The sequence below is a fragment of the Streptomyces fulvoviolaceus genome (genome assembly GCF_000718165.1).
In the GTDB taxonomy this organism is placed as follows: Bacteria; Actinomycetota; Actinomycetes; order Streptomycetales; family Streptomycetaceae; genus Streptomyces; species Streptomyces fulvoviolaceus.
This window is the reverse complement of record NZ_JOEY01000052.1, coordinates 1-57,671: the sequence shown is the minus strand read 5'-3', so window position 1 is coordinate 57,671 and position 57,671 is coordinate 1. Positions and strand designations below refer to the sequence as shown.

Genomic DNA, 57,671 nt, shown 5'->3' with positions numbered 1-57,671 from the left:
CACCCTCCGCGACGAGGAACACCTGGCCATGCTCTACATCACCCACGACATCGCCGGCGCCCGTTACTTCGCCGACGAGATCGCGGTGATGTACGCGGGGGAGATCGTCGAGTACGGCAGCGCGGAGGACGTCACCCAGACCCCGGCCCACCCCTACACCCGGCTCCTGCTGGACTCCACCCCGGATCCGGACCGGATGGAGTTCCTGGCGGGCCGTACGAACCGCGAGGACGGCGAACCGGACGCCGCCACGGACGACTACGGCGAACCCCCGGACCTCGTCCACCCCCCGTCCGGCTGCCGCTTCCACCCCCGCTGCCCTCTGGCACGCGCCGCATGCCGCACCGAGTCGCCCCCGCACGTCCAGGTGACCGACCGTCACTGGGCCCGCTGCGTCCTGCTGGTGGAGCCGGGCGACGGCGCCTCCCGTGACACGACCACCGCCGAGGTGACGCAGTGACCACCCTCCCCGATGATCTGATCGAGGCCGCCCACCGCTGCCTAGTCCTCGGTTTCGACGGCACCACGCTCCCCGGCGAGCTGAAACGGCTGGCCGACACCGGGCTCGGCGGCGTCATCCTCCACACCCGCAACGTCGCCGGACGGGGCCAACTGCGTGCTCTCACCGACGAGTTGCGTTTACTGCGCCCCGGTCTGCTGGTCACCGTCGACCAGGAGGGCGGCGGCATCAGCCATCTCGCCAGGGCCGGGGCGCCCGAGACCCCGGGTGCCTGGGCGCTCGGTGTCGTCGACGACACCGCGCTGACCGCCGCCGTCGCGGACGCGCTCGCCCGGCACCTTGCCGAGTGCGGAGTGGCTGTCAGCTTCGCCCCGCTGGCCGACGTACACCGCGACGCCGCCAACCCCATCGTGCGCACCCGCGCCTTCGGCTCCGACCCCGACCAGGCCGCCCGGCACGTCACGGCCTGGACCGAGGCCACGCTGGCCGCCGGCGTCGCTCCGTGCGCCAAGCACTTCCCGGGCCACGGCTCGACCACCGTCGACAGTCACCTGGGCACCGCCGTCGACACCAGATCCGAGCGAGCCCTCCGCGAGATGGATCTGCCGCCCTTCCAGGCCGCCGTCGCCGCGGGCGTTCCGCTCGTCATGACGGCCCACGTCGTCTACCCGGCCCTCGACGCCGGCGCCCCCGCCACCCTCAGCCGCCGTGTTCTCACCGACCTCCTGCGCACCGAACTCGGCTTCCAGGGCGTCATCGTGACCGATGCCCTGGAGATGAAGGCGATAGCCGACACGGTCGGCGAGCCGGCCGCAGCCGTCGCAGCGATCGCCGCGGGAGCCGACCAACTCATCATCGCCCGCCCGGACCCGGAGCTGTGGCTGCGCTGCCGGGACGCCCTGCTCGACGCGATGGCAGGCGGCACGCTCGACCCGGCCCGAGTCGTCGACGCCGCCCGCCGCGTCGACACGCTGGCCGAGCGGTTCGCACCGCCACTGGCCGCCGCCGGCCGCGGGCCCGATCCGGAGGACGTGGGGCTGCTCGCCGCCCGCCGCGCCATCCGCTGGAAGCCACTGCCCGGCCCGATCGTCGATCCCTACGTCGTAGACCTGCACCGGCGCCCGAACCCCGCGTTGGAATGGGCCCGTACCGACCTCCTCACCCTCCTGCGCGAGGTCATGCCCGCCACCGACGGCGTCGTGGCGAGCGAGGGCCCCGTGGATGTGGCCGCCATCCTGCGGCGCGCCCAGGGGCGACCGCTGCTGATCGCCACCGAGGACGCGGACCTGCATCCCTGGCAGGCCGCCGCCCGCACCGCCCTGTTCACCGCCCGCCCCGACGCCCTCCTCGTCGCCACCGGTATGCCGGACGCGGAGACGGAGGCGGCGGACGGGCTGTGCTCGTACGGGCGGGGCCGGGCGAACCTGCGAGCGGTGGCCGAGGCGTTGCTCTAGCCGGTCGGCAGGGCGTCTCCGTCTGCTACACCAGTCATGGCCGCGACTATCGCCAGCCGGTACAGCCCGGTCGGCCGGCCCTTGCGGTGGGTCTGGGCCAGCCCCTCGGAGGTGACCAGTCCGTGCGCGTGGAGCTTGCGGACCAGACGCCGGCCGCTGGGATCGGTGACGGCCATGGCGTCGGCCAACTCGCTCGGCGTGACGGCCCGTCCGGCCAGGTCGCCCTCGATCGCGGCGAGCCGTGACAACGTTGCCGGACTGAGGCCGACGGTCCGCGCGAGTCCGCTGAGGTCGCCCTGCTCCTGGTCGGACCGCGGCTGCGGCGGCCCGCCCAGCCCCATCGGCCCGATCACCAGTCCGCTGTCCTCCATCAGATAGCCGCACGGCCGGTCCTCCGACTCCGCACGGGCGGCGGCCCGTTCGGCGAGCATCACCGAGGAACGCGCCGACGGCCCCACACCGAACCCCGCGGACACCCCCACACCCAGCGCCTCCTGGGCCTGGTCCAGCACCGGAACGACGAGCCAGTCGCGGCTGAGGCGCTCGAACAGCGTCCGGCGCCCGAGGACCACCACGCCGCGCCGGCCGCGGTTCTCGATCCAGGCGTCGCTGAGCTCGGGCGTCGCCCGCAGCAGATGCAGCAGGCCCATGCGGCTGCGCTCGAGGTCGCCATGACCACCACGTCTGTTGACGCAGAACACGCCTGCGGCGAACCCGGCGGCACCCGCCCGCTCGGACCGGATGCGCAGCACCAGCTCGTGCAGTTCCGAGCGGATGCTGGAGGGCACGGGCGAACCGTTCAGCACGCGCAGGGTGCCGCGCAACTGCCGTAGCACCGCGGTGCGCGCGGTGATGACGTAGCCGCCGCCTTCCCGGAGGGAGCGCTGATGGAAGGCGCAGATCTCGTCGACGTACTGGTCGTCGGCGTACGGCAGACACGCGACCCGGGTGCGGTCGATGTGCAGCGCCTCCGTGACCTCGGAGACCACCTCGTGGTCGAAGGTGTCGATGCTGACCGGAACCGGCTGCCAGCCGCGGGCCTGCGCCTGGGACAACGCCAGCGCCAGGTCGAGGGCCGAGCTGCGGGTGACCGCGACAGGGAGGCCGGGGGAGAGGACGTCACGGCACGCGCGATACGGAACGGCGCCCACCAGCAGTCCGTCCAGGGCGTGCCCGTCGGCGAGGCTCTGAACGCGGGGCCGGATCTCGTGCTCGTGCCCGTACGTGACCCACTTCAGCGAGATTCCGGACAGCGGCTCGACGGCCTCCTCGAAGACTCCACGGCGGCTTGCGTGAACGACAAGCCCGATCGACAGACTCACGATGCACCACCCATCAAGAACGCGGTCTTGAGTTGCTCGCCATACATCGGATGAGTTGAGAGGTTTAGGCGAGCCTCGCTGATGTGCGGGACGGTTGCTCCGGCTCAATGATGGCCTTTCTGCGACCCGTTTACCAGACCGCCAAAGTTATTGACAGGTACACAGGGTGTGCCTACGTTCGCCGATACACCCGATGTATCGATGATCCGTCAGGTCTGGAGGACGATGATGACCTCACAGCCGGAGAGACACTCGAAGGTGCCCCGCAGAGCCGTACTCGGCACCGCACTGGGCGGAGCGGCGGTGGCCGCGTTACCCGGCACGGCCCACGCCGCCGAAGAGCCGGTGTCGTCCGACGGCGGCGGCAGACGCCCCTGGAGACTCCGCGACACCATGACCACCGACGGCGCCTGGGCCGGGTTCCTGCGCGACCAGGACCTGCTGTGGACCAGACTGCCCACCCTTTGGTACGAAGGCCCGTTCCTCGGCGACGGACTGCTCGGCAGCATGGTCTACCAGGAGCCGAACGCCAACAAGATCCGCTTCACGGTCCAGCACGGCCGCGTCCAGGACCACCGCCCCGAGTTCGGCAGCGGCTGGGGCACCTGCCGCCTGCCGGTCGGCCACCTCACCCTCGAACCCGCCGGCACCATTACCGCCGTCGACTGGCGGCTGAGCCTGTGGAACGCCGAACTCACCGGCACCGTCACCACCACCGTCGGCACACTCACCCTCGCCGCCCTCATCCACGACGAGGTCCTGGCCGTACGGGTGACGGCCGACGGCGGCGAACGGGCCACCTGGACCTTCCACCCCGAGGAGGCCATCAGCCCCCGGAAGATCAGCGAAGCCCCACCCGCCGGCTACACCGCCAACCCGCCCTGGACCGCCCGGACCACCGCCGACGGCACTGAGCAGGTCCTTCAGCCCCTCACCGGCGGCGGCCAGACCGCCACCGCCCACCGCCGCACCGGCGACGACCTGCTGCTCAGCGTCGGACACAGCCACCCCTCCGACACCGCCGCCGAGGCCGCGTCGCTGCGCAACCTCCGGCGCGCGACCTCGTACGACGCCCTCAGAGGCCGACACACCCGCTGGTGGCACGAGTTCTACCGGAAGAGCTTCGTCTCCTTCCCCGACCAGCGACTCCAGAGCTTCCACTGGATCCAGCTCTACAAGGTCGCCTCCGCCAGCCGCGCCGACGGCCCCGTCATGGCCACCTCCGGCCCGTGGCTGGAGCCCACGCCCTGGCCCGCGGTCTGGTGGAACCTCAACATCCAGCTGGAGTACTGGCTCGTCCACGGCTTCAACCACCCGGAACTCGACGCGCTCGCCACCACACTGCGCCAGAACCAGGAACAGCTCATCGCCAACGTGCCCGCCGCCTACCGCGCCGACAGCTCCGGCGTCGGTCGCAGCTCCGACATGTTCGCCAACCGGGCGGTGGGGCAGCCGGGCACCGGCGCCGAGACCGGCGACCTGACCTGGGCGCTCCACAACGTGTGGCTGTCCTACCGGCACTCCATGGACAAGGCCCTGCTGCGCGACACGGTCTTCCCGGTGCTGCGCCGGGCCATCAACTACTACCTGCACTTCCTCACCCCGGGCAGCGACGGCAAGCTCCACCTGCCCAGCACGCTCTCGCCCGAATACCCCGTCGTACCGCCGCAGGACACCAACTACGACCTGGCCCTGATCCGCTGGGGCTGCCAGACCCTCATCGAGTCCGCCGAACTCCTCGGCATCGACGACGAGTTGACCCCGCGCTGGCAGGAGGTGCTGGCCAGGCTCACGCCGTACCCGGTCGACGACAACGGCTACATGATCGGCGCCGACACCCCGTACGCACAGTCCCACCGGCACTACTCGCACCTGCTGATGGTGTACCCGCTCTACCTCGTCAACTGGGACCAGCCCGAAAGCCGCGAGCTCATCGCGAAGTCGGTGACCCACTGGCACGCGCTGACCGGCGCCCACCGCGGATACAGCTACACCGGAGCCGCATCGATGTACGCGATGACCGGCGACGGCGACACCGCGATCACCTACCTGCGGAAGTTCTTCGACCCCACCACCCGCTACCCCTGCCAGGCCAACACGCACTACACCGAGGCCGGCCCGGTCATCGAGACCCCGCTGTCCGCCTCGCAGTCCCTGCACGACATGTTCTGCCAGAGCTGGGGCGGCGTGATCCGCGTCTTCCCGGCCGTCCCGACCGCCTGGGCGGACCTCACCCTGCACAACTTCCGTACCCAGGGCGCCTTCCTGGTCAGCGCCGTCCGCACGGCGGGGCAGACCCGGTTCATCCGGATCAGGAGCCTGGCGGGCGAACCGCTCACACTCCGGCACGGTCTCGACGGGACCCTCACCGCGCTGCTGGACGACGGCACCCCGGCCCACACCCAGGACCTGGGCGACGGCACCCTCGCCATCGACCTGCCCCGCGGCCGTGAGGTGCTCGTTCACTCCGGCTCCCGCCCCGACCTCGTCATCGCACCCGTCGCCGTCAGCGAACCGGGCCCGGCCTGGGGACTGCCGTAGCGACCGATTCGTAGCGACCGGTTTGTACGGACACCCACCACCACCCCACCTCTTCAACAAGGAGGGTTCCCATGGCGGTTCCCATCAGGACCGCGGTCGCCGCGCTCTGCGCCGGACTGGCGGCCACACTCCTCACGACCGCGCCCGCACGGGCCGAACAGGACGACCAAGTCTGGGCCGTCTCCGCGGCGGCGCACGCGCCACGCGCGCAGATATCCCTGGACGACACCACCGGCACGCTGAGCCTCGCAGTGTCCCGCGACGGCCGTACGGTCATCGAACCGTCGCCCGTCGGCATCGTCACCGAACAGGCCGACCTCTCCCAGGACCTGCGCTTCCTGCACCGCAAGGACCGGCTGATCGACGAGCGGTACCGGGCGAAGTCCGGCAAGCGGCTGGACCGCCGGGTCCGCATGAACGAGACCCGTCTGTCGTTCGCCACCTCGGCCGGTGCCCGGCTCGACCTCGTCGTCCGCGCCTCCGCCGACGGCGTCGCCTACCGGTACGTCCTGCCCACCGGATACGGCGACGTGCTCGGCGAGACCTCCGCGTTCAACCTGGCGCCGGACGCGAGCGCGTGGCTCGGCACCTACCGGGTCGACAACGAGGGCCAGTTCGCCCAGTACACCGCCGCGACCGCCCCCACCGGCGAGTACTCCGACCAGGCACTGTTCGCGACCGACGGCGGCTACACCCTGCTCGCCGAGTCCGACCTCACCGGTACGTACTCCGGCGCCAGACTCGCCCACACCCAGGGCACCGGCACCTACCAGATCAAGCTCGCCGACGACCGGGTCGCCACCGACGGCCCTGTGAAGACCCCCTGGCGGGCCATGGTCACCGGCGACCTCGCCACCGTCACCCAGTCCACCTTCACCGACGACCTCGCGCCCCCGTCCAAGGTGGCCGACAGCTCCTGGATCAGGCCCGGAACCGTGCTGTGGACCTGGCTCGCAGGCGGCCGCGAAGCCGGCCAGAGCCTCACCGCGCAGAAGGCCTACGTCGACTACGCCGCCGAACGGCACTGGCCCTACGAGGCCGTCGACGCCGGCTGGTACTTCAAGACCGACGAGTGGGACACCACAGACCCGAACTGGCAGACCAACAGCTGGATGCCGGAACTCGTCGACTACGCCCGAGCCAAGGGCGTTGGCATCATCGTCTGGATCCACCAGCGCGACCTCGACACACCCGAGGAACGCGCCCAGTGGCTGCCCACCCTGGAACGCTGGGGCGTGAAGGGCGTCAAGATCGACTTCATGAACTCCGAGGCGCAGCCCATGCTCCAGTGGTACGACGCCATCCTCGCGGAGACCGCCGCCCACCACCTGATGGTCGACTTCCACGGCTCCACGATCCCCAAGGGCATCCAGCGCACCTGGCCCCAGGTCATGACCCTGGAGGGCGTCGCCGGCGAGGAGAAGCGCACCAACACCGCCGCCCACCTCACCACTCTGCCCTTCACCCGCAACGTCATCGGCTCCATGGACTTCACCCCCGGCGCCTTCCAGCGCGTCGGGCTGCGCCCCAACTCCGACGCGGCCGAGGTCGGACTCACTGTCGTCGCCGAGTCGGGTCTGCAGATGTTCGCGGGCACCCCGGAGTCGTACGACGCCCGGCCGCTCGCCCGGGCCTTCTTCGACCAGGTCCCCGCAGCCTGGGACGACACCCGGCTGCTCGCCGGACAGCCCGGCCAGGAGGCCGTGCTCGCCCGCCGTAGTGGTGACCGCTGGTTCCTGGGCGGTGTGTACGCCGGCGCCGCCCACACGGCCGAGGTGCCGCTGACCGTCGGCCCCGGACGGTGGCTGGTCGAGACGATCCGGGACGGCGCCGACGGGCTTGTGCAGGACCGGCAGGTCCTGCGCGGCGGCGACACGCTCACTGTCGACGTGGTCGCGGGCGGCGGCTTCGCGGGCATCGCCTGCCCTTGGCGCCCGGGCATCACCACCTGCTACCGCTGACCAGTTGGAGGGACGAGCATGAGTGTTTCCCGACGTACTGTGCTGGCCACGGCGGCCGGTACGGCAGCGGCATTCGGCACCTCGACCCCGGCCGCGAGCGCGGTCGGGGAGCGGACGCCGGCCTCGACCCTGCGCACGCTCCGTGCGGCGGCCGACTACGCCGTCGAGAAGGTCCGTACCGTCGCGCCGAGCGTGACCGCCTTCCCTGCCGAGACGAGGTTCGAGAAGTGGGTCTACTCGCAGGACGGTGGTTGGGTCGGCGGTTTCTGGCCGGGAACGCTGTGGATGGCGTGGCTGCACAGCAAGGAGGAGGCCTTCCGCACCTGGGCACTGGCATCCGCGGAGAAGCTGGCCCCTCGTCGGTACGACACCAGTACGCACGATCTCGGTTTCCTCTTCTGTCCGTCGTGGGTCACCGCCTGGCGCCTGACGGGTGACGACGCATGGCGGACGGGTGCCGTACGGGCGGCCGACTCGCTCATCCAGCGCTACAACCCGCGCGGACACTTCATCCGTGCGTGGGGCGCACTGTCCGACCAGCAGAACGCGGGCCGGGTGATCATCGACACGATGATGAATCTCGACCTGCTGGCGTTCGCGAGCAAGCAGACCGGCGACCCGAAGTACCTGGACATCGCCGTGGAGCACGCGAAGACCGCGCAGCGGGTGTTCCCGCGCCCGGACGGATCGACCCCGCACGTGTTCGACTTCGACCCGGACACCGGCGCCCCGATCGGGCCGAACACCGTGCAGGGGTACAGCCCCACGTCGTGCTGGTCGCGCGGACAGGCGTGGGGGATCTACGGATTCACCACGATGTACCGACGGACCGGGGACCCGGAGTTCCTGGCCACCGCCCGCGGACTCGCGGACTTCGCGGTGGCCGCGCTGACCCCGGATCACGTCCCGGTCTGGGACTACCGCGCGCCACAACAGCCGCACGACATCAAGGACGCGTCGGCCGGAGCGATCATGGCGTGCGGCCTCCTCGACCTGTCCGCGGCCACCGGCCGGACCTCGTACCGTGAGGTGGCGCTACGGCTGCTCACCGCACTGTCGGAGACGTGCCTGACGAAGAATTCGGCCCGCGCGGACGCGGTCGTGGCCCGGTGCACCCGCAACCGGCCGGCCGAGTCGGGCATCGAAGTCTCCCTTCCGTACGCCGACTACTACCTGCTGGAGGGCATCTTGCGCGTACTGCAGCCGCAGGACGTCGACCGGGCGATCGATCTGTCCACGGTCTGACGACCCCAGGCGCTGGGGTCAGCCCGCGATGGAATCGAGCTGCTCGGCGGCCGGGCGCAGTGCCCACAGGTCACCGCCGGGCGGCTCCTCCAGCAAGGGAACGGCTCTTCGTGCCCGCGCGTCGCCGGCATCGGCGGCCGCGTGCACGACGTCCGTGGCCGCATACCGGTGGAACTCGAGCTCCGGATGCGGCCAGGCGGCGGCCCCCGTCGCGGCGGGCAACAGGTAGTCCACCGCCTTGAACAGGCTTTGCCCGTCCGGCCCTTGGTAGGCCCACAGGTTCACGCCGAGGTGCCGGCCGATGGCCGCGAGCCGGGTGTAGGCCACCAGGTCGAAGGTCGAGTAGTGCCAACTCCGGGTCCGGGTCAGTTCTTGGGGCTGGCTGCCGTCGGCTGCGATCTGCGGTGCGATGCGCTTGGTACGGGCGTCGAGGACCGTTCGGCGGGCCAGATCCTTGTCGCCGGTCGCGTACGCGAGGGCGGCGAGCTGCATGTCGTAGAAGGTGCCGTGGTTGTTGGTGGCGGCGCCCTCCTGCTTGCCGAAGTCGCTGTTCTTGAGCCAGTCGAGGAAGTCGGTGTTCCACCGCGCCATGCCGGTGCGGTCCGTCCTGGTCCACCCCGGGGCGCCGGTGGCGAGAAGGGCGAGTGCGTCGACGACGCTGGTGTACGACTGGGAGAAGTCGATGATGCCGATGGCGCGGCCGTCGTACTTGCAGGGGATGAACTGCGCGTGGTTGAGGTTCGGGTTCATCCTCGTGGCCGGATCGAGGAACCAGGTGCGCAGTACCTGCCCGGCCTTCTCGGCGTATCGCTTCTCGCCGGTGTAGTACCAGGTGAGGGAAAGGCCGTAGGCGGAGTCGAAGGTCTTCTCGACGTCCTGGCGGTCGGTGCCGGAGTCGACCTCGGGGTTGCGTTCGCCGTCACGTTGCACATAGGGGCAACCCCACGGGTTGTCGGAGGTCGGGGGCTGGGAGGGCCACCAGTACGGTGCCTGACTGAGGTAGTCGTGGACGTCGCCGCCGGGAGCGGGTCTGGGCTTGTCTACGACTGTCCAGGGGCCCTGGTCCAGCCACTTGTCGGCGCGGGCCGTCAACACCGCGACGGCTCGCCGGAGTTGCGGGTCGCCGCGGTCCAGACGCATCTTCGTCTGCTGGAGACGGGCGCCGTCCAGGACGGCGGTGTGCGGGACCCGGGGCGTGGTCTGTGCCACGACGGGTGCCGATGTGCCTGCGGTGAACGCGGCCAGGGACACCAGGACGACGCAGAGGCGGGATCCTGCCCTCATGACTCCACTCCGTTCATGTGAGTGGACGCGATCTGCCGTTGGGCCTCGAACAGGTTCTGCGGCCGCACCGTGTACGGGCTGCCGTACAGCTCCAGACGCGAGTGGAGATCGCCCGTGAAGTCGGGGACGTCGATCTGGTCGAACTCCGTGACCTCGTCGATGCCGACGGTGGCGGAGTACGGCGCCAGGCCGTCGATCCTGATCAGGCCCGCGCGGCCGTTGGTGACGCGGATGTTCCAGTGTGTGAAGCGGGCGCCGAACAAGGGGCCGGCGCTCGCGTCGCCACCGTGGCGGCCGTTGTTGTTCACGGTGATGTCGGTGCGGACGTTGGCGAAGGGCAGGCCGCGGTGGCTGTCGAAGGTGCCCATCCGCATGTCGCCGCGCGACCAGACGTTGTACGAGGACAGCCCCTCGACGTTGATGCCATGCAGCTGGGTGTTCGACGGTGCGGGACTGGTGCGCTCCTCGATCGTGAAGTCCTCGACGAGGTTGTCGTGTGAGCCCTCGCGGCAGAAGTAGGGGTGGTGGGAGCCGCGGCCGGCGACCCGTGTCCGGCGCAGGGTGCACGCGGAGGCGGCCACGAGCCCGAAGCCGTTGTCGACGTGCCGGACCGTCACGTCATCCACCCAGCAGTCGTACGCGCACTGCAGGACGACGCCGTTGCACCCCTTGTCCAGCAGGTGCGGCTGCTGCGGAGTCTCCGTAGCCTCCAGGGTCAGCCCCTCGACACCTGAGCCCGTCAACTCCGGCACATGGGTGGTCAGTTGGGGGTTCCACTCCGGGCGCAGGTCGAGCGGGAGCGGGCGCTCGAGGGTGACGTGTCGACCACGCACCCGTGCGATGCGAACGGGCCATTCGTAGGGGACGTACGACGTCAGTTTCGTCTTGTCGTCCCAGACATAGGCTTCCGGTCCCGGTCCACCGGCGCACATGTGCTCGAGGAGCGTGTGGTCCGCGTCGTCGGCGAGTCGGAGAAGTACCAGGGAGCCGGGGCGCAGCGACGACGAGTCCGAGACCGTGACTGTCCAGGAGCCCTGCCGCGCCGGGGCGACCCCGGTGAGCGGCCGCCACTCGTCGCGCTGGTTGCCCGTCCAGCCCTCGAAGGGCCACGCCTTCGCCCTGATCGCGGCGACGAGAGAGTCCCAACGCGCCTGCGGGGCCAGCCAGATGAGACCACCCGCCCACGACCAGCCCGACTTGTCGCCGCCGTAGCGGGAGCCGTACGCGCCGATGAGCTCCGTGAGGTTCTTCGTCGCGTAGAGCGTCGTACGGCCGCTGCCGGCGCCCTTGAGGACCACGTTCGAGCGGTTCACGCGGATGACGTCGTCGATACGGAACGTGCCCGGCGGGATGGTGACCGTGCCACCGCCGGCCCTGCCGGCAGCGGCGATGGCGCGGTTGATCGCGGGAGCGGAGTCGGTCGTGCCGTCCGGTACGGCGCCGAAGTCGCGTACGTCGGCGCCGGCGGGGCGGCGGGGGAAGCGCGCCGCCCCGCCGTGGCAACCGGCTCGGCCGACGTAGGGGATCTGCGGGTGAGTGAAGGGAGTGCGGCTGAACTCCCGCCACAGGACCGGGATTCCGGCCGTCGCGGATCCCTGGTCGGCTGCCGCCGAGGTACCGGCGCCGGCGGCAACGGCGACGGCGCTACCCAGCAAGGCCCGCCTGGTCATGCTCATGACATTCGGAGTGCCCATGGCGTCCGTGTGCGCGTTTCTCATGTCCGTTCGTCCTTCCCATGTGCAGTCATGGATGTGAACGACGTTCAGATCTGCGTCGAGCGGTGAGCATGCCACGACGTCCTTGAGTGGGAAAGAGGTTGCGCAGGGGTTAATTGGCTGGGACCTTGCCGCCGGAAGGCGGGCCTGCCGATTCAGATGCATGAACGCCTCTGGCGCAGGAAGCCGCACACCTGCTTGTCGGCAGTACGTTGGTTTCCGCGTCGGCAGCCGCCGGGGCCGAGAGGGTAGGGGGCATCGTCATGCCACAGTTCGTCAAGCGCCTGCGGGCATGGCTGCTCGTGCTGGTGCTGCTCGCCGGTGGACTCGCGGCTCTCGCGCCGGTGGGCAACGGCGGGTGACAGCGGCGCACTGACTCAGTCGGCTCGGGGCGCCGGTGCGATGACGTGGAACTCGCCTGTCCTCAGGCGAGAGGCAGCCCCCAGCGGGGCGCGTCTCCGTTCGGGCGTACGGGCGCGACCGTCAGGTCGGGGCGGTCGCCCTTGGCGGTGATCAGCGCCGACTCACCCTTGCGCAGGGAGACTTGGATCGCGCCGTCGCCGGCGTCGGAGTACCGAAGGGGGCGGCCCCGCCCGTCCCGCACGTCGACCGGCCCCGTGATCCCGTGTCGTACGACGCAGGGTGCGCCTGCCTCACTGACCAGCCGCACCCAGCGCGTGCTGCCGGTCTGGCGGCGCGCGCTCAGCAGGAAGGCGCCCTGCGTACGGAAGTCGTGCACGGCCAGGTCCGCCCAGGCGGCGGGCAGCGCGGGGAACACCCGGATGACGCCGCCCCACGACTGGCACACCATGTCGTGCAGTGACTGGGCCGCCGACAGGGGCGTCTCGATGACCGGCCCCGACTCCTGGTACATGGTGTTGGGCTGGATGTAACGGGTCATCAGCTCACCGAGGTAGTTCAGTGCGTCCTCGCCCTTGCCGAGCAGTGCCGACATGGATGCGGCGCCGGTGAACGTGTAGCCCTGGAGGGCGCCCTCGAAGCCCACCCAGTGCGCCAACGACGTCTCGATCAGGGCGCGTTCGTCGGCGGTTCGGCCGGTCAGCTCGTACAACGGGTAGACCGCGAGCAGATGGGAGTAGTGGCGGTGCGACTTCGCGAAGGGGATGTCCGCTCCGATCATGAAACCGTTCGCGTCCGTCGGATACGGCACGCGTTTCGCCAGCACTTCGCGCCATCGGGGAGTCAACGGATCGTCGATGCCCAGGAGTTCGGCTGATTCGAGCAGGGTGCGGCAGCCCCAGGTCAGGAGCATCAGGTCGTAGTTGCAGTCGCGCGAGTCGCCGCCGTACTCGGGGGAGAAGGTGGCGGGCAGGTGCAGTTTGCCGTCCGGGCCGGGCTCGAGGAAGTGCAGATAGTAGTTGATCGCCTTGCGCAGGAGCGGGAAGAGGACGTCCCGGAGGATCGACTCGTCCATCGTGTGGCGGTAGCTGAGCCAGACGTTGTGCAACGCCCAGGTCAGATTGCCGACTTCGGGGGTCGGCGGGTCCTGGCCGGGGATGCCGACGCCGTAGCCCATGAGCGCGCTGGCCGCGCCGTTGACCAGATGGGGATCGGTGGTGCGGGGGATGCCGAGCGAGTCGGCGCGGTACGGCGGCTCCACCTCCTTGGCGAGGTTGTCCCGGAACTCGCTCAACGACCTGGTGATGGCGTCGAGTTCGAGATGGTTGGAGCCGTGGATGAGCCAGTACTCGAGCTGGGCGTTGAGGTTCCACCAGGTGTTCGGCCACGGTGTGGGTTCCAGCCACGGGCCGCTGGTCGCCATGACCGGGGCGTCGCGGCGGGCGGCGGAGGCGGCTTTGTAGAGCTGGATCCAGTAGAACCGCTGGATGCGGGCGTCGGGCAGGGAGAGGAAGCTCTTGCGGTAGTAGGTGTGCCACCAGGCGCGATGGCCCACTGCCAGGGCGGAGTAGGGCAGTTGTGCCGCGGTGCGGACTGCTTTGAGGGCGCGGCCCAGGGCCGTGTTCTGCGGGTAGGAGTGGGCGACGTGCACGTACAACGTCCGCGTCCTGCCTCTGGTCCGCTCCCGCCACGCGGTGACGTGCTGCCCTCCGGCCAGCAGTGGTTGCACGGATGCGTTGACTCCGTCGTGCTCGGCGACCTCGGCGGGCGGGTTGCCCTGGTAGCCGTCCGGCAGCGGCTTGAAGTCGGCCCGTGGACTGATCGCGTCCGCCGGGTGGAACGCCCATCCGAAGCCGCGCTCGCCCTCACTCGCCGTCACCTCCACGGCGAGGACCGAGCGGTCGTTGTGGACCAGGGCGCGCAGGGCCAGAGTGCCTTTTTCGGTGGTGAGTATGCCGGTCAACTCGGCGTCGTGCAGCGACAGTCGCCAGTCGAGGCCGGTGATGGCGCCCACCGGCTCCAGCGTGAAGTGCCCGATGGGCAGCCGGGCGAGGCCGAAGAGGGAGCCGAACTCGGGGCGGTGGTCCTGCACTTCGGAGTGCTGGACGTTGAAGCGCACGGCCGTCGACGCGGCACCCGGCTCGGCGTAGATCCCTGAGCCGAGGAGGCCGTTGCCGAGGAACGGGCCTTCGTACCAGGCCGTGGGCATTCGCTGCCAGACCAGGTCGGCGTCGTCGAGAACGGTGCGCCAAGGGTCGGCGGAAAGCGCGATGGCCTCGGCGCGGTCGGCAGCCGCCGCCTGGGTGGTCAGGCCCGAGGCCAGCAGTCCGCCACCCAGAGCGGATCCGGTGGCGAGGACGGTACGTCTGGACGGATCGGACGCGGAGGGAGAGGACACGTTGCCTCCAGGCGGGCTCGGCGAATCATCGGAGCTATTCCGCGACGCAACATAGAGAAGGGGGGAGTGTGCGTCAATGCAACGGGATAGATCCGATGTGTTGGCTGCTGCAGGCCGATACGCGTGGCGATCAACTCGACGAGTGGCTCGGCTGCGTCGCCGGGGTGCGGCGTCAGCGCCCCCGCATCCACGCCCGCGTGCCGAACGAGGCACACGCCTGGGAGGCCACTGCGGCCGCACCCCGCAGGGCCTCGGCGAAGCCCTGCGATGTCAAGGGGCCTTGGACCGCGAGGCGATGGGCGAGGGCTCCGTGCAGGATGTCGCCCGCACCCAGGGTGTCCGCCACCGGGACGGCCGGCACATCCACCGTGCCGCTGCCGTCGGGGCCCGCCCACATGATGGGCTGCGCTCCCCGGCTGACCGCCGCCCAGACGACCCCGTGCTCCCGCAGGAACCGCAGGGTGTCCGCCGGCGTGTGCGTGCCGGGCGGGTGGAAGTCGTCCGAGCACACGGCCACGTCGATGAGCGGGAGCAGGTGCTGCGTGCCGGCCTTCCAGCTGCCCCCGTCGAGGACGGTCCGGCGCCCGGCGGCGCGCGCAGCGTGGGCGGCAGCCTGGGCCAGTTCCCTGTGGTGGCCGTCGAACTCGACGATGCCGCAGGCCGCCACCAACGCGTCGAGATCCTCGGGCGGTGCGAGCCGGTACCCCGTCGCATTGGTCGAGACGACGGCTCGGTCCCCGCTGGACGCGGTCACCAGAATGGAGGACACGGCGGGCGACTCGACGGAGTCGGCTGCGAGATCCGACACGGTCACGCCCAGCCGGTTCAGGTCCGCCGCGACCACATGTCCCAGCGGATGGGAGCCGATCGCGGTGAGCAGCCGGGCCGCGCCGCCCAGGTGGGCGAAGGTCGCCGCCGCGTTCGTTGCCGGGCCGCCTGCGGTCACGACCTGCCGGCGGGCCGTCAGTTTCTGGTTGGGCGCGGGTGCGTGGTCCACGAGCTGGATGACGTCCAGGGTGCACAGGCCGACGAACAGCCCTTCAGGGCGTTCCCTCGTCACCGGCTCCACCCACCAGCACCTTTCCCTGTCCGGGCACGCGGCCAGTGTACGAACGGATGGAAACGACAACGCGGCGACGCGGCAGGCCCGGGCGACCCGCCGGACTTCGTGCCGACGCTGGAGGAGTTCCCGGCGCGGCGACGAAGGCCCTGCAGGAGAGCTAGAGCTGGAGCAGCCGTTGGGTGATCTCCCGGTACTGCCTCAGCGCGTGCCGGAGTTCGTCGGACTGCGATCCGGGGTCCTGCTCCTCCCAGCCGGCGCGCAGGAGACCCCGCCGTTCCGCGAGGGCGTTCACGAGCTGGGCGGTGGCTTCGTCGTAGGCGCTCTCGGCCTCTTCGAGGGCCTCACGCGGGGTGTCGGCGAAGGTGTTGAGGGCGTGCCGGAGGCGCACGAGGATCTTGTCCCGTTCGGCCGACGGGAGCAGTGGCTCCGGGCCAGGAGTGCGGCGCTCGGCGGGGCGCGGGGCTTGGCCCGCGGGCTGCTGGGCGCGTGTCTGGTCGTACATCATCGAGGGCTGCTTCCGTTCCGCCTGAAGGCGTCCTTGGTCGTCTCGAGGGCCCGTTTCAGGCTTCCGGAGACCCGGTCGATCGTGTCCCGGCGCTGCAGTCGCCTGGGTTTGAGGGGTACGGCCCGTAGCCGGGGATGGTCGATGGTCGCGGACATCGCGCGAACCCGTCTCCGGACCTCTGCTCGTGGCAGTTGACCGATGTCGTTGCTCACCAGGAACGACACCGGTATCGGGGCCGGTGTGCGAAATGCTCCCGATGAGCTCACGCTACTCCCCGAAGAGGCCGAACGGACCGCTCCTGGACATCGGCTCACGTTCGTCGGAGCTCTGTCCCCGAGGAGGGCTGGTATCCGGCCAGGACCGCGCCGGTTGCGTCGCGAGCGCGGGCCGGGAGCGGTCCCGGCCCGCGCCTTGACGGGTTGGCCTTCAGCCGTTGGGGGCAGCACCGGAAACGTTGGCCGCCCGGGCCGTTGCGGGAGGTGACGGTGGAGGAGCCCGCCGTGCCCGGGCCAGGCGCTCAGTCGCGTGCCGGGGGCGTGTAGAAGTCGCCGACGGATGTCCAGGCGCCGTTCTCCACGACCACTCGCTGCACGCTGCGCGTGCCGAGGTGGTTGCTCGCGCTGAAGTTCATGACCGGCGACACCCCCGGATCCACCTTGCTCGCCTTCTGGTACGCGGCGGTGAGGGACTGGGCCGTGACAGGTCCCTTGACGGTCTTCGCGATCTCGGCGAACACCTTCGCGTTGCTCCAGCCCCACAGGGCGAGGAATCCGGCGCTCTGCCCGGGCTCGTACTTGGCCATCGCGGTCCGGAACTCCTTCACCGCGGGGTCCTTGTCGGAGGGCGCCTTCACCAGCTGTACGGCCTTGAGGCCCTCGGCGGCGTTCTTGGCCAGTGAGAGCGTCGACTCGGCGGCCACGGGCGCGTAGGCGTAGGTGGGCAGGGACAGCCCCTGGAGCTTGGCCTCCTTGAGGAAGGCGGCTGCCTCGGGGGAGGTGAGGATCAGGACCACCGCCTGGGTTTTCGCGGCCTTCACCTTGCTGATCACGGGGGTGTAGTCGGTGGTCTGGTACTTGACCGGCAGCCGGTCGACCTCGACCGAGGGGTCCACCTTCTTCGCTACGGGCTCCACCTGCTCGGCCACGTTCACGAACGCGGCCGGGTCACTGTGCACGACGAGGATCTTCTTCGCGCCGTCCTGCACCGCCCAGCCGGCGATCGCGGCGGCCTGGTCCTCGTAGAGGGTCTGGGTGCCGAACAGGCCAGGGCGCGGCGGTTCGTACCAGGACTCGGTGCCGCCCACCTCGTTGAGGACCGGCACCTTGGACTGGTTGAGGACGAACGGGAAGGCCGCCTCCGCCTGGGAGGTGCCGTTCGCGTTGACGATGGCCACGACCTTGTCCTGGCCGACCAGTTCCCTTGCGATCTGCACGGTCTGCTGCGGGTCGGCCGCGTTGTCCTTGACGGTCCACCGGACCTTGCGGCCGTTGATGCCGCCCTGGGCGTTGAGCATCTTGAAGTACGCGTCGGCGCCCGCCTTCTCGGCCACGCCGTACGTGGCGGTGGCGCCGGTGAGGGGAAGCCACGCGCCGATATGGATCTCGGACGAGCTGCCGGCGGCCCCTGCGGAGTCCTCACCGGCGCACGCGTTGGCGGTCAGTGCCACCGCGGCCAGGACGGCCATCGCGCCCGCGGGGCGGCGGAATTTTCTCATTGTCCGGAACACGGTCCACCTCGTTCACAACGGGATTTCAGTTCATCTGGGAGGTCCGGGCGGTGGCCGCCGCGGTCGTGGCGGCTTCCAGGCCGCCGTTGAAGTACGCCGCTTCCGCCACGGCCGCGAACTCCGGGTCGCCGGGCCGTCCGTGGGCCGCGACGACGCCCTCGTGCAGCACGGCCACCTCGTGGCACACGGACATGGCCCGGCTGAGCAGCTGTTCGAGCAGTACGACGGTCAGCCCGTCGTGGGCCAGCCTGGCCAGCCGGTCGTACACCTCGTCGACCAGGGCGGGGGCCAGCCCGAGTGCCGGTTCGTCGACGATCAGGACGTCCGGCGAGACGATCAGGGCCCGGGCGATGGCGAGCATCTGCTGCTCCCCGCCGGACAGTCCGCCGGCGGAGGCGGACATCCGGTCGCGCAGTCGCGCCGGCAGCCACTGGACGGTCTCCTCCAGCCGCTCGCGCAACGGTGCACCGGTGATGCCCGCCGCATACGCCGCAACTTCGAGGTTCTCGCGCAGGGACAGCGTCTTGAACAGGGCCCGTCCTTCCGGCGCCAGGCTGGTGCGGACGGTTCCGCCCGTCTTCCGGTCGCCCCGGGCCGGTTCCAGCGAGCCGTGCAGGATGCCGGCCAGCGTGCTCTTGCCCGCTCCGTTGGCTCCGGCGACGCCCAGCACGATCCCCTGGCGGACGTCGAGGTCGACGTCGCGCAGGGCGATCACGCCGCCGTAGGTGTGGCCGACCCCGTGCAGGCGGATCATGCTCCGTTCGCCCACGTGCTCGGGCGGCCGTGTCCTGCCGTCGACCGATCCCAGGTACGACGACCGCACCTTCGGGTCCTGGAGAACGGTGTCCGGGGTGCCCTCGCCGATCGTGCGGCCGAAGTCGAACGCGAGCACCCGGTGGGCGACGGAGAAGAGGTCGTCGAGGACGTGGTCGATGACCACTACGGCGGTGCCGCCGGCGTGCAACCGCCTGATGTGCCGTGCCAGCAACGCCCGTTCACCCGCGTCGAGACCGCCGAACGGCTCGTCCAGTATCAGCAGTTTCGGTTCCTCGGCCATCGCACGGGCCAGGTCGAGACGCTTCTGGAGGCCGAACGGCAGTTCTCCGGGGCGGCGGTCGGCCACGTCCGCGAGACCGACGGAGTGCAGCAGGCGCGCGACATCGGCCCGGTCCCCGGGGGTGATGCGGCGCCGGGTGCACAACACGTTCTCCGCGACGGTGAGTTCGGAGAAGACCTCCGCGTGCTGGAAGGTGCGGCCGATGCCCAGCCGCCGCCGTGCGGTCGCCCTGGCCCTGAGGAGGGGCCGGCCGGCGAAGTCGGCGGTCCCGCTGACCCGGCCGTTGCCTGTCAGCCCCGACAAGGCATTCAACAGGGTTGTCTTTCCTGCCCCGTTGGGGCCGATGACGGCCAGGATCTCGTTCTGTCGGAGGGTCAGCGAGGCGTCCTCCAGGGCCTTGAGTCCGCCGTACGAGACCGACATGTGCTCCAGGTGCAGCAGCACGGGGCCGCTGCCCGCAGCCTCGGACGGGGGCCGCAGCGGCGCGTGGTCCGCCGACGCTTCGGCCGGCAACGGGACTTCGGCGTCCGGCCGTCGCGGCACGCGCCGAAGGATGCTCCGCGCGGGCTTGGCGAGGAACGGGACGACGCCACCCGGCAGGAAGAGGAGCACCCCGATCAGCACGAGGCCCTGCACGACCGGCTGAGGCAGCCCGACCGCGGACGACAGCGAAGGGTTCCAGGTCAGGTAGATGCCGCCGGCCACGGCGCCGAGGACGGTGCCGACCCCGCCGAGCACGCACGCCGCGATCAGCGAGATACCGAAGGCCAGCGAGAACGGCTCCGGGCTGACGAACCCGGTGAGCAGTCCGAGCAGCACGCCCGCGAAACAGGTGCACGCCCCGCTCACCGCGAACGACAGCGACGACTGCGCCTCCGGCGCGATGCCGATTGTACGGGCGGCCAGGGGGTGCGACTTGGCGGCCACCAGCCGCATCCGCAGCCCCGAGGCGGCAGCCGGCACGGCCAGCGCGAGTACGACGGCGGCGGCGCCGACCGCGAGGTACTGGGCCTCGGCGCCACCACCCAGGAGGGTGCCGAAGCCCAGGGCACTGCGCAGCTGGATCACCGGCACTCCCTGGTCGCCGCCGGTCACGCTGCTCCAGCGGTTGATCAACTCCAGGGTGACCGTGGTGAAGGCGAGGGTCAGCAGGGCGATGTAGAGCACCGAGAACCTGGCACCCGCGTACCCCAGGAAGGCGCCCAGGGCGGCACCGGTGGCGACGGCTCCGAGGACCACTGCTTCCAGGGGCCAGTCGTGGCCGCTGCCGTACGCGGCGAAGTAGGCGCCGATGGCGAAGAACGCGGGGTGGCCCACGGACCAGATGCCGGACCAGCCGGCGAGCAGGCCGACCGACAGCACGACCATCGTGTACACGGCCGCGAGCCCCACCGAGTACATCTGGTACGCGGGGATCGCGCCGGAGGCCATGAATGCCATGAGCACCGCGCCGGCGGCCGGGCCCAGGGCGGCCCTCGCCAGGAGGGAACGGTTGAAGACCATGGATGCGACCCCTCAGACCCGTTGGAAGGTGCGGGTGCCGAACATGCCCTGCGGACGGATCAGCAGCACCAGCACGGTGAACGAGAACACGAACGTGTCCCGGAAGCTGGCGGAGACGTAGTTCGCCGCCAGGTTGTCCAGGACACCGATGGTCAGCCCGCCGAGGACGGCGCCGTACATGCTGGTCAGTCCGCCCAGGAAGATTCCGGCGAAGGCCCGGAAGAGGGGGGCGACCAGTGCGGTGGGCACCAGGCCGGACCGCGGTGCGTACAGGCAGGCGGCGAGTGCGGCGAGACCCAGGCCGAGCGCCCAGGAGATCCTGGCGAGCCGTTGCGAGCTCAGCCCGATCACGCGGGCGGTGTCCGCCGACTCGGCCGCGGCGCGCATGGCCGAGCCGAGCGTGGTGCGGGCGAACAGATAGCCCACCAGCGCCATCGCCACGGCGGCCACGGCGATCGTCACCAGGCTCTGGACCGGCACCGCGGCGCCCGACCAGCGCACCGTCCCGTCGACCAGGCTGGGGAAGTCCTTGGGCTGGTCGCCCCAGATCGATCCGGCCGTGCTCTCCGCGACCAGGGACACGCCCATCGTCACGACGAGCGCGGAGAACAACTGCCCCTGCCCCAGCGGCCGGATCACCGTCTCCCGCACCACCAGGCCCGCCGCCACGGTGATCGCGACGGCGGCGAGGATGCCGAGCACCGTGGCCACACCACGGTCGTGGAGCGAGAGCGCCACGTACAGACCCAGGGTCGCGAGCGACGCCATCGCGAAGTTCACGACGTCCGTGGCCCGGTAGATGATGACCAGCCCGAGACCCATGAGGCCGTAAACGGCTCCACTCGCCACACCGCTGACCAGAACAAGCAGGAACTGACTCACAGTCCCTCCCTCGTGGAAGAGCGCGTTCGCGCCACGCATGCAGGCAGCGCGTTCACGTCACGCATTGCGAAGTCAAAGTGAACTCACTTCAGTAAGCTAGGCACTGCGGTGCCGGACGGGCAAGACTCGTGCACGGGATTTGTGCCGTCCGCCCGGTCCGAGGCTCAGTGCCCGACGGCCGTCGGCGTCTCGGTGAGCGCGGTCCGTGCCGCTGCCAGGCCGAACACCAGCGCCGGGGCGAGGCCGCCCGCATAGGCGCGCCGGTACAGTCCGCCCGCGTCCGCACCGGCCGCCAGCAGACCCGGCACCGTACTGCGGCCGCCCCCGACCCCGCCCCCGTCCGCGGACAGGACGTTGGCCCCGGTGTCGATCAGCAGGCCCCCGAAGGCGAACGTGATCGCAGGCTCGGCCTCGATGACGTAGAAGGGCGGCTCGTCCAGCGGCCGGGAGTCGAGCAGGCGCCCGGGCGTTGTGGCGCCGCCCGCACGCGCGGTGGCGTTGAACGCCTCGATGCGGTCACGGACCGTGGCGCCGGGAAAGCCCCACTCCTCGGGCATCGAAGCGAAGTCCTCCAGACTGTCCGCCACCGCGCTGCGGGCGCCGGCGCGATGGCACAACTGGAACTTGTCCACGCCGGGGATGCCTTCGACGTACGAGGCGCTGATCCACTCCCGGTGCACGCGCGCGTCTGCGACCAACAGGCCGCGGGCGCCCGGTCGTTCCAGCAGCGCCATCGTGGTGAGATGGTCACCGGCCGTCTCATCGACGAAGCGCTCGCCAGTGGTGTCGAACAGCAGGGCGTGCTCGCTGTAGTAGAGCGCGAGGTCGACGAAGCGCGCGGGGTCGGCCAGGGAGACGCCCGCCGGCATCAGGTGCCCGTAGAACCCCGCGTCCTTCTTGCCGAACGCCGCTCCCGCGGCTCGGCCGAGAGCGAGTCCGTCACCCCGGCTGTGCGGGTTGGCCCGCAGTCCCATGTCCGCGGCCTGGGCGTGGAGGTGCTGGGCGCGCAAGCGTGGATCGCCCTGGAAGCCGCCGGTGGCGAGCATGGTCCAGGCGGCCTCGATCCGGCGCGCGGAACCGTCCGGCAGGAGGCACTCCGCGCCTTTCACCACACCGTTCTCCGTCAGGAGGGTGCGGGTCGGGGTGCCGGTCAGCACGTCCTGGCCCCGGTCGCGGATCAGCCGCTCGCACGTGTCGAGGTAGTGGTTGGTGTCGAGCTGATGCCCGCGGCCGAAGCCCAGGACGGGCACCGGTGGTTTGCACTCCACGCCGAGCGACCGGATCCAGGCCACGCCCTCGGCGAATCCGTCCACCAGGGCCGCGGCCAGTTCCGGATCGCCGTCCGGATTGACCCGGCGCAACTCCTCGACGGTCGGAGCGGTCCATACGAAACCGGCGAAGCGGGCGGAGCCGCCGGTGTGTTCCGCCTTCTCCACCAGCACCACCGAGCCGCCCTCGGCCGCCACCCGGGCGGCGGCCGAGAGGCCGGCCATCCCGCCGCCTATCACCAGCAGATCCACTGTGTCCGCATCCATAGCGGGTCCCACCGCCTTCGTGTCACTGACTGCAGCAAGACGCTAATTGAACTCACTTCTGTAGTCGAGAGGCCGGCAGGGGCGCGGTGTGGACATGCGAGTTCTGGTCAGTCGACGACGAGAACCGCGCGTCCCCGCACGCTGCCCGAGCGAAGCCTCTCGATCGCTTCCGTGGCGCCCGACAGCGCGAACCGCTCGACCTCCACTCGCAGGGCCCCCTCGCGGGCCAGCGCGACGACCCTCCCCAGCTCGGGCAGGGTTCCCCAGAAGGGCAACGAGATCCGCGCTCCGGGAGGGAGCGCACCGGGCTTGCGGACCGTCAGTTCGCCGCCTCCGCTTCCGACCACGGCCAGTTCCCCGCCCGCGCGCAGCACGGCGATCGCGAGCTCCAGACTGGAGTGGCTGCCGACGAAGTCGAGCACGGCCGCCGCCCCTGTCCCGCCCGTCCGGCTCCGGAGAACCTCCGCGGTGTCGGGCCGCAGGAGCGTCCCGAAGTGCGCGCCGCACTGGTCGGCCAGGGCGAGCGCCTCCTCCCGTACGTCCACCGCCAGCACCTGGGCGGTCGTCGTGGCCCGCAGGATCTGGACGGCCAGATGTCCCAGTCCGCCGATCCCGAGTACGACCACGTCGGCGCCGCAGGTGAACGAGGGTCGGACGGTGGCGACGGCGTGATACGCGGTGAGCCCGGCGTCCGTCAGGGGTGCCGCTCGGACCGCGGCCAGGTCGCCGACCGGGACCAGCAGCCGGCCGGACGGGGCGAGCAGTACGTCGGCCATCCCGCCGTCGCGTCCGAGCCCCGCTCCGGTGCCGGCCTGGTTCGTGTCGAGGGTCGGACGCCGGTCGCAGTAGTTCTCGGCGCCCGATGCGCAGTGCGCGCAGTGCCCGCAGCCCCAGGGGCCGTACACGACCACGCGTTCGCCGACCGACGGGCCCACGGCCTGCGGCCCGCGCTCCACCACCCGGCCGGCAACCTCGTGACCGAGCGTGAACGGAGTCCGGTAGGGGAGGTCGCCCGGCCGGGCGTCGATGACATGGAGGTCCGACCGGCACAACCCGGCTGCCTCGACCTGCACCAGCACCTCTTCGCCCGTCGGTACAGGTCGCGGCACCTCGGTGAGGACCGGTGGGCCGCCCCAGCGGGTCAACCGGACCGCTCTTGTCCTGCCTGTTGACATGCGTGAGACCGTAGCAAAAATGAAGTCAGTTCAGTAGATCGGGTGAGGGGTGATCCGGCATGGATGACGAGTCCGGCAGCGGAGGGACGGGACGCTTCGACGGACGAGTGGCTCTGGTCACCGGCGCGGGCTCCGGCATCGGTGCCGCCGTCGCCCGGCGGCTCGCCGCGCAGGGCGCGGAGATCTTCGCCGGGGACATCGACGGTGCGGCGGTCGAGGCCGTCACCAAGGAACTGCCCGGCGCGCACCCGCTGACCGTGGACGTCACCGACTCCACCGAGGTGGACCGGGCCTTCGACCAGGCCGTACGGATGGGCGGGCGCCTGGACGTGGTGGTGCACGCGGCCGGGGTCGACGACCCCACGGCCAAGGAGTGGATCGCCGAGGCGCTGCTCGCCGACCGACCGCCCGAGGTGACCGGAAGGCTCGGCGACGACTCCTGGCGGCGCGTCCTGCGCGTCAACCTCGACGGCACCTTCCACGTCCTGCGCGCCGCCCTGCGCGTCATGGTGCCCGCACGGTCCGGTGCCGTCGTCACCATCGGTTCCTCCTCGGCCTTCGACACCCTGGCCGGCTACCCGCACTACGCCGCCTCGAAGGCCGGAGCGCATGCGCTGAGCCAGGCCGTCGCCAAGGAGGCGATCGCGTTCGGCGTCCGGGTCAACACGGTGGCGCCGGGTCCGACGGAGACGGGGATGGCGGCGCGGACGCCTGTGGCGCTTCGGCAGGGGTTCGTCGACCGGCGTGTCCGTCCCTACGCCACTCCGGAGGAGATCGCCGACATTGCCTTGTTTCTGGCGAGCGAGGAGGCGGCGAATCTCGTGGGGGCCGTGCTGCTTGCCAATGGTGGTCGATTCACCGTGTGAGGACTCATCCGTTGTGGGCGGCTGCGGGTTGTTCGTGACTGGTCGCGCCCACGCGGCGGAGCCGCACATGTCACAGCCCCGCGCCCCTGAGGTGGGTGTGGGCGAGGGAGGTCTGGATGTTCCGGCTTGATGCCGATCCCACGCTGCTGCTGGAGACGGAGGAGCAGCGCCAACTGCGAGTGGTTCTAAGCGACTTGCTCGCCGAGACCTGCGGCCCCGAGACGGTTCGCCAACAGACCGAGAGCCCGCGCGGATACGACGAGGTGCTCTGGCACCGCCTCGCCGGCGAGATCGGAGTGCACGGGCTCGCCCTGCCCGAGGAGTACGGCGGGGCCGGGTACACCTTCGCCGAACTCGCCGTCGTCCTGCAGGAGACGGGGCGCGTGCTGTGTCCCGCGCCGTTGCTGCCGACCGTCGTGCTGGCCGGACAATCCCTGCTGAGCAGTGGCGACCGGCAGGCCTGCGCACGCTGGTTGCCCGGGATCGCCTCGGGTGCGCTCACGGCCACCGTCGCCGGATTCCTGCACCCTGCACAGGTGACGGCCGAGCGGGGTCCCGACGGCTGGGTGCTGTGCGGTGAGGCCGACTTCGTACCCGACGGAGAGGGTGCCGATCTGCTGGTGGTCGCGGCCCGTGCGCCGGACGGGGAGCGGTTGTTCGCCTGCGAGCCGGACGCCACGACCTGCGACCGAACGGCTCGCCGCGTACTCGACCCCACCCGGCGTCAGGGGCACGTCCGCTTCCGTGGAGTCCCGGCGGACCCGGTCGGTGAGGCCGGGCAGGCCCCGGCAGTCGTCGATGCCGTACTCGACGCCGGACGGGTGGCGCTGGCCGCCGAGCACGTCGGAGGCAGCGCGCACGCCCTGGACGCCACACTGGAGTACGTAGTCCATCGAACTCAGTTCGGTCGGGTCGTCGGCTCGTTCCAAGCGATCAAACACCGACTGGCCGACCTTCTCGTCGCGATCGAGGGTGCCCGCTCGGCGTCGGCGTACGCGAGCGCCTGCCTTGCCGTGGAGGCTCCGGAACTGCCGGTCGCCGCCGGCGCCGCGGCCGTCGCGTGCACCGGTGCGTATCGCCTGGCCACTGCCGAATACGTCCAGCTCCACGGCGGAATCGGCTTCACCTGGGAGTACTCGGCCCATCTGTATGTGCGCCGGGCGCGGGCCGACGAGGCGCTGTTCGGCACGGGTGACGACCACCGTCTGCGCCTGGCCGGCCTGCTCGGCCTCACCGGGTGCACGGACTGATCACTCGTCGGGCGCACTGAGCGGCCACTGTTTCCCGGACCATTGACAGGGGCAACCACTGCCCACAGAATCGTACTGAATTCAGTTCAGGTTGGAGGAGCTCATGGCAGTCGAAGACGAGATCCAATTCGAGCGGGACGGTCACGTGGCGCGGGTCTGGCTGAACCGCCCGCACAAGAAGAACTGCGTGACCGTGCCGATCCTGAACCGGCTGGACGAGATCATCACCGAGGTCGACGCGGACCCCGAGCTGCGCGTGCTGGTCCTGCGCGGGCGTGGCAACACCTTCTGCTCCGGGTTCGACCTGGACAGTCTCCAGGCCGACTTCGTCGGCAGGTCCAATGCCATCGACGTCGCCGTGCTGTCGGCGAAGGTCTGCGACCGGCTGTACTCGATGAGGACCCCGTCGATCGCCGTCCTCGAGGGTCATGTCACCGCGGGCGGCTTCGAGTTGATGATCTCCTGTGACTTCGCGATCGCCGCGGACGACGCCCTGATCGGTGACTTCCACATCCGCCGGGCCCTGTTCGGCGGGGCGGGGCCGATCTACCGGGTGCCGCGCATGATCGGCGTCCGCAAGACCAAGGAGCTCATGCTCACCGGCAAGCTGCTGACCGGCGTCGAGGCCGCCGAGTTCGGTCTCATCAACGCCTCGGCGCCCGCCGACAAGCTCGACGCCACGGTCGAGGAGTTCGCCGGGGACCTGACCGACAAGAGCCCGTTCACCATGTGGATCACCAAGATGACCATCGACCGGAGCCTCGACGCCGACATCCAGTCGCTGATGGTCATGGAGCACCTCGCGGTCGGCGTGATGCTCAACTCCGAGGACGCGGCGGAGGGTGTGGCGGCGTTCCTGGACAAGCGGGAGCCGCAGTGGAAGGGCCGCTGAGCACCGCACCGCAGACCGGGAGCCGGCTGCGCGGCTCCCGGTGCGCCGACTGCGCGGTGGCCGTCTACCCCGCCGACCCGGCGTGCCCGCGCTGCGGGGGACCGGCCGAGCCGGTCGTGCTCTCCGCCACGGGCACGCTGTGGACCTGGACCGTGCAGCGGTACGCGCCCAAGTCGCCGCCGTACGTCCCACCGGCCTCCGGATTCGCGCCGTTCACCCTCGGATACGTCGAACTGCCGGAAGGCGTACGCGTGTTGGCCGTCCTCGATGTCCGGACCGAGGACGCGGAGATCGGTATGCCACTCGCGATCACGGCGGGGGACGGTGTGCCGAGGGCCACGGGAGCCGTCGTATGAGCGGCGAGGACGTACTCGTCTGCGGCGCCGGGATCACCTCCTTCGCCCGTACGGAGGCGAGCGGCCGGCAGTTGGCCGTGCAGGCCGTACGAGCCGCTCTCGCCGACGCCGCACTGCCGTGGTCGCGGGTGCGGGCCGCGTACGGCGGCAGCGACGCCGCCGGCAACGCCGACACGCTCGTCGCCGAACTCGGCCTGACCGGAGTGCCGTTCACCAATGTGCGCAACGGCTGCGCGACCGGCGGGAGCGCCCTGGTGTCGGCCGTGGGCGCGATCCGGTCCGGGGCGGCGGACGTGGCCCTCGCGGTCGGTTTCGACAAGCACCCGCGCGGCGCCTTCGACCCGCGGCCCGCCGACTGGGGGCTCGACGAGGCCTACGGCCGCGACGGGCTCATGGTCACCACGCAGTTCTTCGCCATGAAGATCCAGCGGTACATGCACGATCACGGCATCAGCCCGCGCACGCTCGCGCAGGTCGCCGAGAAGGCGTACGCGAACGGAGTGCTCAACCCGTACGCCTGGCGCCGCAAGCCGCTGGACGCGGACGAGATCCTGGCATCCGGCATGGTCAACGACCCCCTGACCCGGTACATGTTCTGCTCGCCCGGTCAGGGCGCCGTCGCGCTGATCCTGTGCACCAAGGCGGTGGCCCGCGAACTCGGCGGAACGCCGGTCGGGCTGAGGGCGGCCGTCGTACGGACCCGCCGGTTCGGCTCCTTCGAGGTGTTCAGCCCCTGGGCGCCGACCGGGACGCCGACGAGCGTGAGCGCGGATGCCGCGCAACACGCCTTCGAGGAAGCCGGGTTGGGGCCGCGCGACATCGACGTGTGCCAGCTGCAGGACACCGAGAGCGGTGCCGAGGTGATGCACATGGCCGAGTGCGGGTTCTGCGAGCACGGCGAGCAGGAGTCGCTCATTCCGTTCGGGGCGACCGGAATCGGCGGCTCGCTGCCCGTCAACACCGACGGCGGCTGCATCGCCAACGGCGAGCCCATCGGCGCTTCCGGACTGCGCCAAGTCCACGAGGTCGTACAGCAGTTGCGCGGCCGGGCGGGCGAGCGGCAGGTGCCGGACGATCCGTCGGCCGGCTTCACCCACGTGTACGGGGCGCCGGGTGTCAGCGCCTGCACCGTGATGACCCGCTGAGCCGATCGATGAGGAGAAGGGAGGGGCGGAGCACCATGAGCGGCATTCCCGAGCCCGCGGAGTTCCGGGCCCAGGTCCGTGCCTGGCTGACCGGCGTGGCGAAAGAGCGCACCGCACGCCAGGAATGGGGCCGCGGCGACGACTCGGTGGCCGTCTTCGAGAACTGGACCGAGGCCGAGGAACGTGCACACACCGACCGGATACGGGACTGGGAACGCACCCGATACGACCACGGCTGGGGTGCGCTCGGCTGGCCGCCGGAGTACGGGGGCCGCGAACTGCCCTCGTACTACGAGCAGTTGTACCGTGCCGAAGAGGACGCCTTCGACGTGCCGCGGCGCACCGAGGTCTTCCCGGTCACCCAGCAGCTCGTCGCTCCCGCCATCCGCATCTGGGGCACGGAGGAGCAGAAGCGGCGCTGGCTGAGCCCCATGCTCCGCACCGACGAACTCGCCTGCCAGCTGTTCTCCGAGACCGAGGCGGGCTCCGACCTCGCCGCCGTCCGCACCCGGGCCGTGCGGGAGGGCGACGGCTGGATCCTGCGCGGTCACAAGGTCTGGACGTCCGGCGCCCGGATCGCCACCTGGGGCGTCGCCGTCTGCCGTACCGACTCCGATGTGCCCAGGCACGCGGGCATCACGGTCTTCCTGGTCCGCATGGACGCGCCGGGCGTGACCGTACGGCCGATCCGGCAGATGACCGGCGGTTCCAGCTTCAACGAGGTCTACCTGGACGACGTCCTCGTGCCCGACACCGACCGCCTCGGTCCCGTCGGCGAGGGCTGGCGCGTGACCCTGACCGTGCTCGCCGCCGAACGCCTCGACTCCGGCGGCCTCGGCCTGGACAACGCCGACCGCGCCCTCGACCTCGCCCGGCACCTGCCCCGCCCGCTCACCGGCGGGGAACGACAGCAGGCCGCCGACCTGTTCGTGCGCGCCCTCGTCCAGCGGCTCATCGGGCTACGCGTGACATCAGCCCTGGCGGCCGGCCGCGAACCGGGCGCCGAGGCCTCGGTCGGCAAACTCCACGCCACGGCGACCATGCGCGCCACGACCGACCTGGTCCAGCAACTCCTCGGGCCGCGCCTGGCCGCCGACACGGGGGAGTGGGGCACGTTCGCCTGGACCGAGCACCTGCTCGGCGCTCCCGGCTACCGCATCGCCGGAGGCAGCGACGAGATCCAGCGCAACATCCTGGCCGAGCGCGTGCTGCGGATGCCCAAGGAACCGAAGGGGGCGGAGAGGTGACCACGACGACTGAGGTGACGGCACTCGGGCGACGGGTCCGCGAGCAGCTCGCCGAACGACACCCGGGCGAGCCCCTCGGCGACCTGCGCACCCTGCCCGGCGGCCACTCGGGCCTCACCTACTCCATCGCGGCGGGACGGACCTCGTACGTCGTGAAGGCGGTGCCACCCGGGCAGCGGCCCGTCGGTCGCAACGACGTCCTGCGCCAGGCCCGGGTCCTGCGCGCGCTCGCCGGATCACCGGTGCCCGTACCGGACGTCGTCGCCGTCGACGAAGCTGAACCGGCGTGGTTCGCCATGGAGTTCGTGGACGGCGAGGCGATCGAACCGGTCCTCGACGAGCATCGACTGGACCCGAGACTGTGCCGGACACGGATGCTGGCTCTGGCCGGCGTGCTGCGAGATCTCCACGGGGCGACGGGGACGGAGACCTCCGACCCCCTCGGCCCGGCAGGTGAGTTGGACCGGTGGAGCCGCACCATGCGAGCGGTGCCGGTGGAACTCCGCCCCGGGGCCGAGGACGTGTTGAGCACCCTGGCCTCACACATCCCCGACAGCATTCCCCCCACCCTCACCCACGGCGACTTCCGTCTCGCCAACGTCCTGTGCCAGGGCGAACGGCCGGCCGCCGTCGTCGACTGGGAGATATGGGGGTACGGCGATCCGCGCATCGACCTCGCTTGGTACCTGCTCTTCGCCGACCACCGCAACTTCCCCCGGCTCGGCAACGCCGTGCCCGGACTGCCCAGCGAGGAGGAGCTGCTCACCGCCTACTTCGACGGGCGGCCCGAACCCCCCTCTCTCGACTGGTTCCGAGCCCTGGCCCGCACCAAGATGGCCGCGATCATGGGCCACAACCTGCGCCGACACCGCGAGGGCAAGCATCACGACCCCGACCAGGAGCGGCTGCCCCCGACCATCGCGGCGATGATCCGCACGGCCGGCGACATCCTCGCCCGACGGCCCTGAAGGAGTTCCACCATGGATTTCGGACTCTCCCCGAGGGCCGACGAACTCCGTTCGCGCATGGCCGCGTTCATGGAGGAGTACGTCCTGCCCGCCGAGCCCGTCCACGACCGCCAGCTCGCCGAGGCGGACAACCCCCACGAACTGCCGCCGATCCTGCGCGAATTGAAGGAGAAGGCCCGCGCCGAGGGCCTGTGGAACCTCTTCCTCGCACACGGCGACTGGGGCGCCGGCCTCACCAACCTCGAGTACGCACCACTCGCCGAACTCGCCGGACGCTCCATCTTCGGCCCCGAGGTGTTCAACTGCTCGGCCCCCGACACCGGCAACATGGAACTGCTCGCCCTCTTCGGCACCCCCGAGCAGCAGGACCGCTGGCTGCGGCCGCTGCTCGCCGCCGAGATCCGGTCCTGCTTCGCCATGACCGAGCCCGAGGTGGCCAGCTCCGACGCGCGCAACATCCGTACCCGGATCACGCGTGACGGCGGTGAGTACGTCGTCAACGGCCACAAGTGGTACACATCCGGGATCCTCGATCCGGACTGCCGACTGATCATCCTGATGGGCGTCACCGACCCCGACGCGCCCGGCTACCGGCAACAGAGCATGCTGCTCATCCCCCGCGACACACCCGGCATCACCATCCTCCGCGACCTGCCGATGTTCGGCTACACCGACCGCTGCGGCCACGGCGACGTGCTCTTCGAGGACGTGCGCGTGCCGGTGTCCGCGCTGCTCGGCGGCGAGGGGGAGGGGTTCGCCCTGGCCCAGGGACGCCTGGGACCCGGGCGTATGCACTACGCCATGCGCGCGGTCGGATTCGCCGAGCGGGCACTGGAGTTGATGTGCCGTCGGGCCCTGACGCGTACCGCCTTCGGAGGCGCGCTCGCCGAACAGGGCGTCGTCCGCGAATGGATCGCCCGCAGCCGCATCGAGATCGAGCAACTACGGCTGCTCGTCCTCAAGTCGGCCTGGCTGATGGACACCTCGGGCAACGCGGCCGCCCGTACCGAAGTCGCCGCGATCAAGGTGGCCGCGCTGGAGGTGGCCCACCGGGTGGTCGACCGGGCGGTGCAGGCGCACGGGGCGGCCGGCGTCAGCGACGACACCGTACTGGCGCGGCTGTACGCGATCACCCGGGCGCTGCGGATCGCCGACGGGCCGGACGAGGTGCATCTGCGGACGGTCGCGCGGCGTGAACTGGCCAAGTACCCGGAGGTGTCGGCGTGAACGGACAGGTGCTGGACGGGCGGGTGGCCGTGATCACCGGCGGTTCACGGGGCATCGGCCTCGGGATAGCCAAGGCGTACCGGGAGGCGGGCGCGCATGTGGTGATCGCGGCCCGCAAGCCGGACGGACTGGCCGCCGCGCGCGAGGAGTTGCTGGGAGTCAAGGGCGACGGCGAGGTGCACGAGGTGGTCGCGCACGCGGGCCGGCCGGAGGACGCCGAGCGGTGTGCCGAGGAGACCGTGGCGCGGTTCGGGCGGCTCGACATTCTGGTCAACAACGCGGCCACCAACCCCTACATGGGCCCGCTCCTCGACCTCGACCCGCCGCGCGCGGAGAAGACCGTACAGGTCAACCAGTACGGCATGGTCACCTGGACACGGTACGCGTGGCGGGCGTGGATGCGGGAGCACGGGGGAGCCGTCGTCAACATCGCCTCCGTCGGCGGGCTGGTCGTCGATCCGCAGATCGGCTGGTACAACGCCACCAAGGCGGCCATGCTCCACATGACCCGGCAACTCGCCTACGAACTCGGGCCGAGCGCCAGGGTGAACGCGATCGCGCCCGGCCTGATCAAGACCGAGCTGGCCCGGGCGGTGTGGGAGCCGAGGGAGCCGATCCTGACCGCGAAGCTGCCACTGCGCAGGCTGGGCACGGTGGCGGACGTGGCGCACGCGGCGGTGTTCCTCGCGTCCGAGGCATCCTCGTGGATGACGGGCCAGACGCTGGTCCTGGACGGCGGGGCCACCGTGCTTCCGATCGGGGTGGAAGGGTGACCGCCGCGGTCGCGGACCTGTTCTCGCTGCAGGGTCGGACGGCTGTGGTCACGGGCGCCTCGTCGGGGCTCGGGGCCCGGTTCGCCACCGTACTCGCCGCGGCCGGGGCCACCGTGTACGCGGCGGCGCGGAGACCGGACCGGCTGAAGGAGCTGGCCGACGGCGCCCCGCGCATCCACCCGGTCGTCTGCGATGTCTCGCTGGAGGCGGACCGGGAACGGCTGGCCGAGACCGTTCTGGAGAACGGCGGACGCTTCGACGTTCTGGTCAACAACGCGGGAGCGCCCGGAGCGGTACGAGCGCAGGACGAGAGCTGCGGCGACTTCGCGGACGTACTGGCCGTGAACCTGGTGGCGCCGTTCCATCTGGCCCGGCTGCTGGCCGAGACGCCGGCCGATCACGACCGTACGAGATCGGTCGTGAACGTGTCGTCCGTCCTCGGGCTCGTGTCCGGAGCCCCGCTCGGGGGTGCGGCCTACGCCGCCTCCAAGGCCGGGCTCGTCGGGCTGACGCGAGAGCTGGCCGGGCAGTGGGGGAGGAGCGGGGTACGCGTCAATGCCCTCGCCCCGGGGTGGTTCCGCTCCGAGATGACCGACAGGCTGTTCGCCGACGAACGCTCCCGGCGCTGGGTGGAGCGCGGAACGATGCTCGGGCGGGGCGGCCAACAGGGCGAGCTCGACGGGGCGTTGCTCTACCTGGCCTCGGACGCGTCCTCGTACTGCACCGGCCAGGTGCTCACCGTGGACGGCGGGTGGACGGCGCGATGAGGGTCACGACCGAGGTCGACGGCGACGGGGCGGCCCACGTCGAGATGTGCCGCGGTTCGGGCAACGCGATCGACCTCGCGATGGCCAGGGGGTTGCTGGACGCGGCGCGGGAGTGCGAGGCGGCCCGGGTGCGAGCCGTGCTGCTCACCGGACGGGGGCGCTCCTTCTGTGTGGGAGGCGACCTGAACGAGTTCGGAGCGATGTCCGGCGAGGAGCTGGCCGGGCATCTCACCGACGTGACCGACGCGCTGCACAGGGCGCTGAGGATCTTCGCCGGCCTCGACGCGCCGCTGGTGGCGGCCGTGCAAGGGGCCGCGGCGGGGGCCGGACTCGGGCTCGCCATGGCCGCCGACCTCGGCTTCGCCGCAGCGGACGCCGGCTTCAGGGCGGCGTACACCGGGATCGGCTACTCGCCGGACGCGGGAGTGAGCTGGCTGCTGCCCCGGCTGGCCGGACCCAAGCGGGCGATGGACCTGCTGCTCACCAACCGCCGGATCTCCGCCGTCGAAGCGCTGGAGATGGGGCTGGTGAGCAGGGTTGCCGAGCCGGAGCGGCTCCAGGAGGAGGCCGCAGACACCGCGCGGGCACTGGCGCGCGGGGCCACCGGGGCGTACGGCGTGACGCGACGCCTGGTCGCCGGGGCGCTGTCGACCGGGCTGCACGAACACCTCGACGCGGAGGCCCGCCTCCTGGCTGCGGCCGCCGTCTCCGCGGAGGGGCGGGAGGGCGTGGCCGCGTTCCTCGCCAAGCGGCGACCCGACTTCGCGCAGGCGGTGGCACCGTGAACAGCGGGGTCGCCCCGGGGTGTGCGGTCCCCTCGATTCGAAGCCAACCTGAACTTGGGTCTACTCTCGGACGACCGGGCGGTGATCGTATCCGGTCGCGGAGAAGAGGGAGGGACGATGGCAAGGGTGCGGATCGTGGATCCGGAAGAGGGGCCCAGGTCGAAGCGGGCGGCCATCCTCGTGGCCGCCGTGGAGCGGTTCGGGGAGGACGGCTACGAGAGCACCAAGTGGTCCGAGGTCGCCGACCGGGTCGGCATCGGGCAGACCGCTCTCTACCACTACTTCGAGTCGAAGGCCCACTGCCTGCTCACCATCATGCGTCTGGAGCTCCAGCGCTCCCACGACATGTTCGTCGAGGCCACGGCGGACCAGTCGGATCCGGTGGAGGAACTGCGCGCGGCGGTCCGCTCCGCCTTCGCGGTCAGCGAGCAGGAGATCCGCCAGATGCGCATTCTGCAGGCCAACATGTCCCTGCTCGCCAACCCCCGTAAGTCCAAGCGCGAGGAGACCGAGCGCGTCGCCGCACGCCAGCTGGTGCAGATGGTCGAGCGGGACTGGACGAGTCTGCTGATGCGCGGCATGGCGAAGGGCGCCTTCCCGGTCCGCGACGCACACACCCTCGGCCTGGCCGTTCTCGGCATGATCGTCAGCGTCTGGCGCTGGTACCGCCCGACCGGAGCGATCCCGCTTTCGGAGATCAGCGAGATGATCGAGGAATGCGTGGTGCGCATGGTCGCCGAATAGCCTCCGGCCCGCCCCCTTGTCGGGGGTGGGGCGGCCGTCTTACAGTCAAACTGAATTGAACTCAGGTTGTCTCAAGGGTTCGGGCCGCGCGGTGGCGCGGTACACGGCGCCGAGTTCATGGTGCGGAAGGAGAGCGATCAGCAATGGTGCTTCGCGAATACATGGCCCGCATGGACGGTCAGGACCCGGAGAAGGTCCTGGATCTGGTGGAGCCCGGTTTCCGTTTCCTCATCGCGCTGCCCAGCGGCCGGCACAGCGGCGAGTCGCGCGAGGACTTCGCCGCGTACATAGCAGGACGGCAGGCGGTGGACCGCACACACGAGATCAAGCGGTACGCGGTCGACGGTGATGTCGAGACGGCGTACGGCTTCGTGGTCGAGAAGGGGGTGACCATGGGAGCATTCCTCTCCGCTCTACGGGTCTCGCCCGGCGGGCTGATGGACCGTTACCAGTCCTTCTTCACCACCGACTTCGACCTGGTGGACCGGCCGTGACCGCGCCGACCTCGTCCTCCACCGCTCCGTTCCTCACCCGGTGGTTCGCGATCCTCGACAGCGGCGACGCCGACCGGATCCTCGACCTGATGAGTGATGACTTCGAGTTCTCCATCCTGTTCTCCTCCGGTGGTGACGGCGCGACCGACTTCCACGGCGGCCGGGCCGAGATGGAGGGCTATCTCGCCCAGCGCGAGGTGGGGATCCGCACACACCACCTGCTCACGGCGAGCACCGTCGGCCAGGACGAACTGTTCCTCGGCGAGGTACGCCGTTCCGGCGAACCGGAGGCGACGTTCGTGGCCGGCGCCCGACTCGACGACACCGGCCGGGTGCGACGGCTGCTCATCGGACGTTCACCCGCGGTGCTGTTCACCTGAGAAGCCCGAGGAGGGTGCGATGTACAACCTGGTCCTGCTGGCCGCCCGCCCGCCCGAGTGGACGCACGAGCGGTTCATCGCCTGGTGGCGCGGCGAACACGCCGAACTCACCCGCACCCTGCCCGGACTGAGGTCCTGGCGGCACACCGACATCGACGCGGCCCTCGAACCGCGCTCCGAAGGCTGGGACGGCGTCTCCGTCCTGGGCTTCGACACCGCCGAGGACCTGCGCAAGGCACTGGCCAGCCCCGAGTGGGCGGCCGCGGTCGCGCAGGTGGGCGACATGCGGGGCCGGCGCATCGCCGTCATGGGCGGCGAAATGGAGATGTACGCGGGCTGATCACGCCCGTCGGAGACAGGCACCACCACCTTTCGCGCGAAGAGGCGAGGAAGAAGCGGATGCGACAGACAGTGCGGGAGTTCCAGGAACGCGCCGAGAAGGCCGACTTCACAGCCGTCGTCGACGACTTCGGCCGGCACACTGCACGCGAGCTGCTGGAGCGGGCGGCCGAACTGGCCGACGCCATGACTCCGGACGGCACGCCCGGCGGGACCGTCCTGCTGCAGGCCGACAACTGCTGGCGCACCGTCGCCGCGACCCTCGCCGTGGGGATGACCGGCGGTGTCCTGGCGCTGGTCAACCGGCACACCACCCAGGCCGAGTTCTCCGCAGCCCTGGAGGACATCCGCCCCGACGTGGTGATCGCCGAACCGTCCGCGTTCGAGGAGTGGCAGGCACGCCGGAGCGCGCCGGACGCAGCACGGACGGCCGAGGCCCTCGACGGCTGGACGGTCCTCGCCGGCCACGGCCCGCGCGATGCCTCCCGCTGGTCCGGAGGCTCGCTCATCGGCCTCACCTCCGGCTCCACCGGCCGGCCCAAGGGGGTCGTCCAGTCCGAGAGCGCGCTGCGCTACGCGTGTACCTGCACCGCCGACATCAACGGCCTGCGCGAGGGCGACGCGGTGGCCGCCATCGTGCCCCTCTCCTCGACCGCCGCGTACTGCTTCGGCGTCTGCATGGCGCTGATGCTCGGCGGACCCCTCGTCCTGAGCGGCCGATGGGACCGCGAGGAGGCCCTCTCCCGGATGGCCGCGAACGACGTCCGGTGGACCATGTGCGTGCCGACCATGGCACTCCAGATGGGCTCGGCGGCAGCCGGATCACGCGCCCTCGCAGGAGTCCGCGCCCTCACCGTCGGCGGCGGCCCCATGGACCGCGGCGCCCTCGCCCGCGCCGAACGCTCTCTCGGCACGCGGATCCTGCGGGTCTTCGGCATGTCGGAATGCCTCGGGCACACCTCGCCGCGCCCCGACGACCCCGAGGAGATCCGCCTGGACCGGGACGGACGCCCGTTCCCCGGCACCGAACTGCGCGCCCTCGCCCCCGACGGCACCGTCCTGGGCCCCGGCCGGACGGGCCGGGCCCAGGTCCGCGGCCCCTCCCTCTTCCAGGGCTACGCCCGCGACGGCAAGGTCGAGCCGCCCGCCCTCACCCCGGACGGCTTCTTCCCCACCGGGGACCTGCTGATGACCGGCGACGACGGGACGGTCACCATCATGGGCCGGGAGAAGGACGTCATCATCCGCGGCGGCCGCAACCTCGACATCACCGAGATCGAACGCGCCGTCGCCGCCCACCCGGGCATCGCCCGGGCCTGCGTGGTCCCCGTACCGGACCCACTGCTCGGCGAACGGGCGGCCGTGCTCGTGGTCGCCGAGGACGGCCTTGACGGCATCGGCCTCGAGGAGATCACCGAACACCTCGACCGCACCGGTCTCTCCAAGGCCAAGTGGCCCGAATTCGCCTTCATCGTCGACGAGTTGCCCCAGACGACAGTCGGCAAGCTCGACCGCTCCGGGGCCCTTCGGCTCGCACACGAACTGCACGCCCGGCTCTCCGCGGAGCCGGCCCGGCAACCGCACCGGCAAGGAGATGCATGACCACCCCCACGACCCGCACCCCCCGATTCGACCGCGGCCGCTGGGCTGACGCAGGCGCCGAGACCGTACGACCCGGTGTCCACCGCATCCCACTCCCGCTGCCGGACGACGGACTACGGGCAGTCAACGTCTACGCGTTGGAAGGCCTGGCGGAGGGGCTGGTCCTGATCGACGGAGGGTGGTCGATCCCCGAGTCGCGCAAGGTGCTGGAGGACGCGCTGGGCACTCTCGGCCATGACCTCGGCGAGATCAGCCACATCCTGGTCACCCACATCCACCGTGACCACTACACCCAGGCCGTGGAGCTGCGCCGGCTGCTCGGCTCGCGGGTCTACCTCGGGTCGGGCGAGCGGCCCGGCCTGGAGCTGCTCGGATCGCTGAGCACGACTCAGCCGGCCGGTTCCCTTCAGACGCTGCGCAGGGCCGGAGCGCATGAACTCGCCGAGCGGGTGGCCGCGATGGACCACGGGGACTTCGACCCGAGCGTGTGGGAGGCGCCCGACCACTGGCTGGGGGCGGAGGAACTCCGGTTCGGAGAGGCGCAGTTGAAGGTGATCCCGACTCCGGGCCACACCCGGGGTCATGTCGTCTACCTCGACCAGGCGCGCGGGCTGCTGTTCTCCGGGGATCACGTCCTGCCGCACATCACCCCGTCCATCGGCTTCGAACTCGGTGCGACCGCGCTGCCGTTGGGGGACTATCTCGACTCACTGCGGCTGATGACGACGCTCGCGGACGCCCGACTGCTGCCCGCGCACGGTCCGGTCGGCGACAGCGTGCACGTCCGGGTCGGTGAACTGCTGGCCCACCACGACGACCGGCTCGCCCAGACGCTCGCGGTCCTCGGTGACCGCACGCTCAACGCCCACGCCGTGGCGGGGGAGTTGGGGTGGACCCGGCGCAAGGTGCCCTTCGCCGACCTGAACGCCTTCAACCAGATGCTCGCCGTCAACGAGACCGCGGCTCACCTGGACGTGCTGGTGGCCCGCGGTCAGCTCCGGTGCACGCGGACGGACGACGGCGTCGACCAGTACACCGCCGTCACCTCTTAGCTTGTTCTTCAACTACTGTCGGCAGCTGTTTCGACCAGCTTCACGAGGGGCGCCAGGATCTGTGGCAGGTCGTTCTCGGAGTTGAGCACCGCATGGTCCTGCCAGGTGCGCTCGGTTCCGGAGTCGATGAAGAGCAGCGAAGTGGCACCCGATTCCCAGAGGAACACCGTCCCCGTGCGCTCGTCTGATTCCAGTGTGAGACTCACTGCCGTGGCCTTCGGCCGCCCTCGGGACGGGGTCCCTGGGACGGGTCGCTTCACCGTAGAGCTGATCCCACGAGAGCGAAGCTCGTGTTCATGTGCGGCATGCCAGTCCTTGAGCCACTGAGAGATCTCTGACATCGCGCCCCCATGTGGGCCTCGAACGGCCGTCGAACATGATCGTAAGCCCGACAATCACCGGCAGGTGAGCGACCCAGTTCGAGACGCCATTCGAGGCCGGAAGAAAAAGAACAAGCTGAGGGCCTCAGCGCGCCGTCCAGCCTCCGTCGACGTACAGCTCCGAGCCGGTCATGAAGCTCGCGTCGTCGGAGGCGAGGAACGCCACGGTCGCCGCGACCTCCTCGGGCGTGCCGAGGCGCCCGAGCGGAGTGCCCTCGATCATCGCGGTCAACCGGGGCGTGTCGCGCCACAGTTCGCGGGAGCGGGGCGTCTCGATGAAGCCGGGGTGCAGGGAGTTGACGCGGACGCCGCGCCTGGCCCAGTGCAGCGCGGCGTTCTTCGTCATGAGGCGTACGGCGCCCTTGGCCGCGTGATACGAGAACTGGGCGCCGAAGCCGCCGACCGTACCGAAGATCGACGCCACGTTGACGACCGAGCCGCCGCCGGAGCGCTCGATCGCCGCACCGCCGTACTTCATGCCGAGCCAGACACCGGTCTGGGTGACCGCGACGACCTGGTCCCAGCTCTCCATCGTCTCCGTCTCGACGGTGCCCATCGCGGCGATGCCGGCATTGTTCACCAGCACGGCCAGAGAACCCAGTTGACCGGTCACACGATCGACGACCGCCTGCCAGGCCGACTCGTCGGTGACGTCCAGAGCCAGCCCCAGGGCTCCGCCTCCGAGGTCATCGGCGAGCTTCTCGCAGCGCTCCGCATCGACATCGGTCACCACGACTGCGGCGCCCTCGGCCGCGAGCCGCCGCACGACCGCGTCACCGATGCCTCCGGTGGCGCCGGTCACCAGTGCCACCTTGCCGCCCAGCCTCGCCTCCATCACGTCCACCCGCCCCCTCAGCCCTTGACTCCGCGCCAGGCCAGCGCGCCGCCGTCGATCACATACGCGGAACCCGTGATGAACGCCGCGCTGTCCGAAGCAAGGAAGCAGGCGAGCTGCGCCACCTCCTCGGGCCGGCCCAGCCGCTCCACCAACTGCGGGGCGACCAGCTCCCGTTCCATCGCCTCGCGATCCTTCGCCGCGGCGAAGAAGTCCTGCGCCAGCGGTGTGTCGATGACGCCGGGACAGAAGCAGTTGCAGCGCACCGGGGCGAGATCGACGGCCGTGACCTTGGTCAGATGGATGACACCGGCCTTGGTGACGCCGTAGGCGGGGGAGTTGGGAAAGCCGACGAGACCGGAGACGGAAGCGGTGTTGACGATCGCCGGGTTGCGCGGGGAGCGACGCAGGAACGGTGCCGCGAACTTGGTCGTCAGCCAGACGGCCTTGAGATTGACCTCGTAGACGGCGTCCCAGACCTCCTCGGCGAGCGAGTCGACGCCGTGGTCCTGGTCCGTCGTGAACGCGGTCTCGATCACCCCGGCGTTGTTGACCAGCACATCCAGCCCATCGAAGCGTTCGGCCGTCCGCGTCACCATGGTCTCGATGTCGTCGCGGACGCGCAGATCGCACACGATCGCCTCGGCCTTCGCGCCCGCGGCACGCGCCAGATCGGCCGTCTCGGCCACGGTGGCGCTGTTCCGGTCGGCGACGGCCACCGCCGACGCACCCTGACGGGCCATCTCCACGGCGATCGCCCGACCGATGCCTTGGCCTGCCCCGGTGATGAGTGCGGTCTTGCCCTCGAGGGAACCCGTCATCCCGTCCACTCCCGTCCACGTCAGCCAAAATGAACCCACTTCAGTTTGGGTTCGAGTCTAGATTCCTGTCGTGTGAGGGACAAGGTTCACGGCACTGCTTCGGCTGCTGCGGCGGCCGGCTTGACCTTGACGTGTGCGTCAACTCCTAACGTCGGTGGGTGCCGCACAGGGTGTGCGGCCCTCAAGTGACCGGTCAGGAGCCCGTAGATGTCCGCACCGACCATGCCCGCCACTCATCGCGAGGTCCGCCTCGCCGCCCGTCCCGAAGGCGCCCTCAGCCCCGACCGCGCTGCACCGTGGCAGAGGTCCCCGTCTCCGTCCCCGCGCCGGGACTCGGGCAGGCGCTGGTGCGCAATCGGATGATGGGCGTCGCCGCCTCACTGCGCACCCTGATGAGGGGAGACGCCGGGATGCCGATGCCGTCGTTCGAGGTGGGCAGGCCGCTGTCGGCTCCGGCCCTCGGCGAGGTGGTGACGGCTCCCGACGGCGGGGAGCTGCGCCCTGCTGGCCTGGTGTCGCACTGGTCGGGGTGTTCCTCACCCTGGAAGAGGTCGCCTCCGCCGACTGGCTGGGTACCGACGGCAGCCCGGGCAAGCTCCTGACCTACGTCACCGACACCGCCGGATTCCTGGCCGACCAGAAGCAGATCGACGCCGCACCGGCCGCGGACACCATCCGCAAGGCCTTCTATCTCAAGGGGCTGCCCGATGTCCTCAAGTGAGACCACCACGGCCCCCGAGAACACGGACGACACCCCGCGCGCCGGGTCCGTCCGGCTCGACCACGTCACCCACCAGTACGGCCGGGGCGGCGAGACCGTCACCGCCGTGGGACCCGTCGATCTGACCGTGCCCGCCGGTGAGTTCCTCGTCCTGGTGGGTGCCTCCGGCTGCGGCAAGAGCACGCTGCTGCGGTTGATCGCCGGATTCGAGGAGCCCACCCACGGCTCGGTGCGCATCTCCGGCACCGCACCGCGGCCCGGCGAGGCGGCCGGTGTGGTCTTCCAGACGCCGCGCCTGTTCCCGTGGCGGACGGTGCGGGGCAACATCGACCTGGCGCTGCGGTACGCGGGCATCGACCGCGCCCAATGGCCCGAGCGCCGTGCGGAGTTGCTGGGCTCGAGGGCACGGAGAAGCGGCGCATCTGGGAGATCTCCGGCGGCCAGCAGCAGCGCGTCGCCATCGCCCGGGCCCTGGCCGCCGAGAACCCCCTGTTCCTCCTCGATGAACCGTTCGCGGCCCTGGACGCGCTGACCCGCGAACGGCTCCAGGAGGACGTCCGACGGGTGACCGCGCAGACCGGGCGGACCACCGTGTTCGTGACGCACTCGGCGGACGAGGCGGTGTTCCTCGGCACCCGCATCGTCGTCCTGACCAAGGGCCCCGGGACCGTGGCCCTGGACCTGCCGATCAACCTGCCACGCGGCGACATCGACGCCGAAGAACTGCGCGAGTCCCGTGAGTTCAACGAGCTGCGCGTGCGGGTCGCCCACGCCGTGAAGACCGCCGCCGGATCAGCGCCAACGGTCCGTACACCAAGGCCGCAGCCCTCGAAGGGGACTTCCCCATCGTGATGGCAATCATTCCCTTGTTTGGGCTGTAGACCTCTCGTGTCCCTCACTGATATCCGCTAGCTCGTTGTCACGTTGTATGGACCCCGGTGTCCTGGCTCAGACACCAGTCGCACTCCTTGAAATGGCCGCCTCGCTCCGAGATGGGAACGGGGCCTGTGCGGGAGAAGGTCAGCCCAAACTGGATGTCAGAACACGATCGAGCGCCGCCCGGCCTGCGGGTCCCCATGCCGGCTTGCCGCCAGGAAGGCCCCGCTCCCCGTTCTGACCCATAAGGATAAGAAAAAGGCTTTTCATAGCAGCCAGCCCTCGGGCGCGCCGGATCGTCGCCTCGTCCGCATGCGCGTAGATGTCGAAGAACCGTGAGCCCGCGCCCGCGGGAAGCAGCACCCACGCGGCCGCGAGGTCCCACGCCGGATCGCCGGCGAACATGGCATCGAAATCAATCACGCCCGAGAGCGTTCCGTCCGAGACGACGACATTGGCGGGATGGAGGTCACCGTGCAGCCATACCGGCGGGCCCTCCCACTCGGGGGCCGCAACAGCATCGTCCCAGACGTCCCAGATGGCCCGGACGTCGGCGGCAAAGCCGCCGGGGGCAATGGCTTGCAAGAACTTCTCGAAGCCGTCCGTGCACTTCTTGGGGTGAGCGCCGCGGTCCGAACTGGCCGGCGCCTCGGCGGGCGCCTCCACATGGAGCGCCCTGAGGAAACCCGCCAGAGCGTCGGCCGCGTGGTCGCCGCGACTGATCGAGGTGTAGTCCAGTGGCTCGCCGCGAACCCACGTCATAACGCTCCAGGGCCTCGGAAAGCGCGCGGACGGTTCACCGATCCGCACAGGAGTCGGAACCGGGAGCGGAAGACGCGGGGCCAGGACAGGCAGCCACCGGCACTCCTTGCGCAGGAGATCCGGGGCACCTTCCGTGCGCGGCATGCGCACGGCCAACTCATCCCCAAGGCGCCACATCTGGTTGCCCCAGCCGCCCGCTACTTCGCGGATGGGCAGCCCTGCAAGGTCCGGATGCTGGTCCTTGAGAAGACCGTGTACCAGCTCTGCGGTGATCTCGATCTCGGAGTCGGTCATGCGAAGCCACAATATGTGAGACACCGGAGCGGACGTCCGCTCTCCGGATGGCTCGGTTCCGCAGGGTCGTACTCGCGGCCCGGCGTTCGTCACCCACCGCAAGCCAGGTCCCGGCAAGGTCGTCGGCCCGCGCGACATCTGCCCGGACACCGGGCTCGCCCGACTCTCCTACGGGCAGGCCCGGATGCTTCTGGACGAGCACATGTCCCTGGGCGGCGAGCCGGGCACGGGCTGGGATCTGCGTGAGTGGCGGCGCTCCGGCCTGACCCACCTCGGCGAGCAAGGGGCGAGCCTGCTCATGCTGACGGCGAAGTCCCGGCACAGGAAGGCCGAGAACGTACGGAAGTACTTCGGCGATGGCGTCGGGCGAGGGGCACCAGCCTGCTCGCGCCTGGCGACCGCCGACGCTGAGCACGGGCGGGTTGTCTCCCGTCGTTGTACGGGGGCGTGGCTACAACTCACCTGCGCGCATGCGGCGTTCCCGTAGTCCGCCAGGACCTCCTCCAGCGGGGACACCGGCAGGATCGTCATCCCACGACTCAAGGTCCCACGCATCGCCAAGAGTTGGCCGCATGTGCCACAGGCTGGCCAGGGGCGGGCCAGTGGAGGCGGCGACGAGCCTTCTACGATGGGCCGATGGCATCGATCAAGCAGTTCCAGGTCACCTTCGACTGCGCGGAACCTGAGCGCCTCGCCCGTTTCTGGTGCGAGGTGCTGGGGTACGTCGTGCCGCCGCCACCGGAGGGGTTTGCCACGTGGGACGATTTCAAGCGCTCGCTGCCACCTGAGCAGCAGGACGCATGGTTTGCCTGCAGTGATCCCTCAGGAGTGGGCCCGCGTCTGTACTTCCAGCGCGTCCCCGAGGGGAAGGCCGCCAAGAACCGGCTGCATCTTGACGTGCGGGTCGGCACCGGACTCGTGGGTGAAGAGCGCCTCGCCGCACTTGAGGCCGAGTGCGCACGACTGGTCCCGCTCGGCGCGGTACACGTGCGAACGCTGTATGACGGCAATGATTCGTGCATCCCGATGCAGGACATCGAGGGCAACGAGTTCTGTCTCGACTGAGTGGCCGCGAACACGACACCTTCGCGAATCGACCGGTGCAGTGCGCCATCACGAGGGTCGCCGTACCGCGGCGGTGGCATTTTGAGCCCGGGCGGCCCTGCCGCCTGATTGAGACGTTGCCATCTTGAAAGCGCTGGTCAGTGGAGCTGGTGTGAGCCGGGGGTGGGGTGGGTGCTCGTGCTGGTTGTCCGACTGATCGTGCTGGGGTGATCGTCTGCCTCGTCGAGTCAGCGCCTCGTCTCCGCGTTCGTCAGGACGAGGGTGTGCGCAGGAGGGTGCTGGCGTGCTTCGCGTCAGACGGAGCTTGGTGAGTACGCGCCAGTTCCTGAGGTCGGCGAAGCCGTGCTCGTTCGCCGCGCGTTCCCGGCTGACCAGCCGGCTCGCTTGCTTCTCGGCGGCGGTCAGCGGCTTGTTCCGCGGCGCCTGCGCCATCGCGCACCTCGGTCGGCCGTGTCGCGGGGGGACGGTCAGCGGGAGGTGAGGGGGGTTTCGGACTCGACGCGCGTGAGCTTTTCGGGGTTGCGGACGTAGTAGAGGCCCGTGACGCGGGCGTTCTCCACGCGGAAGGCCAGCACACCGTCGATCACGCCGTCCAGGCGCAGGATGAGTCCGGGGTTGCCGTTGATCATCGTGGGCTCGCCGGTGAGGGTACCGCCGGCCTTGTCGATACTGCCGGCCATGTAACGGAGCGCCTTGTCGGCGCCGACGACCGGTCGCAGAGCCGCCAGCCTGAGGCCGCCGCCGTCGCTGACGAAGACAACGTCCGGGGCGAGTACGTCGAGCAGCCCCTGCAGGTCCCCGGTCACGAGCGCGCGCCGGAACGAATTCGACGCTTCCCGGGCTTCTTCCGGGGAAGCCGGTGTGCGCGGTCGGCGGGCGTCGACATGTTGGCGGGCGCGGTAGGCGATCTGGCGTGTGGCGGCGGGGCTCTTGTCGATCGCGGCCGCGATCTCGTCGTAGCCGAGGTCGAAGACCTCGTGCAGCACGAAGACGGCGCGTTCGGTCGGTGAGAGGGTTTCGAGGATGAACATGAGTGCCAGCGACAGGTTCTCGGACAGTTCGACGTCCTCGGCCACGTCCGGTGCGGTGAGCAGGGGCTCGGGCAGCCAGGGACCGACGTAGGCCTCCTTGCGCCGTTTCAGGGTGCGTAGCCGGTTGAGCGCTTGCCGGGTCGTGATCCGTACCAGGTAGGCGCGCTGGTCCAGCACTTGCGCCAGATCGACCTTGGCCCATCGCAGCCAGGCTTCCTGGAGGACGTCCTCGGCGTCCGCCGCCGAACCGAGCATCTCGTAGGCGACGGTGAACAACAGGTCTCGGTGGGCGACGAAGGCCTCCGTCGCTGGGTCGGTGACGTGGTTGTTCATGTCGTGCGCCTCACTCTTTCCTGGTCGGCCCTACGGGCCGGAAGCAGGCCGTGGAACATGTACCCGGTCTGGTGGCGGGGGCATCGGCAGCAGCTTCCCCGCCTGTCAGGCCACGCCGGGTGGGCGGGCTGGTGGGAACGGCGTCGCGGCTCCCGGCCCTGGCATACGAGGCCGCGGCGTTGTGTGCTTGTCGCTCCGGCTCGGTCGTTCGTGGGCCGGAGCGGTCGGTCCGACCCGTGGCGGGGTCTTGGCGGCCAGGGCCTGTCGTTTGGATCATGCCGACTTCGGGCTGCGGCGTCTGGTGACTGCCGGTGAGCGGGGCGATGGGGGTACTTCCCGCGCGAGCGAAGCCGAGCGGGGGGAGTCGGCAACCGACGACAACGCCACTGGGGTCCCCCACGCCTTTAGGGCAGTGGGGGAGTGCGTGCCAAGCCCCGCGGCCCAGGCGTGATCCAAACGACAGGCCTAGGCTGCGGGTCGGGTGCTGGACGGCGTCGTGCGGTGTTCCGACTGAGGCGAATCCGGGCGGTCGGTGCTGTTGCCGTGGGATGCGCGGGAACTGGCCTTGCGTGCCCCGGACACCAACTTGTTGAGGGTGAACCGGCAGGCGATCTCCTTGACGCCGGCACCGGTCCGCCCGCTGATGCTGAGCGCGTTCACCTTGTCGTTCGGGTAGGAGAACTGGGTGACGCCCTCGTTTCGGCCGAGGCTGAGGCACTGCCCGGCGAAGAACATCCGGACGGGAGCAGGTGTTTTCCCCGCGATCCGGCGCAGGATCGTGGCGGCGGCCGCCGGGCCCAGCTGCACGGCCGCCTGGCAGCTCATCCGGAACGGATGGTCCGGCATCACCCCCGCGTCCCCGGCGGCGACGATGCGCTCGTCGTCCACACAGGTCAGCGTCGTGTCGGTGACCAGACGGCCGGCGGCGTCCGTGCGCAGTCCGCTGCGGGCGGCCAGGTCCGGGACACGGAATCCCGCGGTCCAGATCGTCACCGCGCTGGGCAGCTCGCGGCCGTCGCCGAGCTGTACGGCGTCGGATGTCACTTCGGTCACCTGCGCGCCGGGACCTTCGAGGACGGTCACACCCAGCTTGGCGAGCCGGCGGGCGACCGGGCGGCGGACCCGGGCATGCAGGGAGGGGCCGAGCACGTCGCCGCAGACCAGGGTGACCTCGCGACCCGCTTCCGCCAGCTCGGCGGAGGTCTCCAGGCCGGTCGGGCCGGCCCCGACCACGGTCACCGGAGCCGACGCGGGCGCCGCGTCCAGCGCCGACCGCAGTCGTTCCGCCCTCTCGAGGTCCGACACCCAATAGGCGAACTCCGCCGCTCCGGGCACGCCGGGATCGGTGGCGCCGCTGCCCACCGCGTAGACGAGGTAGTCGTAGGAGACCGTGCCACCGCCCGCCAGCGACACCTGGCGCTCGGCAGCGTCGATCCGGGTCGCGGTGTCGACCACCAGCCGGACGTTTGCGCCCATGACCCTCCCGAAGCCCTCGATCGCGTCATCGGAGCCGGTCACGCGCTGGTGCAGGCGGATCCGCTCGACGAACTCGGGACGCGGATTGACCACGGTCACCGACACACCGTCGCGCCGCGCCAGGCTGTTGGCCGCCGTCACACCCCCGTACCCGCCGCCGATCACGACCACCTCGACGTTCCCGTTCATCATGTCTCCCTTGTGTTGTGCACTCGGCATGTAGACACCGGCCGCGCGTCTGGTGTGACAGCCCGCGGATGAGACGTAGCGCACATCGGATGTGGCGGAAACGCCGCGCCTTCCGCCGTGCGTGTCGTACCGCGGCCCTGACCTTGTCGGGCAGGGGCCGGGGAGTCTCGCGGTAGCGGGCGAGTGGGGCCCGGCCCGCTGTATGCGGGCTGACACGGCTCGGTGGTGGCCGCGCGGCGACATTGATGGAGCCGACGGGCGTGACGTGGTGCCGGCCCCGTTCCGTCAGCCTGAGCTGGAAGGCGGCGCTGCGGCTGTGCCAAGTCCGGGGCGACCCGGCTCGGGTTTGCGCTGCTGCTGAATTTCCTTGAGGTGGAGGCCCGGTTCCCGGAGTCGGCTAAGGAGGTACCGGATGCCGCGGTCAAGTGCGTGGCCCAGCAGGTGAAGGTGCCGAAGCAACCAGACCCCACCTCCTGGAACGACGCCGAAGCGCGGAAGGAGCTGGGATGCCGCCTCGTCCTTGAGCATGACCTGGCGTCCCCGGCCGGTTTCGCCGCCTTGCCTCGCTTGGTGCGCCTCGTGCCACGCAGCACGGAGGCACGCGGCCTGGCCCTACGCTGCGTCGGCTGACCCGCAGCTGAACGGCACGGGCTTGAGGACACGGGTCATCTGGTTCCCGCGGCCCCCGCCGCAACGAGTCCCAGCAGGTTGTCGTGAATCTCGGTGAACCGGGCCTGCACCGCTTCCGCGGCCTTGGCGACATCGCGTGCGGCGGGGTCGCGAGGCCGTTCGAGCGAGGCTCGGCGGGGAGTCAGCGAGCTGTACCTGAGGCCCTGCACGCTCGGCCGCCCCTTCCTCCGCTGAAGGGCGCCATGGCAGCTCCCAGCGTGACGCTCGAGCGCGTTTCTGACCTGGGGGATGCTCAGGCCGTTGTCGACAGGGCCGCCCGAGACGAAGCAGGCGGCCGATTTCATGGTGCCGCGCTCGATGCCCCGATGCCCCCCGGGGCATCGAGCGCACACCGTGGGCAGCTCAGTGAGGCAGGCGGCTCGCTCGCGGGCGTCGAGGCGCGCCGCGTCGCCGGTGATCTGCACGGGCCGGCGTCCGCACCGGGGCCACTCAGCTGGATTCGCGCACGACCAGACGGCACGGCACCGTGTGCGCGCCCGGACGTGGCTCGGTGTCGATGGCTCGCAGCAGCTCCAGGGCCGCGATCCGGCCGATCTCGGGGAGGTTCATGTCGATGGTGGTGAGGGGCGGGCGGCTGGCCAGAGCCATCGTGTCCCAGTTGTCGTAGCCGACGACGGCCATGTCGCCCGGTACCGCCACTCCGCGCTCGCGCAGTGCGTCCGTCACGCCTCGGGCGATCTGGTCGTTGCCGCAGAAGAAGGCGTCCGTGTCGGGTGCTGTGCGCAGCACCGCGTCGGTGGCCCGGCGGCCCCATGCCTCGCTCCACTCGCCGTGGTGGATCCGCCCGGTGGACGGTTGCAGCGCAGCGCCCTGCAGTTGCTCCACCGCGTACCGGGCTCGCTCGCGGGCGGCGGCGTGGTGTTCCGGGCCGGTGACGTGCGCGATCCGGGTGCGTCCGGTGGCCACGAGATGCTCGATCGCCAGGCGTGCGCCGCCGCGGTCGTCGGTGATGACAGAGGTGTCGGTCGGGTTGGTGGAGGGGGAGAGCGCGTAGACGACCGGGATGCTCTCCACGCCGGGCAGCGGCGGCCGGGGATCGGTACGACGACCGGTGACGATGATGCCGTCCACCCGGCGGTCCATGAGGTTGCGCAGATGGTGCTGTTCCCGGATGGCGTCACCCCGGGTGTCGCACAGCAGGACGGAGATCTTCCCCGCGCCGAGCGCGTCCTCGGCGCCCAGCAGCACGGGGGTGCTGAAGCGGCCGATTCCGTCCGTGGTCATGAGGCCGACTGTCCAGCTGCGGCCGCTGTGCAGGCTCTGGGCGTGCTGGTTGGGACTGAATCCGAGCTCCGCGACCGCGTCCAGGACTCGTTGCCGCGTCTCGGGCCGCATGCGTCCGGCGCCGTTCAGCGCCTTCGACGCCGTTCCGACGCTGACGCCGGCGAGGGCGGCGACGTCGGCGAGCCGGGCCCGCCCGGCCGGGGGAGAGTCTGGAGCAGCAGGAGTCACGGGCAACCCTTTTCCTGGTGAGAGAGATGCCCGACATGCTGACAGGCTCGGGGGTGTTGCGCCAGTCCGCGGGAAAGTCGCAAAAACTCTTGCTGTGACCCTTGACCCGGCAGATGGGCTGCCCTCTACTTTCTCGACGAGAAAACGATTGCTCAAAAACGGTTCCAGGCAGTCGGTCACCCGCCCCCGACGCCCCCGTGTACGAAGCAGGGCCTTGGCAGGAGGTCGCCCGCCATGGCCGTACGCCGGTCTCGTCCCGCCACTCACCACCGGAGAGCCATGCCGCGCACACGCCCCGCCCTGTCCTCGACGGGACCGGTCCGACTCGGCCCGGACAGCCGTGCCGCACTGCGCCCCGCCGCCGTCGGTATCGGCCCGGGGTTCTGGCACGCCCGCCGCGCGACCAACGCACACGCCTCCATCCCGCAGGGGCCGGCACTGCTGGAGACCGCCGGAAACCTGCACAACCTGAGGCTGGCGGCCGGCACGGCCGCGGGCGTTTTCCAGGGCGCCTACCCCTTTGTCGACACGGACGTGTACAAGTGGCTGGAGGCGGCCGCCTGGCAGCTCGCCCAGGCTCCGGACGACGACCTCGCCGGCGAGGTCGGCCGGATCGTCGCCCTGGTCGCCGACGCCCAACAGCCCGACGGTTACCTCAACACCTGGTTCCAGCTGGTCAAGGGCGGCGAGCGCTACCAGGACCTGCGCTGGGGCCATGAGCTGTACTGCGCGGGCCACCTCATCCAGGCGGCCGTGGCTCACCACCGGGCCACCGCAAGCGACGAACTCCTCGACGTGGCAAGGAAGTTCGCGGACCACATCGACTCCGTCTTCGGACCGCCCGGCAGCGGGAAACCCATCGACGGCATCGACGGCCACCCCGAGGTCGAGACCGCCCTGGTCGAGCTGCACCGGGAGACCGGCGAGCGCCGCTACCTCCACCTCGCCGCCTACTTCGTCGACCGGTACGGCCACGGACTGCTCGGCGGCGAGGCCTACTGCCAGGACCGCGTCCCCGTCCGCGAGGCGACCGACGTCGAGGGGCACGCCGTACGGCAGCTCTACCTCCTGGCCGCCGCGACCGATCTCGCCACCGAGACCGGCGACGCCGAACTCCGCAGCGCCGCCGAGCGGTTGTGGCACGCCATGACCACGACCAAGACCCACCTCACCGGCGGCCTCGGCGCGCACCACGACGAAGAGGACTTCGGCGACCCGTACGAACTGCCCAACGAGCGCGCCTACTGCGAGACCTGCGCCGCCATCGCCTCGATCCAGTGGAGCTGGCGCATGGCCCTGCTCACCGGCGAGGCCCGCTACTCCGACCTGATCGAACGCACCCTCTACAACGGCTTCCTGGCCGGGGTGTCGCTGGACGGCGAGCGCTGGCTGTACGTCAACCCGCTCCAGGTCCGCGACGGACACACCGACCCCGGCGGCGACCAGTCGGCCCGCCGCACCCGCTGGTTCCGCTGCGCCTGCTGCCCGCCCAACGTCATGCGGCTGCTCGCCTCCCTGGAGCACTACCTGGCCAGCGGCGACGACAACGGCCTGCAGATCCACCAGTACGTCACCGGCCTCTACACCTCGGACCAGGTCACCGTCGGCTGCGAGACCGACTACCCCTGGAACGGCACGATCGCCCTCACCGTCGAGGAGACCCCGGCAGACCCCTGGACCCTCTCGCTCCGTATCCCGCAGTGGTGCCGGGAGTTCCGGGTGCGGTGCGGGGAGAAGACGTACGAGGGTCCCACCGACGACGGCTGGCTGCGCCTGCACCGCACCTGGGCCTCCGGCGACAAGGTCGTCCTCGAGCTCGCCCTCGAACCCCGTCTCACCACCGCCGACCCGCGCGTGGACGCCGTACGCGGCTGTGTGGCGATCGAACGCGGGCCCCTCGTCCACTGCCTGGAGGGGGTCGATCACTCCGGCGGCGGCCTGGACGACATCGTCGTCGACACCACCCGCCCGCTCGCCGTGAAGCACCGCCCCGATCTGCTCGGCGGCGTCACCACGGTCGTGGCGGCGGGCAGGCGACGACACCTCCCGGAGGCGGGCTGGTGGCCGTACAGCGCCGCCGACGAGTCGCCCCAACAGGACGGTGAGCCGGTCGAGTTGACCGCCGTCCCCTACTACGCCTGGGCCAACCGCGAGGACGGCAGCATGCGCGTCTGGCTGCCCACTTCCTGACACCCCTTCGCCCCGAGAGTTCCGAGAGCTCTTACGACAACGAGGTCACCCCGTGATATCCACCCGCCGCACCCTCCTCGCCGCACTCGCAGCCGTCGGCACCCTCGCCTCCCTCACCGCCTGCGGAGGCGGCTCCGACGACGGGTCGGGCTCCTCCGACGCGTCCGGAGGGACGTACACCTTCTGGGACCCGTACCCGCAGTTCGACGCCTCCTCCCCGTGGGGCAAGCTCGTCACCGAGTGCGGGACGAAGGCCGGGGCGACCGTCAAGCGCACCGCGTACGACACCACCGACCTCGGCAACAAGGCCCTGCTGGCGGCCCAGCAGGGCAACGCGCCCGACGTCATGCTGGTGGACAACCCGGTCGTCTCCACGCTCGTCGAGGCGGGGATCCTCAACAAGACGAGCGACCTCGGTCTCGACACGAAGTCGATCCAGCAGAACATCATCGGCGCGGGCACGATCGACGACGCCTCCTACGGCGTCCCGATCGGCGCCAACACCCTCGCCCTCTACTACAACAAGGAGGTCCTGTCGGCGGCCGGCGTCGACCCGGCCTCCATCAAGGACTGGACCTCCCTCACCGCGGCCCTGCAGAAGGTCAAGGCGGCCGGGAAGAAGGGCATCACCTTCTCCGCCATCAACACGGAGGAGGGCAGCTTCCAGTTCCTGCCCTGGTTCTGGGGCGCGGGCGGCGACCTCACCGAGCTGAACTCGGCGAAGGGCGCGGCCGCGCTGTCGCTGTGGAAGGGATGGGTGGACGACGGCCTGGCACCCAAGGACGTCCTGCAGAACACCCAGACCACCAGCTGGCAGGAGTTCGCCACCGGCGACTACGCGTTCGGCGAGAACGGCACCTGGCAGCTCGGCAACGCCGACAAGGCGGGCTTCGACTACGGCATCCTCAACATCCCCGCGCAGAACGGCGGTTCGGCGCCGGTGCCGACGGGCGGCGAGTTCGTCACCGTGCCCGTGCAGAAGGACAGTGCGCGCTACGACGTCAGCAAGAAGATCGTCGAATGTCTGACCAACGACGCGAACCTGCTGGCGACCGACACGACCCTGATGTACATCGCCCCGACGGCCACCGCGCAGGCCGAGCAGGTGAAGGCGAACCCGAAGCTCAAGCCGTGGGTGGACGCCGTGGCCGCCGCTCGCGGGCGCACCAGTGGTGGCCTGGGCTCGAAATACCCGACCATCTCCGAGCCGATGTGGACCGCGGTCCAGTCGGCCCTGTCCGGCGGCAAGAGCCCGCAGGACGCCCTGGACACGGCCCAGTCGAGCGCCGAGAAGGGCTGACGCCGACATGACCATCGCCCGAGTCGACCGCCCACCACGGGAGCGGGTCGTGTCAAAGGCGACCGACTCCCTGCCGCTGCGGCGCCGGCAACGGCGCAGGAGCCGCCTGACCGCGCTCGCCTTCGTCGCCCCGCTGATCGCCTACCTCGCCGCGTTCTACGCCTATCCCCTCTACCGCAACCTCGACCTGAGCCTGCGCGACTACACGGTGCGGTCGTTCGTGGCGGGGGACGCGCCGTTCTCCGGCTGGGAGAATTTCCAGAAGGTGCTCGACGACCCGACGTTCGGCCCGGCGATGCGCCACACGATGGTCTTCACCTTCGTGTCGATCGCTTTCCAGTACGTCATCGGGCTCGCCCTCGCGGTCTTCTTCAACCGCCACTTCCGTCTGGCACCGACCCTGCGCGCCCTGTTCCTGATCCCGTGGTTGCTGCCTCTGATCGTGTCGGCGTCGACGTGGTCGTGGATGTTCAACAGCGAGTCGGGAGTGGTGAATTACTTCCTGCACTTCTTCGGCGTGGACGCGGTCGGCTGGCTCACCTCGCCGGACTGGGCGCTCACCTCGGTGATTATCGCCAACATCTGGATCGGCATCCCGTTCAACCTGGTCATCCTCTACAGCGGCCTGCAGAACATCCCGTCGGAACTGTACGAGGCCGCCGCCCTGGACGGGGCGGGCGCCTGGCAGCAGTTCCGCCGCATCACCTTCCCCCTCCTGCGCCCGGTGTCGGCGATCACCCTGCTCCTCGGCCTCGTCTACACCCTCAAGGTCTTCGACCTGATCTGGATCATGACCAAGGGCGGCCCCGGCGACGCCTCCTCCACCCTGGCGACCTGGTCGTACCAGCTCGGCTTCGGCACCCTGCTGCCCAAGTTCGGCCCCGGAGCGGCGGTCGGCAACATCCTCATCCTCATCGCCCTCGTCTTCGGCCTTCTGTACATCCGCGTCCAGAGGAGGCAGGAAGCGTGAAACGCCGTACGGCCTCCCGCCGTTACACCGTCATAGGGCTCGCCCTCACCGCGCTGATGCTGTTCCCGGTGTACTGGATGCTCAACGTGTCCCTCACCCCGCAGCAGGACATGCGCAAGACCCCGCCCGACCTGCTCCCGCTGCACCCGACCTTCGAGGGCTACCAGGCGGTCCTCGACGACCAGATGCCCTACCTCGGGACCAGCCTGCTCATCGGCCTCGGCACGGTCGCCCTCACCCTCGTACTCGCCGCCCCCGCCGGCTACGCACTGGCGAAACTCCGCCCGCTCGGCGGCGGCGCCCTCGGCCTGATCCTCCTTGTAGCCCAGATGATCCCCGGAATCGTCATGGCGATGGGTTTCTACGGCATCTTCCTCGACCTGGGCCTGCTCAACTCCTGGTGGGGCCTGGTCATCGCGGACTCCACCATCGCCGTGCCCTTCGGCGTCATGATCTTCACGGCGTTCATGTCGGGCATCCCCGGCGAGTTGATCGCCGCCTCCCGCATCGACGGCGCCGGGACCTTCCGCACCTTCTGGTCGGTCGTGCTGCCGGTGAGCCGCAACGCCGTCGTCACCGTCTCGCTCTTCAGCTTCCTGTGGGCCTGGTCCGACTTCGTCTTCGCCAACACCCTCGACGGAGGCGGCGACTGGAGGCCGATCACCCTCGGCATCTACAAGTACATCGGCAACAACAACCAGGAGTGGAACGCGATCATGGCCACCGCCGTCGTCGCGTCCGTCCCCGCAGCAGTCCTGCTGGTCCTCGCCCAGCGCTATGTGGCCGCGGGTGTGACCGCGGGCGCGGTGAAGGACTGACCCCACGCAGGAACTCCCTTTCCCATCCGCTCCGTTGAGGAGAAACCTGTCATGACCCGCACACATGCAAGACCGCCCACCCCCGGGCGCCTGACCGCCGCCCTGGGCGCGGCCGCCCTGGTCGTCACGGCACTGGCCACCACCGTGCCGTCCGCGGAGGCGGTCCCCACCTCCGCCACCACTCTCGTCGTCAACGCCAACCAGACCCTGCGCTCCGTCACCCACGTGGCGAGCGGCAGCCTCTACGGCCTCGCCGACGCGTCCACCCCCGCCGACAGCCTGGTCACCGCGCTCAAGCCGCACACGTTCGTACAGATGGCCCCGGGCGGCAGCCAGTTGCCCAACGGCGCCTCCAAGCCCGGCGGCGACGCACTCGTCGTAGCGGCGAAGGCGGCGCGGGCGGGCTCCAAGGTGGTCGTCCGCATGCCGGACTGGTACCCGAACTTCCCTTACCAGTGGGTGAGTTGGAGCGACTGGCTGTCCGCCGTCGACAAGCAGGTCGCCTCCGTGCAGTCCTCCGGCGCGACCAACATCAGCGCATACGAGATCTGGAACGAACCCGACTGGACCTGGGACACCGCCAACGCGGGTGCCTTCAACGCCGGTTGGGCGCGGACGTACAAGCAGATCCGGACGAAGGACACCACGACCCCGATCCAGGGCCCGAGCGACGCGTCCTGGAACCAGTCCCGGATGAGCACGTTCCTCACCGACGCCAAGGCCAGCGGCACCGTCCCCGACATCATCGCCTGGCACGAACTGAGCGGCAGCCAGGACATCGCCGCGCACGTCTCCGCCTACCGCGCACTGGAGTCGAGCCTCGGCATCAGCCCGCGCCCGATCTCCATCGAGGAGTACGGCACGCCCTCCGAGATGGGCAACTCCGGCGCTCTCATTCCCTACGTCGCCAAGTTCGAGCGGACCGGCGTCCAGGACGCCGAACTCGCCTTCTGGAACCACTACGGAACCCTCGGCGACACCCTGACCGACACCGGCGGCTCGCCGAACGGCTCGTACTGGACGTACAAGTGGTACGGCGACATGTCCGGCAACATGATCGTCACCACGCCTCCCGCGCAGACCGGCATCGACGGCTTCGCCTCCCGCAACGGGGCGGGCAACCAGATCAGCGTCGTCGCCGGCGGTTGCACGGGCTCCTGCGCGGTGACCGTCAACGGCCTGTCGTCCCTGTCCGCCTTCGGCAGCACGGTCCACGTCAAGGTGGAGTACAGCCCTCACACCGGCCGCACCACCGCGTCCCCGGGTCCGATCACGATCTCGGACGCCGACTACACGGTCTCGGGCGGCTCCATCACCGTGCCGGTGACGATGAACGCCTCCGACGGCTACCGCGTGATCGTCACCCCCAGCGGAACCTCCACCTCGCTCGCCGGGCGCTACCAGATCACCAACAGGAACAGCTCTCTCGCCCTGGGCACCCTGAACACGGGCACCGCGCAGGGCACCTCGGTCGTCCAGGCCACGTCCAGCACCGGCACCGACCAGAACTGGACCCTGGTGGCCGCGGGCTCGGGCCTGTACAAGATCGTCAACCAGAAGAGCGGGCTGGTGCTGGGCATCAACAACATGAGCACCGCGGACGGCGGTACGGCCCTGATCTGGGGTGACAACGGCACCGCCGACCACCTCTGGCAGCTGATCCCGGCCCGCGACGGCTACTACAAGATCGCCAACTACAACAGTGGCCTGCTGCTCGGCGTGCAGGACATGAGCACGTCCTCCGGCGCCCAGGTCCTCCAGTGGACCGACAACGGCACCTGGGACCACCTCTGGAGACTGACCGCGCGCTGACCCACGGACGTCTGTGTCCCTGGCCGATGTCGGCGGCCGGGGGCACAGGCATCGCGACCGAACCGATTTTGTAAGAGGCGTTGACGAATACAGGTAGGGCTCCTACTTTCATGGCCGTCGTACTCCATACGTCATATATGAATGCGTTGCACAACGGAGCGGTGGGGAGCGCGGCCGCAGTGCCCACCGGCGAGGGTGTCGATGACCCGACTGCACGCCTGTCATCCATGGAATGTCATGTCCACAGCAAATGATCGATCCGGACATGCGGCTGACGCCCTCGCAGACCAGTCGCCAAGGACGACGGCGATGAACGCACACTCCGCGAGGAAGGAACAGCATGCGCAGAACGACCTCTGAACGTCCGAAGTCCGCATCGCGATTACGCCGCTGGGCTCACTGGGCCATCGCTTGGGTGGTGGCGGTGCCGATCCTGGTGATCGGTGCTTCCGCGGGGCCCGCGCAGGCGGCGACCCCGACGGCCGGCGGCACTTACACCCTGGCGGTCACCAAGAGCGGCATGTGCCTCGATGTCGTCGACATGAGCACCGCCAACAAGGCCCTCGTGCAGCAGTGGAACTGC

Annotated in this window: 48 protein-coding genes and 5 pseudogenes (1 of these 53 running past the window's edge); 32 read left to right on the top strand and 21 right to left on the bottom strand. The window is 70.4% G+C overall.

What is annotated here, in order from left to right; genetic code table 11:
* Together IG08_RS0142345 and IG08_RS0142340 are read left to right on the top strand one after the other, a co-directional pair.
* Positions 1 to 460, top strand: the 3' portion of a protein-coding gene (locus tag IG08_RS0142345; RefSeq protein WP_030616216.1) for an ABC transporter ATP-binding protein. 629 nt of this gene lie to the left of the window's left edge; only the last 460 of its 1,089 coding nucleotides appear in the window; the start codon falls outside the window, past its left edge; it ends in the stop codon at positions 458 to 460.
* Positions 457 to 1,914 carry a glycoside hydrolase family 3 N-terminal domain-containing protein gene (locus IG08_RS0142340; protein WP_030616213.1) on the top strand — a complete coding sequence of 486 codons (1,458 nt, stop codon included), beginning with the start codon at positions 457 to 459 and terminating at the stop codon, positions 1,912 to 1,914. Before IG08_RS0142345 ends, IG08_RS0142340 begins: the two co-directional genes overlap by 4 nt.
* Here IG08_RS0142340 and IG08_RS0142335 read toward each other — a convergent pair.
* Positions 1,911 to 3,236: a MarR family transcriptional regulator gene (locus IG08_RS0142335; protein ID WP_199821029.1), complete on the bottom strand. Its 1,326-nt coding sequence runs from the start codon at positions 3,234 to 3,236 to the stop codon at positions 1,911 to 1,913. The two genes, IG08_RS0142340 and IG08_RS0142335, sit on opposite strands and share 4 nt — an antisense overlap.
* A gap of 228 nt (positions 3,237 to 3,464) precedes the next feature.
* Here IG08_RS0142335 and IG08_RS0142330 point away from each other — a divergent pair, with 228 nt between their 5' ends.
* The 3 genes from IG08_RS0142330 to IG08_RS0142320 all read left to right on the top strand — a co-directional run bounded on the left by IG08_RS0142330 (position 3,465) and on the right by IG08_RS0142320 (position 8,983).
* The gene (locus IG08_RS0142330) at positions 3,465 to 5,777 is read left to right on the top strand and encodes a glycosyl hydrolase family 95 catalytic domain-containing protein (protein WP_030616207.1); all 2,313 of its coding nucleotides are present in this window, start codon (positions 3,465 to 3,467) and stop codon (positions 5,775 to 5,777) included.
* Between the two features lie 71 nt (positions 5,778 to 5,848).
* Positions 5,849 to 7,738: a glycoside hydrolase family 97 protein gene (locus IG08_RS0142325; RefSeq protein WP_030616204.1), complete on the top strand. Its 1,890-nt coding sequence runs from the start codon at positions 5,849 to 5,851 to the stop codon at positions 7,736 to 7,738.
* Positions 7,739 to 7,756: 18 nt separating this feature from the next.
* Positions 7,757 to 8,983, top strand: a complete 1,227-nt coding sequence (locus IG08_RS0142320) for a glycoside hydrolase family 88 protein (RefSeq protein ID WP_030616201.1) — start codon at positions 7,757 to 7,759, stop codon at positions 8,981 to 8,983.
* Between the two features lie 18 nt (positions 8,984 to 9,001).
* Here the strand turns inward: IG08_RS0142320 and IG08_RS0142315 are convergent, their stop codons facing one another.
* The 12 genes and pseudogenes from IG08_RS0142315 to IG08_RS0142260 form a co-directional block, all read right to left on the bottom strand.
* Entirely contained in the window at positions 9,002 to 10,267 is a 1,266-nt protein-coding gene (locus tag IG08_RS0142315) for an alginate lyase family protein (RefSeq protein WP_030616196.1), read from the bottom strand.
* Positions 10,264 to 11,985, bottom strand: a complete 1,722-nt coding sequence (locus IG08_RS0142310; RefSeq protein ID WP_234343103.1) for a glycoside hydrolase family 55 protein — start codon at positions 11,983 to 11,985, stop codon at positions 10,264 to 10,266. The genes IG08_RS0142315 and IG08_RS0142310 overlap by 4 nt, the downstream gene beginning before the upstream one ends.
* Positions 11,986 to 12,406: 421 nt before the next feature.
* Positions 12,407 to 14,740, bottom strand: coding sequence for a glycosyl hydrolase family 95 catalytic domain-containing protein (locus IG08_RS0142300; RefSeq protein WP_030616191.1), 2,334 nt, complete (start codon positions 14,738 to 14,740; stop codon positions 12,407 to 12,409).
* Between the two features lie 172 nt (positions 14,741 to 14,912).
* On the bottom strand, positions 14,913 to 15,800 hold the full coding sequence (locus tag IG08_RS0142295; RefSeq protein WP_030616188.1) for a PfkB family carbohydrate kinase: 888 nt from the start codon (positions 15,798 to 15,800) through the stop codon (positions 14,913 to 14,915).
* A gap of 160 nt (positions 15,801 to 15,960) precedes the next feature.
* Positions 15,961 to 16,308 (bottom strand): hypothetical protein, encoded by a 348-nt coding sequence (locus tag IG08_RS0142290; protein WP_030616186.1) that lies wholly within the window; start codon positions 16,306 to 16,308, stop codon positions 15,961 to 15,963.
* 517 nt (positions 16,309 to 16,825) lie between these two features.
* A complete protein-coding gene (locus tag IG08_RS0142280; RefSeq protein WP_030616181.1) occupies positions 16,826 to 18,022 on the bottom strand; it encodes an ABC transporter substrate-binding protein in 1,197 nt (398 codons plus the stop codon).
* Between the two features lie 37 nt (positions 18,023 to 18,059).
* Complete coding sequence (locus IG08_RS63195) at positions 18,060 to 18,926, bottom strand: ABC transporter ATP-binding protein (RefSeq protein ID WP_420823313.1); 867 nt, start codon at positions 18,924 to 18,926, stop codon at positions 18,060 to 18,062.
* A gap of 135 nt (positions 18,927 to 19,061) precedes the next feature.
* Positions 19,062 to 19,472: pseudogene (locus IG08_RS63190) on the bottom strand (ATP-binding cassette domain-containing protein); the annotation flags it as partial.
* Positions 19,473 to 19,706: 234 nt separating this feature from the next.
* Positions 19,707 to 20,492, bottom strand: a pseudogene (locus IG08_RS63185) (branched-chain amino acid ABC transporter permease); the annotation flags it as partial.
* 114 nt (positions 20,493 to 20,606) lie between these two features.
* The gene (locus tag IG08_RS0142270) at positions 20,607 to 21,476 is read right to left on the bottom strand and encodes a branched-chain amino acid ABC transporter permease (protein WP_030616174.1); all 870 of its coding nucleotides are present in this window, start codon (positions 21,474 to 21,476) and stop codon (positions 20,607 to 20,609) included.
* Between the two features lie 164 nt (positions 21,477 to 21,640).
* A complete protein-coding gene (locus IG08_RS0142265; RefSeq protein ID WP_030616170.1) occupies positions 21,641 to 23,011 on the bottom strand; it encodes an FAD-dependent oxidoreductase in 1,371 nt (456 codons plus the stop codon).
* Between the two features lie 107 nt (positions 23,012 to 23,118).
* Positions 23,119 to 24,186, bottom strand: a complete 1,068-nt coding sequence (locus IG08_RS0142260) for an NAD(P)-dependent alcohol dehydrogenase (RefSeq protein WP_030616167.1) — start codon at positions 24,184 to 24,186, stop codon at positions 23,119 to 23,121.
* Positions 24,187 to 24,245: 59 nt separating this feature from the next.
* On the opposite strand from IG08_RS0142260, the gene IG08_RS0142255 reads away from it, so the two are divergent.
* From IG08_RS0142255 to IG08_RS0142175, 17 genes are all read left to right on the top strand, one after another.
* Positions 24,246 to 25,052 carry an SDR family NAD(P)-dependent oxidoreductase gene (locus tag IG08_RS0142255; RefSeq protein ID WP_030616164.1) on the top strand — a complete coding sequence of 269 codons (807 nt, stop codon included), beginning with the start codon at positions 24,246 to 24,248 and terminating at the stop codon, positions 25,050 to 25,052.
* A 116-nt stretch (positions 25,053 to 25,168) separates the two neighbouring features.
* Positions 25,169 to 26,302: an acyl-CoA dehydrogenase family protein gene (locus tag IG08_RS0142250; RefSeq protein WP_030616161.1), complete on the top strand. Its 1,134-nt coding sequence runs from the start codon at positions 25,169 to 25,171 to the stop codon at positions 26,300 to 26,302.
* 103 nt (positions 26,303 to 26,405) lie between these two features.
* Positions 26,406 to 27,194: an enoyl-CoA hydratase/isomerase family protein gene (locus tag IG08_RS0142245; RefSeq protein WP_030616158.1), complete on the top strand. Its 789-nt coding sequence runs from the start codon at positions 26,406 to 26,408 to the stop codon at positions 27,192 to 27,194.
* Positions 27,179 to 27,550 carry a Zn-ribbon domain-containing OB-fold protein gene (locus tag IG08_RS0142240; RefSeq protein WP_030616156.1) on the top strand — a complete coding sequence of 124 codons (372 nt, stop codon included), beginning with the start codon at positions 27,179 to 27,181 and terminating at the stop codon, positions 27,548 to 27,550. The genes IG08_RS0142245 and IG08_RS0142240 overlap by 16 nt, the downstream gene beginning before the upstream one ends.
* Entirely contained in the window at positions 27,547 to 28,695 is a 1,149-nt protein-coding gene (locus IG08_RS0142235; protein ID WP_030616155.1) for a thiolase family protein, read from the top strand. Before IG08_RS0142240 ends, IG08_RS0142235 begins: the two co-directional genes overlap by 4 nt.
* 35 nt (positions 28,696 to 28,730) lie before the next feature.
* A complete protein-coding gene (locus tag IG08_RS0142230) occupies positions 28,731 to 29,942 on the top strand; it encodes an acyl-CoA dehydrogenase family protein (RefSeq protein ID WP_030616153.1) in 1,212 nt (403 codons plus the stop codon).
* Positions 29,939 to 30,910, top strand: a complete 972-nt coding sequence (locus IG08_RS0142225; protein WP_030616151.1) for a phosphotransferase family protein — start codon at positions 29,939 to 29,941, stop codon at positions 30,908 to 30,910. The genes IG08_RS0142230 and IG08_RS0142225 overlap by 4 nt, the downstream gene beginning before the upstream one ends.
* A 12-nt stretch (positions 30,911 to 30,922) precedes the next feature.
* Positions 30,923 to 32,137, top strand: a complete 1,215-nt coding sequence (locus IG08_RS0142220; protein ID WP_030616150.1) for an acyl-CoA dehydrogenase family protein — start codon at positions 30,923 to 30,925, stop codon at positions 32,135 to 32,137.
* Entirely contained in the window at positions 32,134 to 32,910 is a 777-nt protein-coding gene (locus IG08_RS0142215) for an SDR family oxidoreductase (RefSeq protein ID WP_030616149.1), read from the top strand. Before IG08_RS0142220 ends, IG08_RS0142215 begins: the two co-directional genes overlap by 4 nt.
* Positions 32,907 to 33,677, top strand: coding sequence for an SDR family NAD(P)-dependent oxidoreductase (locus IG08_RS0142210; RefSeq protein WP_030616148.1), 771 nt, complete (start codon positions 32,907 to 32,909; stop codon positions 33,675 to 33,677). Before IG08_RS0142215 ends, IG08_RS0142210 begins: the two co-directional genes overlap by 4 nt.
* Entirely contained in the window at positions 33,674 to 34,462 is a 789-nt protein-coding gene (locus IG08_RS0142205) for an enoyl-CoA hydratase-related protein (RefSeq protein WP_043456538.1), read from the top strand. Before IG08_RS0142210 ends, IG08_RS0142205 begins: the two co-directional genes overlap by 4 nt.
* Positions 34,463 to 34,579: 117 nt before the next feature.
* Entirely contained in the window at positions 34,580 to 35,206 is a 627-nt protein-coding gene (locus tag IG08_RS0142200; RefSeq protein ID WP_030616145.1) for a TetR/AcrR family transcriptional regulator, read from the top strand.
* Between the two features lie 143 nt (positions 35,207 to 35,349).
* The gene (locus IG08_RS0142195; RefSeq protein ID WP_030616144.1) at positions 35,350 to 35,700 is read left to right on the top strand and encodes a nuclear transport factor 2-like protein; all 351 of its coding nucleotides are present in this window, start codon (positions 35,350 to 35,352) and stop codon (positions 35,698 to 35,700) included.
* A complete protein-coding gene (locus IG08_RS0142190; RefSeq protein ID WP_030616142.1) occupies positions 35,697 to 36,080 on the top strand; it encodes a nuclear transport factor 2 family protein in 384 nt (127 codons plus the stop codon). The genes IG08_RS0142195 and IG08_RS0142190 overlap by 4 nt, the downstream gene beginning before the upstream one ends.
* 19 nt (positions 36,081 to 36,099) lie before the next feature.
* Positions 36,100 to 36,420 carry an EthD family reductase gene (locus IG08_RS0142185; protein WP_030616139.1) on the top strand — a complete coding sequence of 107 codons (321 nt, stop codon included), beginning with the start codon at positions 36,100 to 36,102 and terminating at the stop codon, positions 36,418 to 36,420.
* 59 nt (positions 36,421 to 36,479) lie between these two features.
* On the top strand, positions 36,480 to 38,021 hold the full coding sequence (locus tag IG08_RS0142180) for a class I adenylate-forming enzyme family protein (protein ID WP_030616136.1): 1,542 nt from the start codon (positions 36,480 to 36,482) through the stop codon (positions 38,019 to 38,021).
* A complete protein-coding gene (locus tag IG08_RS0142175; RefSeq protein WP_030616133.1) occupies positions 38,018 to 39,073 on the top strand; it encodes an MBL fold metallo-hydrolase in 1,056 nt (351 codons plus the stop codon). Before IG08_RS0142180 ends, IG08_RS0142175 begins: the two co-directional genes overlap by 4 nt.
* A gap of 8 nt (positions 39,074 to 39,081) precedes the next feature.
* On the opposite strand, the gene IG08_RS60345 is transcribed toward IG08_RS0142175, so the two are convergent.
* From IG08_RS60345 to IG08_RS0142160, 3 genes are all read right to left on the bottom strand, one after another.
* Positions 39,082 to 39,279, bottom strand: a complete 198-nt coding sequence (locus IG08_RS60345; RefSeq protein WP_158812332.1) for a hypothetical protein — start codon at positions 39,277 to 39,279, stop codon at positions 39,082 to 39,084.
* A 259-nt stretch (positions 39,280 to 39,538) separates the two neighbouring features.
* On the bottom strand, positions 39,539 to 40,288 hold the full coding sequence (locus tag IG08_RS0142165; protein ID WP_030616132.1) for an SDR family NAD(P)-dependent oxidoreductase: 750 nt from the start codon (positions 40,286 to 40,288) through the stop codon (positions 39,539 to 39,541).
* Positions 40,289 to 40,305: 17 nt separating this feature from the next.
* Positions 40,306 to 41,109: an SDR family NAD(P)-dependent oxidoreductase gene (locus IG08_RS0142160; RefSeq protein WP_030616129.1), complete on the bottom strand. Its 804-nt coding sequence runs from the start codon at positions 41,107 to 41,109 to the stop codon at positions 40,306 to 40,308.
* Between the two features lie 526 nt (positions 41,110 to 41,635).
* Here IG08_RS0142160 and IG08_RS0142155 point away from each other — a divergent pair.
* Positions 41,636 to 41,830, top strand: a pseudogene (locus IG08_RS0142155) (ABC transporter substrate-binding protein); the annotation flags it as partial.
* Positions 41,817 to 42,682 (top strand): annotated as a pseudogene (locus IG08_RS54935) (ABC transporter ATP-binding protein). The pseudogenes IG08_RS0142155 and IG08_RS54935, both read left to right, overlap by 14 nt.
* A gap of 168 nt (positions 42,683 to 42,850) precedes the next feature.
* Here the strand turns inward: IG08_RS54935 and IG08_RS0142145 are convergent.
* Positions 42,851 to 43,762 (bottom strand): aminoglycoside phosphotransferase family protein, encoded by a 912-nt coding sequence (locus tag IG08_RS0142145; protein WP_030616120.1) that lies wholly within the window; start codon positions 43,760 to 43,762, stop codon positions 42,851 to 42,853.
* Between the two features lie 61 nt (positions 43,763 to 43,823).
* Between IG08_RS0142145 and IG08_RS63180 the strand changes: the two are divergent.
* Positions 43,824 to 44,173: pseudogene (locus IG08_RS63180) on the top strand (site-specific integrase); the annotation flags it as partial.
* A gap of 225 nt (positions 44,174 to 44,398) precedes the next feature.
* Positions 44,399 to 44,827, top strand: coding sequence for a VOC family protein (locus IG08_RS0142135; RefSeq protein WP_030616117.1), 429 nt, complete (start codon positions 44,399 to 44,401; stop codon positions 44,825 to 44,827).
* A 467-nt stretch (positions 44,828 to 45,294) separates the two neighbouring features.
* On the opposite strand, the gene IG08_RS0142125 is transcribed toward IG08_RS0142135, so the two are convergent.
* The 4 genes from IG08_RS0142125 to IG08_RS0142105 all read right to left on the bottom strand — a co-directional run bounded on the left by IG08_RS0142125 (position 45,295) and on the right by IG08_RS0142105 (position 49,998).
* Complete coding sequence (locus IG08_RS0142125) at positions 45,295 to 46,191, bottom strand: RNA polymerase sigma-70 factor (RefSeq protein ID WP_030616111.1); 897 nt, start codon at positions 46,189 to 46,191, stop codon at positions 45,295 to 45,297.
* A 465-nt stretch (positions 46,192 to 46,656) separates the two neighbouring features.
* On the bottom strand, positions 46,657 to 47,856 hold the full coding sequence (locus IG08_RS0142120; RefSeq protein WP_078655954.1) for an NAD(P)/FAD-dependent oxidoreductase: 1,200 nt from the start codon (positions 47,854 to 47,856) through the stop codon (positions 46,657 to 46,659).
* Between the two features lie 665 nt (positions 47,857 to 48,521).
* Positions 48,522 to 48,950 carry a hypothetical protein gene (locus IG08_RS0142110; protein WP_030616102.1) on the bottom strand — a complete coding sequence of 143 codons (429 nt, stop codon included), beginning with the start codon at positions 48,948 to 48,950 and terminating at the stop codon, positions 48,522 to 48,524.
* A 25-nt stretch (positions 48,951 to 48,975) separates the two neighbouring features.
* Positions 48,976 to 49,998 (bottom strand): LacI family DNA-binding transcriptional regulator, encoded by a 1,023-nt coding sequence (locus tag IG08_RS0142105; protein ID WP_030616099.1) that lies wholly within the window; start codon positions 49,996 to 49,998, stop codon positions 48,976 to 48,978.
* A gap of 279 nt (positions 49,999 to 50,277) precedes the next feature.
* Between IG08_RS0142105 and IG08_RS0142100 the strand changes: the two genes are divergently transcribed.
* The 6 genes from IG08_RS0142100 to IG08_RS63170 all read left to right on the top strand — a co-directional run.
* On the top strand, positions 50,278 to 52,188 hold the full coding sequence (locus IG08_RS0142100) for a glycoside hydrolase family 127 protein (RefSeq protein WP_030616095.1): 1,911 nt from the start codon (positions 50,278 to 50,280) through the stop codon (positions 52,186 to 52,188).
* 52 nt (positions 52,189 to 52,240) lie between these two features.
* Positions 52,241 to 53,488 carry a sugar ABC transporter substrate-binding protein gene (locus tag IG08_RS0142095; protein WP_030616091.1) on the top strand — a complete coding sequence of 416 codons (1,248 nt, stop codon included), beginning with the start codon at positions 52,241 to 52,243 and terminating at the stop codon, positions 53,486 to 53,488.
* 7 nt (positions 53,489 to 53,495) lie between these two features.
* Positions 53,496 to 54,458 (top strand): carbohydrate ABC transporter permease, encoded by a 963-nt coding sequence (locus IG08_RS0142090; protein ID WP_030616088.1) that lies wholly within the window; start codon positions 53,496 to 53,498, stop codon positions 54,456 to 54,458.
* Between the two features lie 56 nt (positions 54,459 to 54,514).
* Positions 54,515 to 55,276: a carbohydrate ABC transporter permease gene (locus IG08_RS0142085; RefSeq protein WP_106981126.1), complete on the top strand. Its 762-nt coding sequence runs from the start codon at positions 54,515 to 54,517 to the stop codon at positions 55,274 to 55,276.
* Positions 55,277 to 55,327: 51 nt separating this feature from the next.
* On the top strand, positions 55,328 to 57,088 hold the full coding sequence (locus IG08_RS0142080; RefSeq protein ID WP_030616083.1) for an RICIN domain-containing protein: 1,761 nt from the start codon (positions 55,328 to 55,330) through the stop codon (positions 57,086 to 57,088).
* Between the two features lie 340 nt (positions 57,089 to 57,428).
* Positions 57,429 to 57,671 (top strand): RICIN domain-containing protein (locus tag IG08_RS63170; RefSeq protein WP_420823312.1); only part of this gene is annotated, 243 nt, incomplete at its 3' end.

Excerpts from the sequence above, each read along its gene's own strand:
- IG08_RS0142330 (WP_030616207.1), top strand. The coding sequence starts at position 3,465 with ATGACCTCACAGCCGGAGAGACACTCGAAGGTGCCCCGCAGAGCCGTA.
- IG08_RS0142325 (WP_030616204.1), top strand. The coding sequence starts at position 5,849 with ATGGCGGTTCCCATCAGGACCGCGGTCGCCGCGCTCTGCGCCGGACTG.
- IG08_RS0142320 (WP_030616201.1), top strand. The coding sequence starts at position 7,757 with ATGAGTGTTTCCCGACGTACTGTGCTGGCCACGGCGGCCGGTACGGCA.
- IG08_RS0142315 (WP_030616196.1), bottom strand. The coding sequence starts at position 10,267 with ATGAGGGCAGGATCCCGCCTCTGCGTCGTCCTGGTGTCCCTGGCCGCG.
- IG08_RS0142310 (WP_234343103.1), bottom strand. The coding sequence starts at position 11,985 with ATGAGAAACGCGCACACGGACGCCATGGGCACTCCGAATGTCATGAGC.
- IG08_RS0142290 (WP_030616186.1), bottom strand. The coding sequence starts at position 16,308 with ATGATGTACGACCAGACACGCGCCCAGCAGCCCGCGGGCCAAGCCCCG.
- IG08_RS0142280 (WP_030616181.1), bottom strand. The coding sequence starts at position 18,022 with ATGAGAAAATTCCGCCGCCCCGCGGGCGCGATGGCCGTCCTGGCCGCG.
- IG08_RS0142265 (WP_030616170.1), bottom strand. The coding sequence starts at position 23,011 with ATGGATGCGGACACAGTGGATCTGCTGGTGATAGGCGGCGGGATGGCC.
- IG08_RS0142260 (WP_030616167.1), bottom strand. The coding sequence starts at position 24,186 with ATGTCAACAGGCAGGACAAGAGCGGTCCGGTTGACCCGCTGGGGCGGC.
- IG08_RS0142255 (WP_030616164.1), top strand. The coding sequence starts at position 24,246 with ATGGATGACGAGTCCGGCAGCGGAGGGACGGGACGCTTCGACGGACGA.
- IG08_RS0142250 (WP_030616161.1), top strand. The coding sequence starts at position 25,169 with ATGTTCCGGCTTGATGCCGATCCCACGCTGCTGCTGGAGACGGAGGAG.
- IG08_RS0142245 (WP_030616158.1), top strand. The coding sequence starts at position 26,406 with ATGGCAGTCGAAGACGAGATCCAATTCGAGCGGGACGGTCACGTGGCG.
- IG08_RS0142235 (WP_030616155.1), top strand. The coding sequence starts at position 27,547 with ATGAGCGGCGAGGACGTACTCGTCTGCGGCGCCGGGATCACCTCCTTC.
- IG08_RS0142230 (WP_030616153.1), top strand. The coding sequence starts at position 28,731 with ATGAGCGGCATTCCCGAGCCCGCGGAGTTCCGGGCCCAGGTCCGTGCC.
- IG08_RS0142220 (WP_030616150.1), top strand. The coding sequence starts at position 30,923 with ATGGATTTCGGACTCTCCCCGAGGGCCGACGAACTCCGTTCGCGCATG.
- IG08_RS0142205 (WP_043456538.1), top strand. The coding sequence starts at position 33,674 with ATGAGGGTCACGACCGAGGTCGACGGCGACGGGGCGGCCCACGTCGAG.
- IG08_RS0142200 (WP_030616145.1), top strand. The coding sequence starts at position 34,580 with ATGGCAAGGGTGCGGATCGTGGATCCGGAAGAGGGGCCCAGGTCGAAG.
- IG08_RS0142195 (WP_030616144.1), top strand. The coding sequence starts at position 35,350 with ATGGTGCTTCGCGAATACATGGCCCGCATGGACGGTCAGGACCCGGAG.
- IG08_RS0142185 (WP_030616139.1), top strand. The coding sequence starts at position 36,100 with ATGTACAACCTGGTCCTGCTGGCCGCCCGCCCGCCCGAGTGGACGCAC.
- IG08_RS0142180 (WP_030616136.1), top strand. The coding sequence starts at position 36,480 with ATGCGACAGACAGTGCGGGAGTTCCAGGAACGCGCCGAGAAGGCCGAC.
- IG08_RS0142175 (WP_030616133.1), top strand. The coding sequence starts at position 38,018 with ATGACCACCCCCACGACCCGCACCCCCCGATTCGACCGCGGCCGCTGG.
- IG08_RS0142165 (WP_030616132.1), bottom strand. The coding sequence starts at position 40,288 with ATGGAGGCGAGGCTGGGCGGCAAGGTGGCACTGGTGACCGGCGCCACC.
- IG08_RS0142160 (WP_030616129.1), bottom strand. The coding sequence starts at position 41,109 with ATGACGGGTTCCCTCGAGGGCAAGACCGCACTCATCACCGGGGCAGGC.
- IG08_RS0142145 (WP_030616120.1), bottom strand. The coding sequence starts at position 43,762 with ATGACCGACTCCGAGATCGAGATCACCGCAGAGCTGGTACACGGTCTT.
- IG08_RS0142135 (WP_030616117.1), top strand. The coding sequence starts at position 44,399 with ATGGCATCGATCAAGCAGTTCCAGGTCACCTTCGACTGCGCGGAACCT.
- IG08_RS0142125 (WP_030616111.1), bottom strand. The coding sequence starts at position 46,191 with ATGAACAACCACGTCACCGACCCAGCGACGGAGGCCTTCGTCGCCCAC.
- IG08_RS0142120 (WP_078655954.1), bottom strand. The coding sequence starts at position 47,856 with ATGAACGGGAACGTCGAGGTGGTCGTGATCGGCGGCGGGTACGGGGGT.
- IG08_RS0142100 (WP_030616095.1), top strand. The coding sequence starts at position 50,278 with ATGCCGCGCACACGCCCCGCCCTGTCCTCGACGGGACCGGTCCGACTC.
- IG08_RS0142090 (WP_030616088.1), top strand. The coding sequence starts at position 53,496 with ATGACCATCGCCCGAGTCGACCGCCCACCACGGGAGCGGGTCGTGTCA.
- IG08_RS0142085 (WP_106981126.1), top strand. The coding sequence starts at position 54,515 with ATGCTGTTCCCGGTGTACTGGATGCTCAACGTGTCCCTCACCCCGCAG.
- IG08_RS0142080 (WP_030616083.1), top strand. The coding sequence starts at position 55,328 with ATGACCCGCACACATGCAAGACCGCCCACCCCCGGGCGCCTGACCGCC.